Below are 47,284 nucleotides of genomic sequence, written 5' to 3'. Positions count from 1 at the left end.
TTAAACAGGGCTATCTCGAACACCTATTGCAATAATAAAAAAAACGTCAGTTTCCTTCCCATTCACTACAGGCGAAAGGTAACCCACCTTTCCTTCGCTGGACAGTGAAAAATGCACTATACGCCCATCGACAAGAGTGATTCGAGCGTTATCACTGGAGCATTCGAGATGCTCGCCATAATAATTCATCACTGCCATCTGGGATACCGGTACCGAATGTTTTAAAAAATGCCGTATTCTGGCCGCTGTTAACCGCGACCCTGTGCCTGCGGGACACGGTTTTCCGTCGGCATCAGAGTAACCGGAGCCTGTAATTTTAATACTCTTGATCCTTTGAAATGGATAAGCGCGTGCAGTATTTCTTTGGCAATCTTGTTTTTCGTCGATAGATGAAAATCTGGAGCAATCAGGGTTTTCTTTTGATTCGCTGCCAGTGTGTGTCGTCGCGCCGCAACCAACGGTCAAGATCAGAAAACCTGCCAGTATATGAGTGATTTTGTTTACCATGATGCAGTACTTGCTTCGGACGGATTTTTTCGACTGACCACTGGATGCCTAAAAACCTCTGTCTCTGATATTCTCAAGGCGTGAATCAGCTCCTTGACAAGCCAAGCAAGAGAACCGTTTTGCGCAGCATTCACAGCTTCATAGACAGCATTATTATTAAAATAAACCTCTCTTTGTCTGGGTGTCGCGCCTTCTGGCGCTGACTTGCCCGGCGGTAATACCGGTTTGCCAACGATTTCAATCCCGATACTGTCTACATTCGATGGATACCTCACGGGGACCGATTTCAGCATTTCTACGGCGTGCATGCGACTAATTTCGCTCGCTTGCGGAAACTTGGCAGACTTCTTGAATTCTGCAGGTTTGCATGTATATTCAGCAAGGCATCGCGCCTGCAGGGATCCCACATGGTTGGTTCTTTTAAAAATCGAGGCCGTCTGATAGATAATTCCGTCTTTATCAATCAGGAAATGTGCGCCATTCGCATTGGCGTTGCCATAACTATTGAACGAACTTTGAGCACTGGAGGCCCCCGTTTGATGAACAATAATGCCTTTTACTTCTGATAAAGGTTGACGTTCGATTTGGGGGAAACGTCGAGGCCGAACGCGAGCCGAAACCAACATTCCCTGATCATCAATATGGAGCATTTTTATATCCTGAAAGTCAGGAAAATATTTTATGCAGCATGGCATCAGGTTTGCTCGTCACATATTGCAACAATGGCATCTATTGTGAAACTTTGGCAATGACGCTTACAACCTGGGATTGAGGCGCGCCAAACCCTTCATCTACAGTTCGCTGACCCGCCGCATATCCGGCCGCTCCAGCCACTCCGCCCATTCCTGTGCCAACTGCTGGCTGGCCCGTGTCGCCGCCCGCCATGCCTTGGCGCGGGACGCGCTATCGGCGCCGTAGTGGGTGAAATCGTTGCGGTCGGGAAGTTTGCCATTAGGCAGGGTGCGTACCCAGTCAGGACATGGGGACAACACCACCATGCTGTCGAGTGCAGCGGTGGATTTGTGGCGCCACTTGAGGCTTTTGTCGAGCCAGCCGGGCACCACGCGGTGCTGGAAGTGGGGGTACAGCACGAGGCTGCCAGTTGCGCTTGCGGCTCCTGATTTCAGGCCATTTTTGCCTTCAACGCTTGCTGGATAAGCGCTTGCAGCTATCATTTTTGCAATTTCACCATGCTGCTTTCCGTAGGCCAGGTGCAGGTGATAGTCGGTGATGCCCCCGTCCCAGTAGGCGCCGGGCGGCGCTCCCGGGATGTTGTGTACGGCCTGCAGCACAAACGGAATGGAGCAGCTCGCTTGCAGGGCCTGCATGAAGTTGTCCGCCGTGAGCCCGACCTGACGGGTGCGGTAGTCGGTGGTGGCAAATGGCAAGGCCGCACCGGCGGAGGAAAACACCACGCGCTCCAGCCAGGCGCCCATGGCCTTGCGGTGCACGGTGTTGGTGAGAAAAGCGCCCAGATAGCCCAGGGGCGTGGCGACACGGTGTTCGCGGCCCAGCAAATGCCGCCCGCGCGACGTGACGATGTGTAGGTGGTAACGGGAATGGTTCAGCACCTCGCCGACACGCCCGCCATAGAACGCCTCCAGGTTCTGGCCGAATCGCTCGCTGACATGGGCTGCCGTGGGGCGCTTCTTGCCGGGAGGAAGCTCGTAGTCCTGGTGGATGTAGTCGTTCTCCAGGCGCTCAAACGCCGCCACGGACGCATCCAGGCACGCCGTGGCCATGCGCCATGCGCCAATCGAAGCGCCCACCAGATGAACCGGCTGTTGCGAGCGCGGCAGCCAGTCGCCAAAGATGAACCGGTCCAGCGGTCCGAGGATGAGGCCTTTGGGCCCGCCGGCGGCGGCAGGGATGACCGCCACATCAGACGGCTGCAGGCCGCGTTGTTCAAGGTGCTGGCGGGCGACGGGGCCGGCATGGATGCGCAGGGCTTTCATGGGCGGCATTGTCGCAGTGCACGGCGCCGTGCTGTGCTGTGGCATGGCCCAGGCAGGGCTGCACGCGCACCCCCTGCCCGGCTCACACCACGTAGTCTGCGACTTCCGGTTTGGCCGTCCAGTCAATCGGGTCTTGCTGAAGCACCATGTCGATGTCCAGGCCCAGAGGCAGCCCCACCTCTGCCGGGAAGGTAACCGCCAGCTCCTTCTCGCCCAGCTCGGCCTCACGGGCGCGGGCGCGCCAGGCGGCGAGGTGGATGACACCCGCCAGGGGCTCGTAGGCATTGTTGTCAAACGGTGCCCCCTGGTGCTGCAGGGCGTCCACCAGCACTTCCGGCAGGCGCCAGCGGCGGGCCAGGCCGGCGGTGACATGGCCGAAGCTGTAGCCAAAGATGCGTTGTTCGATCTTGCCCCGCCGCATGTCGAACGGAGCCACCAGCGTGTTGACCGACTGGGCTTTTTCCGGATCGGCCAGGTGGATCACCAGCTCACCCAGCGCGTGCAGCAGCCCCGCCGTGTAGGCAGTCGTCTGGTTTTGCAGCGTCAGCCCTGCCAGGGACCGCGCGAGCTTGGCCGTGTTGAGGCTGTAGCGCCAGAACTGCTGCATGTTGACCCCGGGCACCGAACGCGAGGTGGTGCCCAGCGGCGCCGTGGTGACCAGCGAACGCACCTGGGCCGTCCCCAGCAAGGCCAGCGCCTCGGGGATGTTGGCAATCTGCCGGGGCACCTGGAACGTGTGGGAGTTGGCCAGCTCCAGCAGCCGCCCGGCGAGTGCCGGATCCGAGCCAAAGAGCTTGTTCAGGCGGCGCAGGCTGGGCTCTTCATGGGCCAGCTCGCTCATCAGCAGCGCCACGGCGCGCGGAAGGCTGGGCAGGGCCACGGGTTCGGCCAGCAGTGCGTTCAACTCCATGGGGTGTGGGCGCGGGGGTTAAGGTGCGGCGATTATGGCCCCCACACCCCACAGTCGCTATCGGTTCTTCGCCTGTTGCAACTTCGCAAAAGCCGACGCCATGGCCGACTGCTGCACAGGCTCGGGCCCCCGGCGCTGGGGTTGCCCATAGCCTCTGCCTGCGCCTTCAAACCGGTTATCGCGCAACGCGCCCCGTTCACCGCCCTGGCGTGGTGGTGCATCCCCCAACTTCATCGACAGGCCGATGCGCTTCCTCTCCACGTCCACCTCCATGACCTTGACCTTGACGATGTCGCCGGTCTTGACCACTTCACGCGCATCGTTCACAAACTTGTGCGCCAGCTGGCTCACGTGTATCAGGCCGTCCTGGTGCACACCCAGGTCGATGAAGGCGCCGAACTGGGCCACGTTGCTCACGGTGCCCTCCAGGATCATGCCTTCCTTCAGGTCCTTGATGTCCTCCACGCCATCGTTGAAGCGCGCCACCTTGAAGTCCGGGCGCGGGTCGCGGCCGGGCTTTTCCAGCTCGGCCAGGATGTCCCTGACGGTGATGACGCCGAATTTTTCGTTGGCAAACAGCTCGGGCTTCAGGGTCTTGAGCATGTCGGCGCGGCCCATGAGCTCGGCCACGGGCTTGCCGGTCTTTTCCATGATCTGCTCGACCACGGGGTAGGTCTCGGGGTGCACGCCGGTCATGTCGAGCGGGTTGTCGCCGCCGCGAATGCGCAAGAAGCCCGCGCTTTGCTCAAAGGTCTTGGCGCCCAGGCCCGCCACGTCCATTAGCTGCTTGCGGCTCTTGAACGCGCCATTGGCCTCGCGCCAGCGCACCACGGCCTTGGCCACGCTGCCCGACAGACCCGATACGCGGCTCAAAAGCGGCACGCTGGCCGTATTCAGGTCCACGCCCACCGAGTTCACGCAGTCTTCCACCACCGTGCCAAGGGTGCGCGCCAGCTCGCTCTGGTTCACGTCGTGCTGGTACTGGCCCACGCCGATGCTCTTGGGGTCGATCTTGACCAGCTCGGCCAGCGGGTCCTGCAGGCGGCGGGCGATGGAGGCGGCGCCGCGCAGGCTCACGTCCACATCGGGCATCTCTTGCGAGGCGTATTCGCTGGCGGAGTACACCGAGGCACCGGCCTCGCTCACCACCACCTTCTCAATGGCGTGGCCCACCTTGGCGGCCATCTTGATGAGGTCAGCGGCCAGCTTGTCGGTCTCGCGGCTGGCTGTGCCGTTGCCAATTGCAATCAGGTTCACACCGTGCTTTTCCACCAGCTTGGCCAGGGTGAACAGCGAGCCGTCCCAGTCGCGCTTGGGCTCGTGCGGGTACACCGTAGCGGTCTCCACCAGTTTGCCCGTGTTGTCCACCACGGCCACCTTCACGCCCGTGCGGATGCCCGGGTCCAAGCCCATCACCACACGCGGGCCAGCGGGCGCGGCCAGCAGCAGGTCGCGAAGGTTGTCGGCAAACACCTTGATCGCCACCTTTTCGGCGTCGTCGCGCAGGCGGGCAAACAGGTCGCGCTCGGTCGAAAGGCTCAGCTTGACGCGCCAGGTCCAGGCCACGCATTTACGGATGAGGTCATCGGCCTTGCGGCCCTGGTGGCTCCAGCCCAGATGCAGGGCGATCTTGCCTTCGGCGAGGCTGGGCTTGCCGGGCTCCGGCTCGACGGGAAGCACCAGCTTGGCTTCCAGGATCTCCAGCCCGCGCCCGCGGAACACAGCCAAGGCACGGTGGGATGGCACGCGGCCAATGGGCTCGTCGTAGTCGAAGTAGTCGCGGAACTTGGAGACCTCGGGGTCGTTCTCGTTCTTGGATTCGACCTTCTTGCTGCGCAGCAGCCCCTCGGCCCACAGCCATTCGCGCAGGTTTTGCACCAGTGCCGGGTCTTCGGCCCAGCGCTCGCTGAGGATGTCGCGCACGCCATCGAGCACAGCGGGCACGGTGGAGAAGTCTGCACCCGGCTTGCCATCGTCCAGCACTTCGGGCGGCTTGGTGAACGCGGCGGCCTCTACAGCAGGGTCCAGCGCAGGATCGGCAAACAGCTTGTCGGCCAGCGGCGCGATACCGAACTCGCGCGCGATCTGTCCCTTGGTTCGGCGCTTTTGTTTGAAGGGCAGGTAGATGTCTTCCAGCTCCTGCTTCGTTGGAGCAGCGGCGATGGAGGCGCGCAGCGCGTCGGTCAGTTTGCCTTGCTCGTCAATGGCCTTGAGCACGGCCACGCGGCGGTCGTCCAGCTCGCGCAGGTACGACAGGCGCGCCTCCAGCTCGCGCAGCTGGATGTCGTCCAGTCCACCCGTCACTTCCTTGCGATAGCGGGCGATGAACGGCACCGTAGCGCCGCCATCCAGCAGCTCCACGGCTGCGCGCACCTGTTGTTCACTAACCCTGATTTCTGCGGCCAACTGCCGGATGATCTGCTGCATGTGTGGGCAAACTCTCTGAGACTCAGTCAAAACGAACAAAAACGCGAAGCGCGGGAGTTTGCCACAGCGCTTGCGACCATCGCCGCCCCGCCTCGAAAGCAGGCCGCGCTGTCTAGAATGCACAGCCCAAGCCTTCAGGACCCACCCGCTTGTACCCCTCCATGCAGCCCCTGCCTTTCCCCATCCGCACGGAATGCCCGCCGGGCGCCTGTGTCTGCGACCGGGATGCGCTGCTGCAATCCCCGAACGCCGACGTTGATGCCCGCATCCTGCAGCTCACCCAGGCCGAGGAGAAAAAGCTGCTGCAGCGGCTGGAGAACATCACCAGCCTTGCCGACCTGCGGCGCCTGCAAGACCGCATGGAGCAGCAACTGGGCTTGCGCCTGACCATTGCACCCAGCCCGAATGAGGTGCGCACGCTGCGCGGCATCACCATCCTGGTCCATGAGCAGCGGGGCCTGTGCCGCAAGACACGCCAGGCCATCCCGGCCGCCATCAAGAAGGGCATGGACCAGCGGCCGGAGATCACGTACGAGCTGTTGAACGAAGGCGGGCTGTTCTCCGGGCTGTAACGCTGCGCTGCCCCGCCCCCTGACCTATCGCAACGCACCGCATGCAAGACGACCTGTTCGGCACCGATGTCCCGAGGCCCCCTGCACCCGAGCGGCGGCCCATCCTGCCCGCCCAGGCCGATGCCGCTGAGGCTGAAGCTGAAGCTGCTGATCTGGCCAAAGCGCCTGCCCGGCGCAAACGCTCTGGCCAGGTCACCGCCATCACGCCCGACGATGCACTTCGTGCGCTGGCAGCCGCCCTGCCCCCACGGCTGCGCCTGGGCACGTCCAGCTGGAGCTACCCGGGCTGGCAAGGGCTGGTGTGGGAGGGCGAGCATTCCGAGACGCAGCTGTCCAAACAGGGCCTGGCGGTGTATGCCCAGCACCCGTTGATGCGCACGGTGAGCATCGACCGCAGCTTTTACCGCCCGCTCACCGTCAGCGAGTACGAACGCTATGCCTCGCAGGTGCCCGACGACTTCCGGTTTGTGGTGAAGGCACCCAGTGTGGTCACGGACGCCCTGGTGCGCAGCGAAGTCGGCCGGGGCCGCCAGGCCAACCCGGTATTTTTGAGCCCCGAACTGGCGCGCAGCGAGTTCGTGGAGCCCGCGCTGCAAGGCCTGGGGCACAAGCTGGGCGCGCTGGTGTTTCAGCTCAGCCCCCTGCCGCTGGCGCAGCTGGACCGCATGCCCCTGCTGCTGGATCGCCTGCGCGCCATGCTGCTCGTACAGCCCGCACTGACGCGGCTGGCACCCGATGGCGTGATCGCTGTGGAGGTGCGCGACCCCGAATGGCTGACCCCCGACTTTGCGGCAGTGCTGCGCGAGACCGGCGCCACCTACTGCCTGGGCCTGCATGCCAAGATGCCCCCGCTGCCGCAACAGCTGCCCCTGCTGCGCGCGCTGTGGCCCGGCCCGCTCGTGTGCCGCTGGAACCTCAACCCCGTGCATGGCCCGTATGGCTATGAAGAGGCCGAACGCCTGTACACCCCCTACGACTGCCTGCAACACCCTGACCTGCCCACCCGCGCCGAGCTGGCCAGCGTGGTTGCGGGCGTCACCCGGCGGGGGCAGAACGCGTACGTGGCGATCAGCAACCACGCCGAGGGTTGCGCGCCGCGCACGGTGCGTGCCCTGGCCGAGGCCGTAGCGGCCGCCACTGCAGCGGGGCGCTGAACACCGCGTGTAGGACGCGGATCACGCTCGCCGAAACGGCGCGCCGACATCGCCGGCAAGCGTGTCTCGGCACCATGGCAACAGATTCACTTGGGTGTATTGCCATGAACCTGCCTCAAAAAATTCAAGATATCAAACAGTGGGACGACGCACGCCCCGGTTTCGTCGGTGAGCACTGGTTGGTGCTGGGCGCCGGTGTACTGCTTCTGCGCCGGGCCGGCCGCAGCCGGGGCCTGGTGGGGCGCTTGCTCGGCCGCGCAGTCGGTGGCGCATTGATTGCCCGTGCCGCGTCGGGGCGCGACGGGGTCGCGAGCAAGCTAGCGCGCGTGGCTTCTGCAGCGGGTGGTTTACCCCATCCTGCGGGGCGCGCCGGCAAATCTGGCGGCTGATCCGACGCCATGGAAACCCGCTGGCCCGACATGCTGTGGGTGGTGCGCCACGGCCAAAGCGCAGGCAATGTGGCGCGCGATGCAGCCGAGCTTGCACGGCATCACACCATTGACATCGCATGGCGCGACATCGATGTGCCGCTGTCAGAACTGGGGGAGCAGCAGTCGGCTGCACTGGGCGAATGGTTTGGCCAGGCGCCGGTGCACGAACAGCCGCAGGTGATTTTGTGCTCTCCCTACGTGCGCGCCGTGCAGACTGCGAGGCTGGTGGCGCAGCACAGCCGCCTGGAGCACGCAACGCTGCGCCTGGACGAGCGGCTGCGCGAAAAGGAGTTCGGCATTCTGGACCGGCTCACCAAGTGGGGCATCGAACAACACCATGCCCAGCTGGCCGAACAGCGGGCCCATGTGGGCAAGTTTTACTTCAGGCCGCCCGGTGGCGAGAGCTGGTGCGACGTGATCCTGCGCCTGCGCAGCCTGCAGGAAATGGTGACGCGCGAATACGCAGGGCAGCGCGTACTCATCGTGGCGCACCAGGTCATCGTCAACTGTGTGCGCTACTTGATCGAGCAGATGGACGAGCAGCAGATTCTGGACATCGACCGCCAGGGCGACGTACCCAACTGCGCCGTCACCACTTACCGCGCCCTCCGCACTGCCGAGGGGCGCGCCGATGCAGGCATGCAGCTGGTGCAGGCAAACTTTCTGGCGCCGCTGCGCAATACCCGCACCCCCGTGACGCGCGAGCCCGACGCCGCGGCTGCTCCCAAGCCTTGACGCATGGCCTCCCCCGCCCCACGCACACCCCGCCCCCGGGCCTTGACCGAGGCCTTGCTGCGCCGCTGGCCATTGCCGGCGCCCGGCGACGATGCCGACAAGGAGCAGCGCGGCCATGTGCTGGTGGTGGCCGGCAGCCACGAGATGCCCGGCGCAGCGCTGTTGGCTGCCGTTGCGGCCCTGCGCGCCGGCGCTGGCAAGCTGACGGTGGCGGCGCCCGAGCGGGTGGCGCAAGGCCTGGCACTGGCCATACCGGAAGCGCGCGTGATGGGCCTGGCCGAAACCCGCGCTGGCGGGTTTGCTGCGCGCGACTGCGAGCGTCTGGGCCCTCTGGCCGATCGCGTGAGCGCCGTGGTGCTGGGCCCGGGCATGCTGGACGAGGCCCGCAGCGTGGCGTTCGTGCGCGCAATGCTGCCGCTGTTTCGGCAGAGCACGGTGGTGCTTGATGCACTTGCGATGTCGGTGGTGCGCGACGCCCTGCCGCTCACACAACCCGTGGTGATGACGCCGCACGCCGGCGAAATGGCCCACCTGACCGGCGACACCAAAGAGGCCGTACTGGCGCAACCGCTTCAGGCCGCGTTGGCTGGCGCCCGGCGCTGGGGCGCTTGTGTTGCCCTCAAGGGCAGCACCACCTTCATTGCGCAGCCCGATGGAACCGCTCTGCGTTTTGCAGGCGGAACACCCGGCCTGGCCACCTCGGGCTCCGGCGACACGCTGGCCGGGCTGATCGGTGGACTGGCCGCGCGCGGCGCCGCCCCCCTGCACGCATGCGCCTGGGGCGTTTGGCTGCATGCACGGGCCGGCATTGCGCTGGCGCAGGACCAGGGCAGCCTTGGGTACCTGGCACGGGAGCTTTCGGCCCAGGTGCCGGCCCTGATCCACGCGCTGGCACCCCGCCCCGGCGGCGGGTTACGCAGGGGTTGATGCGGCCAACACCGTACTAAACAAGTGCCAAAAAGGCCTCCGACGCTTGATGGATAAGCGCCAGCAGCTATCAAATAAATAGTGAAGGCATCAAGATGCCTTGTGCGTCGCGACCGTGCGCCGGGCCGGGTCGCGTGCGAGGGTGATCCAGCACAGCACCACCCCCAGCAACGCGCCAGTGGCCATTCCCACCACCATGGGCAGCGGTTTGCCATTGGCAAACAGGCCCACAACGCCCATGGCGGCTGCGCCGGTCAGCATCTGCAGGGTGCCCAGCAGGGCGGATGCCGTGCCGGCGATCGCGCCATGCTTTTCCAGCGCCAGCACCGAGGTGGTGGGTATCACCAGCCCCATGAGCGCGCTGGCACCAAAGTACAAGCCGATCAGCACCGCCAGGTCATCACCGCCCGCCAGGTAGTACAGCAGCAAGGACGCCATCACCGCGCCCGAGGCCGTGGCCGCCGCCTTTACCACCCGCACCATGCCAAAGCGCTCACCCAGCGTGGCGGTGAACTGGGAGGCGCCGATGAACGCCGCCGCGTTAACCCCAAAAGCCAGGCTGTACTGCGTGGGCGTAAGCCCATAGTGGTTGATGAGCACAAAGGGCGAGCCCGCCAGATACACAAAAAAACCGGCCATGGCGCAGCCGCCTATGAACACCAGGCCCAAATAGTGCCCGTCGCGCAGTAGCAATGCATAGGCGCGCAGGGCTCCACCCAGGCTGCTTTCCACGCGGTCGGCCGCAGGGCGCGTCTCCCGCAGGCTCCCCCACACCAGCGCCAGCCCCGCCACGGCGGCCACGGCCACCACCCAGAACACACCGCGCCAGCCGGTCAGCGCAATCACCCCGCTGCCTGCGAGCGGCGCCAGGATGGGTGACACGCTGAACACCAGCATCAGCAGCGACATCAGGCGCGCCGCTTCGGTGCCCGTGTGCAGGTCGCGCACCACCGCGCGCGGTATGGCCATGCCCGCCGCCGCCCCCAGCCCCTGTACAAAACGCAGGGCCACCAGCGTTTCGATGTCTGTCGCCAGCGCGCAGCCCACACTGGCCAGCGTGAACACGCCCAGGCCAAAGTACAGCGGCGGCTTGCGCCCCACCATGTCGGAAATGGGGCCATAAAACAGCTGGCCGACACCGAGCGCCAGGAAAAACGCCGTCAGGCTCCACTGCACGGCGCCCACAGATGCCCCCAGACTGGCGCCAATGTCGGGCAGAGCGGGCAGGTACATGTCGATGGCAAACGGCCCGATGGCCGAGAGCAGGCCCAGAATGAGGGCCATTTTGAGAAAACGGGAAAAATGCATAGCCGCCCATTGTCGCCACTTCGGCGCGTTTCATTCGGGTAAACCCTGAATGAACAGCCGCTGCGGCTGGCGCAGCGCGGATGCCCGCAGGCTTCAGTCAGGCGCCACCACAATGCAGTTGCGGCCAGACTGCTTGGCCTGGTACATCGCCCGGTCGGCGCGGCGCACGAGTTCTTCGGGGGCCTGATCACGCTCGGGCACCACGGTGGCCACGCCAAAGCTCACCGTCACGATGCCAAACGGGGCGCCTTCGTGCGGCAGGGCCAGCGACTGCACGGCGTGCTGGATCTGGCGCGCCACTTCCAGGGCCGCCGGCGCGTCGGAGGCGGGGAGCAGCGCCACAAACTCCTCGCCGCCAAAGCGCGCCACCAGGTCGCCATCGCGGCGTCCGCCCGTTTGCGCCAGGGTCAGGGCCAGGGTCTGCAGGCATTTGTCTCCGGCCAGGTGGCCGTAGTGGTCATTGAAGTGCTTGAACACGTCCACGTCCAGCATGATGAGCGAGAGCGGCGTGCGCGCCCGTTGGGCCCGCGCCCATTCATGCGCCAGGGTCTGGTCAAAATGCCGACGGTTGGCAATGCCGGTGAGCCCGTCGGTGTTGCTGATCAACTGCAGGCGCTGGTTCGCCTCGGCCAGGGCCTGGGTGCGCTCCTCCACCAGGGCCTCCAGCTCCAGGTTGCGCTGCTGCAGGCGACCTACCGGAAACACCTCGCCTTCACACGCCAGGCCGTAGGGGATGGAAAAGCTGCTGTGCGCAATCTTCCAGTCGTCGCCCTCATGGCGAAACAACAGCACCAGTCGCACGGTCTCGCGGGCAAACACTACGTCAGGCATGGGCAGGTGGATGTGGAAAAACGCGGTGACAGCCACCACGTCATCGCTCAGCTCCTGGGGGAAGATGTCCACCACGTCAATGCCGATGCGCCCGGGCACCTGGGCAAAGTCCTGCAAGGTGACGTCCACCCAGTCGCTACGGCTCTTGATCAGCTGGTCGCTGCTGCCCGCAAAGCCGCTGAAGTCGTCGCTGAAGCGGGTGACCAGCCTCGCATCCCGCGCGGCATACATCTCGATGTATTCGTCGAACAGCAGGCGGACCAGCCGTTGGCGTTCTGGGGACATGGGAGGACTCCTGGCCAGAGGCTCAAACAGTTGCTTTCAGGAGACTGTCGGACTTGGAACGTCGATAGCTCCATAGCCAGCTATGAGGCAAAAAGACGGTGAAAAACGGACCGCTGCGGCCGATTTGCAGCCGATGACGTCCAAGTCCGCCAGCCTCCGAGCGATAAAACTGAATGTAACACCGGCAACAGGACACCACTTCGTTCTGGGTGCAGCCTGCAGCATGCAAAGCCCACAGGTCGCACGCGCCCAGCTATGTGCGTTGCCAGACAGTGGCACGGCTTGCAACCTTCCAGACTCTGCGCAACAGGGCCACGCACCCTGACAACACGCCGCAAGGCGAGCCGCCCCCATGGAAGGGGGAGGCGCAACAGGGCTCGGCATATGGGTAACCACCAAAAACAGTTCCTGTGGGGCAAGGCCCTCACCACCTCCTGGCCATCCACTGCGCAACTGCAGCGCTGGAACCACATCACCCGCGCCGTGCTTGCGCAGTGGGTGCGCCCCTGGGCAACTCAGGCTCCACCGCATGTGGCTTACCCTGCGCACGCCCTGCATTCAAGGCCCGGCGCCGGCTTCACAATGCCAGACTGTGTCGCCGCGCTGGAGGATATGCACCAGGCCCTCCAACGGGAGACCGCCCAGCGGCAGGAGCTGGAGCGTGCCATCCATGGAACCCGCAAGGCCCTCGCCCAGGCCGAAGCCGACCTGGCCTGTGTGCGCGGTGGTGAGCGCCAGGCGCGCCACCTGGCCATGCACGATGAGCTGACCTCCCTGCCCAACCGCCGCCACCTGCTGCAGCAACTGGGACACGCCCTGGCGCAACGCGGGCCCGACCACCCAGGGCCTGCGGTGATCTATATCGACCTGGACCACTTCAAGGCTGTGAACGACACCCATGGACACGGTGTGGGCGACGAGGTGCTGCGCATCACCGCCGCACGGCTGAGTGCAGCGGTGCGGCAAGGTGACCTGGTGGTGCGTCTGGGTGGCGACGAATTCGCATGCCTGCTGCATGGTGTGGCCGACGCCGTACCGCTGCGCCAGCTGTGCACCAAGTTGCTGGGCGCCGTCTCCCGTCCCATGAAGGTCGCCGACCTGCAATTGCTGGTGCGCCCCAGCATCGGCGTAGCCATGTGCCCCCAGCACGGCACGGTGGCCAAGGACCTGCTGGCCTGCGCGGATGCAGCCATGTACGCGGCCAAGCGCGAGCGGCGCGGGTTTGCGTTTTACGGCGAAACCGCATGACCCCGAAGCCCGCTGCTCCCAAGTAAAAACGCCACATGGGTGCGGTTACGAACAGACCACCGCCGCGCGCCGTGGAACAGTACAAGCACCGGCCACCACCAGGGTGACCGCCTTCCAAAGGACTGTTTCATGCGCCATCCCACACCCCGCCAACTTTCAGGCGCCCTGTTGGGGGCGCTTGCTGTGATGTCGCTGCAGGGATGCAAGCGCATCGAGATGGCCACACCGAAGGTACCGGCAAAGCCCTCCCCGACGGCCTACGTGGACGACAGTGTGCTGACATCCCGCGTCCGTGCCGCACTCCTGCGCTCGCCAGTGGTGAACAGCTTCAACATCGGCATTGAAACGCACGAGGGGGTGGTTTTGCTCAGCGGCATGGCGGTGAACACCACGCAGATCGATCTGGCCGTGTTTGTGGCGCAAACCGTTCCAGGGGTGAATTCTGTGGACAGCTTCATGTTCTCCTCGGGCTTGGCCGCCGCTGAAACCACCGAGAAGGCCTATAGCGTCGACCCGGGCGGCCTGACGGCCGCACGCCCCCCGGGCCAAATTCCGCCCGTTGAGCGTTCGGGCCGGGGGGGGCAGCCTTCAAACACCCCCACCCCGGTGATCTCGGTGAGTCATCCGCTCTCCGCAGACAACTCGGTCACCCCAGAGAAGGCGCACCGCCCGTCCCGCTGGGTTGGAATGGCACACCGAGTACTGGGCATTCGCAGCATTCAGGATGAGCTGTTGATCAAGCCATAGACTACTTTGGGGGCCATCGACCACCGGGTGCACCGTACATCAGCGCTTGGCCGTCATCAACCGCTGGTAGATCTGCTTGTCGGCGGCGTAGCAGCTGCAGGCCTGGGCCTCCAGCGCGTGGCGGTCACGCACCGTCAACTCGCCACGGTGGTAGGTAATCAGCCCGCTGTCCTGAAAATGGCTGGCCGCCTCCGTAACGCCCGCCCTGCGCACGCCCAGCATCAGCGCCATGAACTCCTGGGTCACGTGAAAACACTCCGAACGCGATCGGTCCTGGCTCATCAACAGCCAGCGCGCCAGGCGCGGCGCAATCGGGTGGTAGCGCTGGCACGCTGCCGCCAGTGTCTGCTGGTGCAGGCGCGCCAGCAGACAGGACTGGAGCAAGGCTTCCAGCTCGGGAATCGCTTGAACCTGTGCCCGCAGTTGCCGGGCGCCGATGCGCCAGCTCGATCCAGCCCCCTGCACCAGCGCCCGCCAGGGTGTGGGAGCCAAGCCCAGGATCAGCTCAGAGCCCAGCATGGCCTCGGCTCCCACCATGCCGACTTCAAGCGGTGGGTGGCTGTCCACATCGATCACCAGAGACAGGAAGCCTTCCACGGGAAAGTGGGCATGTTCCAGCGGCTGGCCTCGCACGCTCAACTCTGCGGAAAGCACCAGCTCGAACGGCTTGCAATGGTCCAGCAGCTGCTGGCGCGCAGCAGGAGACAACTGTTGAAGAAGGGTGTTTTCGGGACGGTGCATCAGGGAGTTCCAGGAGTCGGCCAGCGCCGCACTGAGAAGCGGGGGCGTCATGACAACCTCGCAGGGGCTCGCCCAGCACAGGTCTGGGCGCAGTGTGGGCGCCCCTTTGCACCGTGACTGTCTGCCAGCGCACACAGCGCGCTGCTCCCGGCAGGCTAACTTGCAACGCCCTCGGGCAGCAACCGGTCGTACTCCTTCTTGACGACGTCGTAGCACTCGCAGGTGCGCCCTTCCAGGCCCGGTCGATCCAGCACATTGATGTGGCCGCGGGCATAGCTGATGAGCCCCGCGCGCTGCAGTTTGAGGGCCGCTTCGGTCACGCCCTCGCGCCGCACGCCCAGCATGTTGGCAATCAGCTCCTGCGTCATCACCAGCTGGTTGCTTTGCAGGCGGTCCAGACTCAGCAGCAGCCAGCGGCACAGCTGCTGGTCCAGCGAGTGGTGGCGGTTGCACACGGCGGTTTGTGCCATCTGGGTAATGAGCGCCTGGGTGTAGCGCAGCAGCAGGTGCATCACCGGCCCGGAGCGCTCGAACTCGTGCTTGATCACCTCGGCACGCAGGCGGTAGCCCGACCCGGCACTTTGCACCACCGCACGGCTGGGCGTGGTGCCACCGCCCATGAAGATCGAGATACCCACCAGGCCCTTAAAGCCCACCACCGCAATCTCGGCCGAGGCACCGTCCTCCAGCACGTACAGCAACGACACGATGGCGTTGGTAGGGAAATACACATACGGCATGGTTGCGCCGGATTCGTACAGCACCTGCCCCAGTGCCAGTTCCACCGTCTCCAGCTGAGGCAGCCAGCGCTGCAGGTCCGCCTCCGGCAAAGCGGCCAGCAGCTGATTCTGAAGGGGAGAGTTGGATCGTTTGATGGTGGCACCTTGTGGAACGCGGGGCGCACCACCATCGCGGTGGTGCCTGCCCCGCTGGGCAAGCAGCCAATGTGTGATGCCGCGCCCCTCGGGTCTGTACGGTATCGCACATACATACATTTACCAAATGACTTCTTCCCAATCGCGCTACACGGCGCCTGCAACAGCGTCTGCCTGCCCACGGACAGGGATCACACAGCAGAGGTCCGAAGGTAGATCGACCCAGCGCAGCCGCTCTCCCACCTGGAGCCAGCGTGCGCCAGATGGGGCACTGTCCGGCAACGCGGCAGGCTCCACCCCTGGGGCCACCCGCACCAGGATGAACCGCAGCGTGCGCCCACCGCGCACCAGCGTCAACGCTGCGCCCGGCCAGTGCGATGGCAGGCAAGGGGTGAAAAACAGCTCCTGCGCGCCCATCTGCAACCCCACGATGGACTCCACCGCCGCCCGGTGCAGCCAGCCCGCCGCGCCGGTGTACCAGCTCCAGCCGCCGCGTCCCACATAGGGTGGCTGGCTGTAGATGTCAGCCGCCATCACATAGGGCTCCACGGCGTACACCGGCCCCCACACCGGGTGCTGGGCCCGGTGCGCCGGGCTCAGGTAGGTGAAGTAACGGTAAGGCACATCGAACGCACCGGGGTGCTCAGGCTCTTGCAGTGCCAGTTCTGCGGCGGCCATCAGCGCCCATACGCCGCCATGGGCATATTGCCCGCCGTTCTCGCGCACGCCGGGCGGGTAGGCCTGGATGTAGCCCGCGCTGGGCGATGCACGGCGCAGCGGGGGCGCCAGCAGCTGGATCAAGCCTGCTGCGGGGTTGACCAGATGCGCCTCGACCGCGTCCATGGCCTGGCGCTGCCGCACAGGCCTTGCTGCGCCCGAAAGCACTGCCCAGGCCTGGGCGATGAGGTCAATGCGGCCCTCGTCCCGCGTGTGGCTGCCCAAGGCCGTGCCATCATCAAAAAAGGCGCGCTGGTACCAGTCGCCGTCCCACGCCTGGTTTTCTAATGCGGCGCGCCAGCCGGTCAGGGCAGCGTCCCAGCGCTGCACCCGATCCAGATCGCCCTGATCGCGGGCGATCGGAATCCAGTCAGCAACGATGGCGCACAGGAACCACGCCAGCCACACCGATTCGCCGCGCCCACCATCACCCACGCGGTTCATGCCGTCGTTCCAGTCGCCGCCGCCCATCAGCGGCAGGCCGTGCGTGCCGGTGCGCAGGCTGCGGTCGATGGTGCGGGCGGCATGCTCGTAAACACTGGCCGTGGTGGTGCTGGCGCTGGGCGCTTCGTAGATGTCTTCCGCCCCTTCGGAGATCGCAGAACCTTCAAGGAACGCCACCTGCTCGTCCAGCAAGCTGTGGTCTGCGGTGCGTTCCAGGTAATGCCCGCAGGCAAAGGGCAGCCACAGCAGGTCGTCCGAAAAATGCGTGCGCACCCCGGCCCCGCCCGGCGTGTGCCACCAGTGCTGCACATCGCCCGCCTCAAACTGGCGCGACGCGCACAGCACGATCTGCGCGCGCAAGGTGCCCGGCTGCGCCCAGGCCAGCGCCATCGCGTCCTGCAACTGGTCGCGGTAGCCCGTGGCACCACCCGCCTGGTAAAAGCCCGCCTTGGCATACAGGCGCGAGGACACCGTCTGGTACAGCAGCCAGCGGTTGACCAGTACATCGAACAGTGGATCGGGCGTGGCCACCTGCGTTGCGCCCAGCAGCAGGTTCCACTGGTCGACGGTCGCCTTCTCCCGCGTGCGGGCCGCGACGGCCATGGCCTCGGCGCCTAGCGTGCGTGCCTCAACCTCGGTGGGGGCGTAGCCCATCAGGTACACGCGCTCGAACACAGCCCCGGCCCGCAAGGTCACCAAACGCGACAGGGCTGCACAGGGGTCCAGCCCATACCCGCTGCGCTGCCCCAGCTGCAGGGGCACCACCAGATCGCCCTGCGCATCGAAGAACTCGCGGCGGTCGCAGGTCCAGTCCAGGCTGTCGTTGGCACGGTCGTCCGTGCCCGGCCCAGCCGATGCCTCGCAGAAAAAGGCCGTGCCCCCGCCCAAGCCCGCAGCCGCCTCGGTCTGTGTGCACAGCAGGCCCAGCAAGCGGCCATCGGGCAGTGGTGCAAAACACGGTGAGGTGGACAGCGTGGCACGGTCGCCGCGTTTTTCGCCCATCATCCACTCCACCATGCCCACCAGGCGCAAGTGCTCGCGCCGGTTGCCCAGGTTTCGCACCTGCACAAACACCTGCTTGATGGCGGTGACGGGGTCCACGCACCAGCGCACCTCCACCTCCAGCGCGCCTCTGCGGTGGCGGATGGTGGTGGTGCCCTGGGCGTGCTCCACGCGGTACACCACATCGGCCGCACCCCAGGCCGAGGGCGTCAGGCCCCACACCTCACGCGTGCGGCGGTCCTGCAGCAGCAGCCATTCGGCGGGCGGGTCGGCCACCGGGTCGTTCGACCACGCGGTGAGCTGGTTCAGGCGGCTGTTGAGCGCCCAGGTGTTGCCTGAGCCAGTTTCCGACACCATGGCCCCCAGCTGGGCATTGGCCAGCACATTGACCCAGGGCTTGGCGGGCCGCAGCGCGGCCGACACATCAAACCCAAAGGTGCCGGTCACCGGTGCAAAACCGCCCACCGGCGCGGGCACCTGGGTGCTGCCCTGGTGCGTGGGCACTTCGTCCGTGGCGCCGCCGCGCCAGGGGCTGGCCATCGAGACGCCATGGGCCGCCACCCAGGCCTTTACCTGGTGCATGAGCGCATGGCCATCGGCCTGCAGGGTGATGCGGGCCAGGCTCACCAAGGTGCCCAGCTGCGCAGCCGACAGCTCATCCAGCCTTAGCACCCGCAGGCTGGTCACCGCCGGGCCGGTGTGTGTGGCCAGGTCGGCATCGTGGTGCTCGCGCAGCAGCGTCAGCTCGCGCTGTAGGGGCATGTGGTACGAGTGCGATTCGCTGCTGAGCACCACCAGGTCGCAGGCCACGCCGCCAAGCGCCCATTCGCGCAGCGACTGGGCCAGCGTGCGCAGCAGACCCGTGCCCTGGGGCGATCCGGCCATCACCAACACGATGGGGCGATCACCCGACAGGCCCAGTTGCCACAGCGTGCGCCGGTCACACTCGGGGTGGGCGGCCTGGGCCGCGGTCAGTACGCCCAGGTAGGGGGTGTGGACCTTGGGCAGTGTGAACACCAGCGCCGTGGTCAGTGCCTGCAGCGCGGGCAGGTAGTCGCGGTGCGGACGGTGCGACGCCCACTGGATGCTGGCCAGCGTGGCCGACATGGCCGAAGCCCGCTCCAGATAGGTGGGCTGGCGGTATTTGTCGATGATGGCCAGCAGCGTGGCCGGGTCTGGCGATGCCGCCGTGGCAAAAGTGACGCAGGCCTGCGCACCGGGCGCAATGCGCAGCATCACGCCCAGCGCCGCCACAGGGTCCAGGCCCGTGTCCAGCGACGCAGGCACGTCAGGCACGCGGCTGAGCAAAGCCAACGGCTGGCCGGGCGTATGGTTGCGCCCCAGCCAGAGCTGCCGGTCGGTCTGGCAACGCAGGCCCAGCACATGCCCTTGGGTATCGGCCACAAAGTGCGCAGCCTGCAGGTTGGTCTCGGTCTGCAGCCGGGGCGTTCGGATGAACCGCAGCGCCTGCTGCGCGGGCAGCCAGTCGGCCGCGATGAAAAGGTTGGAGAACGCGGGGTGCGCCTCGTCGGCCGCGTGGGTGGCCAGGGTGATGTCCAGGGCCGAGATCAGCTCCAGCTCGATCACCTCATCACCCAGGTTGCTCACCACCACCTTGCGCAGTTCAATGTCGTCTTCCGGGCTCACCCACACGGTGGTGTGCACGCGCAGCCCCGGCCACAGTGCGTCAAAACACACGCGGTCGGTGTGGAAGATGCTGCCATACACGGCACGCGCATCGGGCGCGGGGTGGCTGGTGACGGACGCGGGCACGCTGGAGCCCATCTGCCGCACATACAGAAAGCTGCCATGTGCATCCCGCAGCGCATCGTCGCGCCAGCGGGTGATGCCCGTCTGGTGCCAGCGGCTCCACCCTGCCCCGTTGGCGCGCAGTGTGACGCTGTAGCGCCCGTTGCCCAGCAGGTGTGTGGGCTCCAATACCTGGGCGCCCGGGGTGACGGGGCGCACATGGTCGGGTGTTTTTTGTTGGCGCGCATGCAGCGGCAGGCGCGGCGGTGTGGCCTGCAAGGTGGGCAGCTCGCGCGGTGCGCGCTCCTGCAGCAGCGGCAGCACGGCTTCGATGCGGGCATGCGCCGTGCCCCACCGCTGCGCAACACCACCCAGCAGCACGTTGGCCAGCGCCACGATGGTCATGCCCTGGTGGTGGGCCATGTAGGTGCTGACCAGCGTGAGCCGTTCGCCATGGGTCTGGCGTTCGGGCGTGAAGTCCAGCGCCTCGTAAAAGCCGTAGCGCCCCCGCGCCGACAGTGCGGCCAGCGTGCGGAAGTTGGCGCAAGCTGCACGGGCATCCACCTGGGTGGCCAGCGCCGTGGCATAGGGGGCAATCACCAGCTCGCCCACGGGCGTGCGGCGCAAGGCCAGGCGGGGCACGCCCTGCGGAGCGTACTGGTAGGCCAGCGTGTGGTCGCGCCCGGCGTAAGCGCATTCTGAAATGCCCCAGGGCATGTCTTTGCCCAAGGCCTGCACCAGCGCCACATGCTCACGCAGGGCCGAACGCCCTGCCTCGCCCAGGGCGCTGTGATACGGCTCGTCCATGACGAGAGAGGGCATGAGGTACTCGAACATCGAGCCCGACCACGAGCGCAGCACCGCATGGTGGCCGCTGGCAAAAAACGGCCGCCCCAGGGCCGCCCAGTGCTTGACGGGCAAGTCGCCCTTGGCGACGGCCAGCAGGCTGGTGGTGCGCGATTCGGACGCCAGCAGGTCGTAGAAAGAGGTGTCCAGCTGCTGCTCGTCCACCCGGTAGCCGATGTGCAACAGGTGCCGACGGGGGTGGTACAGAAACCGGAAGTCGGCCTGCCAGGCCAGGGCATCCAGCGCCTCTGACAGAGCAGTGAGGCGGCGCGTGGCCTCGGGTGCGCCACCACTGTGCGCAGCCTGCTGGTCGCGGTCCACCGACTGCAGTGTGGCCAGGTGGTCGGCCAGCAGCCACAGCAGTTCGTCCTGCGCCGTGGGCGGGCTGTGCACGATGGCCGGGTGGCGTGGCTGGGCCATGCTGCGCAACTCGTCCTGCGCCTGCGCCAGCAGCGCGCGAAACGCCGTGGCCTCCGGCTGGTGCGCCGGGTCCGGCAGACGCAGTCCCAGCAGACGGCTCAAGGCGGACGAGGGCTGCATCCCGCGCATGCCAGGGTGGTGAATGCCCAGCCGTGGCTGCAACCGCGCCAGCGAGGTGCGGATGGCCTGCGCACCCGCCAACGATGACAGTGGCTGAGCCGCCAGCGCGCTGCAGGCCTGCGCCGCGGCCACCAGGTGGGCGCAGAGGTTGCCGCTGTCCACCGTGGACACATAACGCGGGTGCAGGGGCTGCAGGGTTTCGGTGTCGTACCAGTTCAGGAAGTGGCCCCGGTGCCGCTCCATGGCTTGCAGGGTCACGAGGGTGGCTTCGAGCCGGTCGAGCAGCTCCAGCGTGCCGATCCAGCCGAACTGGCGCGCACAGCTGGCGCTCAGCAGGTACAGCCCGATGTTGGTGGGCGAGGTACGGTGCGCCACCATTTCATACGGGGCGGTCTGGAGGTTGTCGGGCGGCAGGTGGTGGTTGTGGGCGTCTACACAGCGCTCGAACAAACGCCAAGTGTCGCGCGCCACGCCGTGCAACAGGTCCTGGTCTTGTGCCGACAACGCGGGATGGCCCTTGCCGGACGGACCCCGATTGGCCAGCCACACCAGCACCGGCGACAGCGCCCACAGCGCCAGCAGCGGCCCCACCAAGGCCCAGGGTGCCAAGGTTCCACCTGCCCACAGTGCCAGGCCACAGCCCAGCGCCAGCAAGGGTGCCGCCTTGTGTCTGCGCAGCGTGGCCACCAGGCCTGTGATCAGGCTGCTCTGCGCAGCCTCGGCCGTGGTCCACTCCAGCAGGTGCCAGCGGCTCACGGCCTGCCGGTGCACGGTGCGCACCACGGCATCGCCCAGCAGCAGCGCTTGCTGCGGCATCAGGGCCAGATGCCACACACCACTCGCCAGGGCCCTCAACAGGTCGCCCGATGCTTCGTGCACAAAACGCATGCCGACCAGCCCAAAGCGGCTGGGCACCCAGCCCGCCAGCGCGCCCATCAAGGGCGCAGCCACATAGGCCGCCACCACCAGCGCCAGCGTGCTGGCCAAAGGCAGGCCCAGGCCCGCCAGGGCCAGCACCACCAGCACCAGCGATGCGGGCGCCACGAGCGAGCGGCGCAGATTGTCCAGCAGCTTCCAGCGGTTGACGGGCGATAAGCCCCAGCGGCGGGCCTGGACCAGAAAGGGCCACAGCTGCCAGTCGCCCCGCGTCCAGCGGTGCATGCGGGCGGCGGCGGTGTCACTGTGTTCGGGCTCCGCCTCCACCAGCGTCACATCGCTCACCACGGCGCAGCGTGCCAGCGCGCCTTCCAGCAGGTCGTGGCTCAGCACCTGGTCGGCCGGCAGGCGCCCGCCCAGCACGGCGTGCACGGTGGCCACATGCAGCAGGCCCTTGCCGGTGAAGCTGCCTTCGGCAAAAAAATCCTGGTAGACGTCGGACGTCATGGCGCTGTACGGGTCCAGCCCCTGTTGGCCCGCAAACAGCCATTGCCACAACGAGGTGGTGGCAGAGGTGGGCAGTGGCGCCAGCACCCGGGGCTGCAGGATGCCGTAGCCCTGCACCACGCGCTGGCCTGTTGCATCCAGCCGGGGCTGGTTCTCGGGGTGTTCGGCCACCCCCACCAGGCTGCGCAGGCGGCCCGGGGGCAGCTGCGTATCGCTGTCCAGCGTGAGCACATAGCGGGTCTGGGGCGCCAGATGCGAGAGTTCGCCCAGGTCCAGGAAAGCGCCCTGCCCGCCAGTGGCGAGGGCCGCCACCAGCTGTTCGAGCTTGCCGCGCTTGCGCTCCCAGCCGATCCACTGCTGCTGCGTGGGGCTGTAGGTGCGCGTGCGGTGCAGCAGCAAAAAACGCGGGGCACCGCCCGTGATAGACGGGTGCTGGGCATTCAGGGCCAACATCAAGCCCTCGGCATGGGCCAGCAGCACGCCGTCTTCGGGCAGGTCTTGCAGATCGGCATCCACACCGTCGGTCAGCAGCGCGAATTGCCCACAGGGCTCGGGGTTGGCCAGGTAATGCAGGTGCAGGCGGTGCACCAGCCGTTCGATGGTGCCGGTGCTGCTCAGCAGGGCCGGGATCGCCACCAGCACACGTGCCGATACCGGAATGCCCGCTGGCAGCAGGTAGCGGGGCATGTAGGTGGGCCGGACGGATTCGCCAATGAGCCGGTTGACCACAGCCACGACAATCTCGGACACGGGCAGCAGCAACAAGACGGCGACCAGCGCCAGGCCAGCAAGATGGGCTGCGCTGCTATCGGGCCCCGCCTGCACACCCCACAGCGGCGCCATCAGCCAGGCCAGCAGACCGAGCGAGCCCAGCAGCAAGGCGCCCAGGTACAGCGGCACACGCGACAGGCCCACCGCAGACCGCCACAGGGCCACCGCGTCGGTGGCATGTCGGCGCACACCCAGGGCATGCTCCAGCTGGTTGCGCCCGGCGCCTTGCAGCCAGTAGCGTGCCAGCATCGGCGCGCTGCCGCCAGCAGGATTGGCACCGGTCATGTGCGCCAACAACGCCTGCGCCACGGCGGCCTCGCCCTGCCCGCTTCGCACCGACAAACGCTCAATCCCATGCAGCGTGGTGTTGCGGGTGGACTCGTCTTCGGCCGCGAACACGGGCGACTGCAGCATGGCGCGCAGCACCAGGCTGGTCTGGCTGATGATGTCGGACCAGTCGGCCGCGCCCACCCGCCGCAGTGCCGTGACGGCATTGCCCATGCTCAGCTGGTCGGCCGCCTGGTTGATCTGCTGCTGGGCCTGCAACGCCACCAGGTCAGGCACAGCGGTCAGCAACCACTGCTGCACGGGCGTTGGCGTGCCTGCAGCGGCATGCCCGCCCACCCCGCCGCGGCCCATCATCGACTGCGCCAGGTGGGCCAGGAACACCGGTGCCAAGCCACGCTGCTCCATGGCGGCGCAGGCGGCATCCAGCGTCAACACGTTCAGGTCCTTGCTGCGGGCGGCGCACAGGCTGGCCAGCTCCTGCGCGGCCTTGTGGCTGGCCAGGCGCTCAGCCAGGCGGCGCAGGTTTTCGATGAGCACCACGCGCAACGTGGTGGGCAGCGCCCACAGCTCGCCCTGGCTCAGCTCGCGGGTCTCCTGGTAAGCATTCAGGTAGTGCACCAGCAGCGATTCATCAAACGCGCTGTCGGTATGGGCCACAAACGACCACGCCACGCCGTACACACGCGGCAGGCCCACCAGCGGGGCGTCTTTGAGCACCGGCAGCGAGCGGTAGTAACGCGGCGGCAGCCCGGCCCGGATCTCCTTGAGCTGGCTTTCGATCAGGTGGAAGTTGTCAAACAGCCATTCGGCGGCGGGGCTGATGGCATGCTCGTCGTGGGGTGCATCGAACAGGTAGCGGTATGCGGCCCGCAGCGCGCGGATGTTGCTCTGCAGGCGTGGGTAAAAGGTGGTGCGGCCAAACGGCGCCTTGCCTGCGTCGTGGGACGCGCCCAGGTGCCGGCCATGCTCTTCGAAGCGGGCCACGCCAAACACCTCGGCCCGCAAGGGGTCCAGCACCAGCCCTGCCCGGGCATCGAGCATGCGGTCCAACGCGGAAGGAACCCAGGGCCATGGTGTGCGTAAGCCCATGCGTGCGCCCCCTATCGCACCAGCGATACGGCCCCCACCAGCAACGTGGCCAAGAGTGCAACGGTCACCACATGTTCTGCGACCAATGCCTGCAGGCTGGCAGCACCCGCTAGAAACTGGTCCAGCGGCCCGCGCAGCGCGCCGCAGTGCGCCAGATGCTCACTCAGGTGGGAAAGCTCCAGCAGCGACAGGTCTGCTGGCTGCCCGACGCAAGAGGTGTCCCACGCAGAGGCAAGGGTGGATGGATGGGACATGGGCGGCTCCTGGTACACAAGTGAATGGCGCAACCGCGTTACGGCAGCGCTCCGATCCTCTTGTACAAGGGGCAGGAACGGCGGGTCTGTGCGTTGCCGAACAGACTGGGCACCTACCGTTTTTGGCCTACAGCGGCTCGCCCAAAGCCCTACACCTACCAGTCAAACAGCGACGGCGTTCCACCCGGGCACGCGCCTTCAATCTGCAGCATGCGCAGCTTGGTCAGCGCGCCGCCTCCGGCCGAAAAGCCGCCCGGCCGGTCACCCGCCGCCAGCACGCGGTGGCACGGCACCACGGGTGCAAACGGGTTCAGGCCCAGCGCCTGCCCCACAACGCGCGACAGGCCCTTGCTGCCGATCTGTTCGGCCACCTCGCCATAGGTGCGCGTGCGGCCCGGCGGTATGGCCCGGGCAATGGCATACACCTGCTGGTGAAACGGCGAAATGCCGGACATGTCGAGCGGCACCTCGCACAGGTCGCGGGGGTGCCCCGCCAGCAGCGCCTGGATGCCTTCGATGGCACTGCGCACGGTGGCGGGGGGCTCCCCAGACTGCGCGCAGTGTGAATGGCTGCGCAGCAAACGCGAGCGGGTCGCCTCGGCATCCGCCTCGGGCAATTGCACGGCCACGATGCCGCCAGGGCCCCAGGCAATGCCGCAGGTGCCGATGGCGGTGTCGAACAGCGCATGGCCGTGTCCAGGGGCGGCATCAGGCACAGTGCGGGCCCCTCCTTGCAGGCTTGGTTTTCACTACTCTTTTTATAGCTGTTAGCGCTTACCGGATAAGCGCTAGAGGCCAATTTCTCTCATGTTTTCGGCACCAAGCCTGCGCGTGCGCCATCAATCGGCCCGCAGCGCCGCGCGCAGTTGCGCGCCCAGCTCGGGCTTGGCGGCAAACGGGTCGGTGGGGTTGCGGCCCATCATCACGTCTTCCATGCGCGTCTGCACCGAAGCCAGGGCCTTGGGGTGGCTGTAGATGTAGAACTGGCCTTGAGCCGCTGCGTCGAACACTTTTTGCGCTACCTCGGCGGCGGTCACCTTGCCGCTGCCCACGGCCTTGTCGCTCATGGCCTGGCCGATGAGCTGGCTCTTGGTGGGCTTTTCGGCAGGCAGGTCGCCGGGGCGGTTGCGGTGGCTTTGGTTGATGCCGGTGGGCACAAAGAAGGGGCACAGCACGCTGGCGCCGATCTGGTCAGTGACCAGCGACAAATCCTGGTACAGCGTTTCAGACAGGCTGACCACTGCGTGCTTGCTCACGTTGTAGATGCCCATGTTGGGCGCCGCCAGCAGGCCCGCCATGCTGGCGGTGTTGATGATGTGGCCGCGCCAGGCCGGGTCGGCCTTGGCCGCTGCCAGCATCATGGGCGTGAACAGGCGCACACCGTGCACCACGCCCCACAGGTTCACGCCCAGCACCCATTCCCAGTCCTTGACGGAGTTCTCCCACACCAGCCCGCCCGCGCCCACACCCGCGTTGTTGAACACCAGGTGCGGCGCGCCAAAGCGCTGCTGCACATCGGCGGCCAGCTGCTCCATCTGCGCGGCGTTCGATACGTCCACCTTACGGGCCAGCACCTGGCTGCCTGCGGCCTGCATCTCGGCAGCGGCGGCGTCGAGCGCGTCCTGCTGCACATCCACCAGCACCAGGTTCATGCCGAGGCGGGCACCGATGCGCGCGCATTCCAGGCCAAAGCCCGAGCCTGCGCCGGTAAGGACGGCTGTTTTGCCAGCAAAGTTTTCAATCATGTTTTTGTCTCCTTGAATTAACTGGGGGTTTAATTGATTTTTTCAGGGCGCGCCAAGAGCGTCTCTTTGGCCGTTCGCCCTGAGCCTGTCGAAGGGCTGGCTCCCGAGGAGTGCCCCGGCTTCGACAAGCTCAGCCCGAACGGCCGGGGGGACGGATGCGGCGCTATCTCTTGCGAAGCGCAAGCGATGCGAAGTGGGCCCGTCAGGCCACAACCGCCCGCAGCACATAGCCGATGCGCGGGAAGTGCACATGCACCGTGCCCGCGCGCGGGTCGGTACGGCGCAGCGTGTAACGGGTGCGGGTGGCAGCAATCAGCTCGCCCTCGGTGGGCTCCGTGCCAAAGCTCTCGGCGGAAATCGTGACCTGGCTGCCCAGCGGGATGCCGTGTTCGTCCTGGAACACGTCGTCCATCAGGGGCAAAGGGTCCATGCCCGCAGCCACCGTAATGGCGTCCTGAGCGCTGAACTTTTCCATACGACCATGGCCCAGCGCTGCGATGCGGTCCATCCACTCCAGCACGGCGGGGGTGGCGGCAAAGATGTCGGCCATCACCGGCACACACTGGCGCGTGAACCACAGCGGGTGGTAGGCGGCAAAGTCGGCCAGACAGGGCTCGGCACCAAACAAAAAGTCGTGCTCCTCGGCCATGTGGGCGATGCGGCGCAGGTACGAGCGGTAGGCAGCCGTCGCGTCGGCCGGTCGCAGGCGCTGCATGCCCGCGCTCATCTCGCGGCGGTCTTCGCCAAACACTTGCGCGGCGGCAGGCGGCAGGTTGGCAAACAGCACCGCAGCGCCTTTGGGCTGCAGGTTGTATGCCATGGCGGCCCAGAACAGCGTGCTATCCGCCCACTGTGCAAACACACGCACCACGCCCTTGAGGTGCGGCGGGTACAGCACCGGCTCGGGCTGTTCATGCTCCAGCACGTCGCAGATGAGGGCCGAATCGCAATAGATGTCGGCACCGATCTGCAAGAACGGCGTCTTGCGGTAACCCCCCGTCAGCGCCACCACATCGGGCTTGGGCATGACGCTGGGGATGATCACGGACTTCCAGGCCAGTTGCTTGAAGCCGAGCACCGCGCGGATCTTTTCGGAGAACGGCGACGAGGGGTAGTGGTGCAGGATGAGGTGGGACATGGGGGTCTCCAAAAAATGTCAGGCCCGATCAGACCGGGAGTGCGCGGGCCAGGATGGCGTCAAAGTTCGCACCCGCGCCCAGCGTGCCAAAGCTGTAGCCCCAGTCGCCGGAAAGGCGCGAGTCGCAAAACGCGCGGAACACGGCGCCGGGCGCACTGCGCAGCAGCAGGGCCGCCTGTACGGCCAGCGCCACATCCTGCGCGAGGCGCCGGGCCTCGGCCTCGGTGGTCATGGCGTCCACGCGCAGGGGCAGTGCCCCGGCCAGGCGGTCCAGCGCCGGGTGGGCGCCGCGTGCGGGTGCCAGTTCGGCCGCCAGCGCGGCAGCGGTGTCGGCGCGGCGCACGGCGCGCATCAAATCCAGCGCCATGATGTTTCCCGCGCCTTCCCAGATGGAGTTGAGCGGCATCTCGCGGTAGATGCGGGCCATCACGCCTTCGCCGCCCTCTTCCACATAGCCGTTGCCGCCCAGGCATTCCATGGCCTCCTGCGCAAACACGCTGCCGCGCTTGCACACCCAGAACTTGGCCACGGGCGTGAGCAGGCGGGCCATGATGGCCTCGTGCTCGCTCTTGTCTTTGTGGTCAAAAGCGCTTGCAAGCCTTATGGATAAAGCGGTGGCCGCTTCACTTTCAAGAGCAAGGTCTGCCAGCACATTGCGCATGAGCGGCTGGTCGATGAGCTTCTTGCCAAAGGCCGATCGCTGGCGCGTGTGGTGCAGCGCAATGCTGAGCGCCTGCCGCATGAGGCCGCTGGTGCCCAGGGCGCAATCGAGCCGCGTCATGGTGCCCATCTCCAGGATCTGCGCTACGCCCCGGCCTTCCTCGCCCACGCGCCATGCCACGGCGTTGATAAATTCAACCTCGGAGCTGGCATTGGCGTGGTTGCCCAGCTTGTCTTTCAGGCGCTGGATGCGGATCGCGTTCACGGTGTCGTCCGGCAGCACGCGCGGCAGGAAGAAGCAGGTGAGCCCGCCGGGTGCCTGCGCCAGGATCAGGAACGCATCGCACATGGGGGCCGAGAAGAACCATTTGTGGCCGGTGATGCGATAGCGCGCGCCCCAGGCATCGTCGCCATCGTGCACAGCCTGTGTGGTGTTGGCGCGCACGTCCGATCCACCCTGCTTCTCGGTCATGCCCATGCCCATGGTGAGCGCGGATTTCTGCGAGAACAGCGCCAGGCGCGGGTCGTACTGCGTGCTCGCCAAACCCTTGCTCCAGTCCGCCCAGATCGCTGAATTGCCTCGCAATGCCGGGGTCACGGCGTAGCTCATCGACACGGGGCACAACACCGAGGGCTCGGCTTCGGTGAACAGCATGAAGCCTGCGGCCCGCTCGGTATGCGCGTAGCCCGTGTCCTGGCGCGACCACGGCGTGGCGTGCAGACCGTGGCGCAGTGCGGCACCGATCAGCGCGTGGTAGCTGGGGTGGAACTCCACCACGTCGGTGCGATGGCCGAAGCGGTCGTGCGTGCGCAGCTGGGGCTTGTGGGTGTTGGCAAGGCGCGCATGGGCCTGCATGTCTGCCGATCCCATCTCTGCGCCCAGCGCCGTCAGGCCCGCCAGCGGCAGGCCGGGGACATGCAGGCGCAGGGCATCCTGCAGAGGCTGGTTGGTAGTGAACAGGTTTACATCGGCCCAGGGCGTGCTCTGGTTGAACACCTCGTGGGTGCGGGCGAGGGAGGCAACAGGCGTCGGCGTCATGGCAGCTCCTTGCGGCGTGTACCGGGTCACGCGCTTCTCAGCATCTCGAGATGGGGGATGTCGTCTTCCAGGTATTCGTCAGAGACAGCCACGAAGCCGAGGCTGCCGTAAAAAGCCTGCAGATGCGCCTGCGCGCTGATGCGGATGCCCCGCCCCGGCCAGGCCTGGCTGCAGCGGGCAATGCCCTCGGCCATCAACGCCCGGCCGGTTCCGTTGCCGCGGGCCTCCCTGGCGATAACCACGCGGCCAATCGAAGGCTCGGGATAGTTCACCCCCGGGTCCACCACCCGCAGGCAGGCTTGCAGCACGCCCGACTCGTCGTACCCCAGCAGGTGGTACGACTGCTTGTCGGCCGCGTCCGGGTCCTGGTAGGGGCCCTGCTCCAGGATGAACACCTTGCAGCGCAGCGCGAGCGCGTCGTGCAGCGCGTGCACGCCCAGGTCATCGAAGCGGGCCCAGACCCAACCCAGCTTCATTGTTGCGGTCCCCGCTGCGCTCCAGGGAACAAGTTTTGCGCAACTGGCGCGGCCCAAGCGAGGGCCGCCGTGCGAGGGCCGCCGCGACACATCCATGTCGCCCCCGCTCCTTGGACGGGCGGCGTCCCCCCTGGGGGGAAGGCGCGAAGCGGCTCAGGGGGGGCCTCATACCAGCTTGACGAGCTGCTTGCCGAAGTTCTTGCCCTTGAGCAGGCCCAGGAAGGCTTCAGGCGCGGCGGCAATGCCCTCGGCCACCGTCTCGCGCGGGCGCAGCTTGCCGGTGCCCACCAGCGTGCCCAGTTCCTTCAAGGCCTCGGGCCAGACTTCCATGTGCTCGCTCACGATGAAGCCTTCGACCTTCATGCGGTTGATGAGGATGAGCGCCGGGTTTTGCAGCGGCAGCGGCTGGCCGTCGTAGCCGGCGATCATTCCACACACGGCCACGCGGGCAAAGGCGTTGGCGCGCAGCAGCACGGCGTCGAGGATGTAGCCGCCCACGTTTTCAAAGTAGCCGTCGATGCCGCTGGGGCACGCTTCCTTCAGGGCCCTTGACATGGACTTGAGGTCGCCGTGTTCACGGTGGTCAACGCACGCATCAAAGCCCAGTTCTTCCACAGCGTACTTGCACTTGTCCGGCCCGCCCGCAATACCCACCACGCGGCAGCCGCGCGCCTTGGCCAGGGCGGCAAAGGCGCTGCCCACGGCGCCGGTGGCGGCGCTCACCACCACGGTTTCGCCCGCCTTGGGCGCAATGATCTTGACCAGGCCGTACCAGGCCGTCACGCCGGGCATGCCCACGGCACCCAGGTAGTGCGACAGTGGCACATGGGTGGTATCAACCTTGCGCAGCGCGCCCACGGCATTGCCGTCGACCACGCTGTATTCCTGCCAGCCGCCCATGCCCACCACCTTGTCACCCACGGCGTACTTCGGGTTGCGGCTCTCGACCACCTCGCCCACGGTGCCGCCGATCATGACCTCGCCCAGGCCCTGCGATGCCGCGTAGCTCTTGCTCTCGTTCATGCGGCCGCGCATGTAGGGGTCCAGGCTCAGGTAGTGGTGGCGCACCAGCACCTCGCCGTCTTTCAGCGCGGGGGTGTCCACGGCCATCAGCCTGAAATTGCTGGCCACGGCTTCGCCCTGGGGGCGGTTGTCGAGAACGATTTGTTGGTTGCGGGGCATGAAAGGCTCCTTCAATGATGTATTTTGCTATTGATTACATAGCTGCTCGCGCTTATGGATAAAGCGCCAGAGGCCAATTTGACTTGATAAATCCGGGTCAGTCGGTGGAAATCACCTTGAGTCCGTTGGCGCTGCGGCCATCCACCGGCAGACGCCGCACGTACTTGAACGTGCCGGTGGCATGGCAGCACACCTTGCCTTGTGCGTCGTACACCGTGCCCTCGGTAAACGCCATGGTGGCCGTGCGGTGAATGAGCCGCCCCTTGGCCACCAGCGGCCCGCGTGCAGGCTGCATGAAGCTGGTCTTCATCTCGATGGTGACCACGCCCATGTCGGGCGTCTCGCTGCGCGCTGCCGTGGCCATGGTCACATCCAGCAGCGTCATCGACGCGCCGCCGTGGGTCACATCAAAAGAATTGAGGTGCTCGGGCCTGGCCTCGTAATGCAGCTCGGACTCGCCGCCCTCCATGCGGTGCAGGGTGAAGCCGAGGTGGCTGACAAAGGGGATTTCGACACCGAAACTTTTCAAGGGATTTCCTCAGAACACAAACCTCAAAAACTGGCGCGGCCCAGACCGGGGCAGCAGAGCAAGGGCCGCCCCGCAGCGATTGCGTCGTCCTCCTTCCCGGCGAAGCCGAGAGAAGGGGGAAGGCGCGAAGCGCCTCAGGGGGATGTACCCTGCCTACCCTCCCGTGACGATACTCACCCCGCCATCCACCGCCAGCCACTGGCCGGTGATGTGCTTGCCTGCATCCGACGCGTAGAGCGCGCACAGGCCCTTCAGATCCTCATCATCGCCCAGGCGGCCCAGCGGGGCGTGCGCAGCCAGCGCCTCTTCGCCCATGGCCTTGAGCGTACCCACCGTCATCTTGCTGGGGAAGAAGCCCGGGCAGATGGCGTTGACGCGGATGTTGTACTTGCCCCATTCGGCCGCCAGTGCACGGGTGAAGTTGATCACCGCGCCCTTGGAGGTGTTGTAAGCAATGGTATTCATGCCCTTGGGGTTGCCACCCAGCCCGGCGATGGACGCCACGTTGATGATGCTGCCGGTGCGGCGCGCGATCATGCTGTGCTTGGCAATGTGCTGACTCAGGATGAAATAGCCGCGCACGTTGAGGTTCATCACCTTGTCCCAGGCGTCCACCGGGTGGTCTTCTGCCGGGGCGCCCCAAGCCGCGCCCGCGTTGTTGACCAGGATGTCCACATTGCCCATGCGCTCCAGGGTTTCATCGGCCAAACGGCGAATGTCTTCTTCCTTGGCGCAGTCGGCTGCAATCCAGCGTGCATCGATGCCCGCGGCCTGCAGGTCAGCTGCGGCCTCCTCCAGGTCGGAGGCCTTGCGCGAGCTGAGCATGATCTTTGCGCCCGCCTCGCCGAGCGCGTGCGCCAGCTGCAGGCCCAGGCCGCGCGAGCCGCCGGTGACCAGCGCGGTCTTGCCGGTGAGGTCAAACAGTTGTTGGATGGTGCGGGTCATGGTGAAAGTCTCCTTCGGTTCTTGGGGTCGAATTGATGGCGGGGGCTGGCCCCCCGCGCTGGATGATTGTGCGGTGCGATGCGGCGCTTTGTGTCGCCGGGGTGTCCGGCAGGCGACTACGGTCGGGCGTCGGTGTGCAACCGGGCCCGCACCGCAATCAGCACCACACCCAGTGCGGCCACCAGCCCGCCGCCCACGATGAGGACCCAGCCCAGCGCATCGTCGGTGCGCGCCGTGGCAATGCCCAGGATCAGCGTAAGCAGGCCGCCGTAGATCAGTACCCAGATCAGCCGATGCAGGCGCTGCAGCGTTTGAAGCGCAGCCATCAGAACGCCTCTTCCGGGAAGGCCGCGCAAGTGGCGTCGCGCGTGCTCACCACCTGCAGCCAGGCGCCGATCTTGGGCAGCTCGTAGTTAAAGAAAAACTGCATGGCGCCCATGCGGCCCACGCTGGCGGGCTTCGCCAGTGCGGCATCGGCCTGCAGGGTGGAAAGCGCCACGTCGAGCCACACCCAGGCGAGCACCGTGTGGCCAAAGGCCTGCATGTACGGCACGGCGTTGGCCAACGCGTCGGCGGGCTGGCCCGTGGCCCAGGCGGCCTTGGTGGCCGCACCCACCTGCTGCAGCGCCTTGCCCAGCGCGTTGGCATGGGCGGCCAGCGCGGGCACCTGGATGGCGCGCTCGATGGTGGCGTTGATGCGCCCGGCCAGCAGCGTGAGACCGCGCCCGCTTTCCATCAGCACCTTGCGGCCCAGCAGGTCCATGGCCTGGATGCCGTGCGTGCCCTCGTGGATCATGTTCAGTCGGTTGTCGCGCCAGTACTGTTCCACCGGGAAGTCGCGCGTGTAGCCATAGCCGCCGTGGATCTGGATGGCCAGGCTGTTGGCCTCCAGGCACCACTCGCTGGGCCAGCTCTTGGCAATGGGCGTGAGCACCTCCAGCAGCAGCCGGGCTTCGTCGGCCGCGGCGGCGTCACCCGTGGCCTGCTCGTCCACCAGGCGGGCGCAGAACAGGTTGAGCGCCAGGGCACCCTCGCCGTACGACTTTTGCGCCAGCAGCATGCGCTTGACGTCGGCGTGTTCGATGATGCGCACCTGGGGCTGGGCGGCGTCCTTGACCACGGCGGCAGCGCCATCCTTGGGGCCCTGCACCGGGCGACCCTGGGGGCGGTTTCTGGCGTAGTCCAGGCTGACGTAATAGCCCGCCAGACCCAGCATGGTGGCGGCCATGCCGATGCCGATGCGCGCCTCGTTCATCATATGGAACATGCAGTGCAGGCCCTTGCCGGGCTGACCCACGAGGTATCCCACGGCGCCCGCCTCACCATCGACCGGGTACTTGCCCTCGCCAAAGTTGAGCAGCGTGTTGGTGGTGCCGCGCCAGCCCAGCTTGTGGTTCAGGCCTGCCAGCGCCACGTCGTTGCGCACGCCGGTCAGGTTGCCGTCGGTGTCCACCAGCTTCTTGGGCACGATGAACAGCGAGATGCCTTTGGTGCCGGGCACCAGCTTGCCGTCGGGGCCCGGGATCTTGGCGAGCACCAGGTGGATGATGTTCTCGGTCAGCTCGTGTTCGCCGGCCGAGATCCACATCTTGTTGCCCTTGAGGCGATAGCGCGGGCCCAGCGGGTCATTCTCAAAGCCCTCGCCATCGGGCACAGCGCGCGTGGCCACATCGCTGAGTGACGAGCCTGCCTGCGGCTCCGACAGGCACATGGTGCCCGAGAAGCGGCCGGAGAACTCGTTGAGCGCAAACACCCTCTGCTGCGCCTCGGTGCCGTGCACCATGAGCAGATTGGCATTGCCCACCGTGAGCAGGCCCGAGCCCATGCTGATGGACGCCACGGCAAAAAAACTGTTGGCCGCCGCCTCTACCGTATAGGGCAGCTGCATGCCGCCAATTTCGTAGTCCTGCGCGGCGCTGAGCATGCCCGAGGCGGCATAGGCCTTTTGTGCATCGTGCGTGCACTGCGGCAGCGTGACCCTCTCGCCATCAAAGTGCGGCTCCTGTGTGTCCACCGTGCGGTTGAAGGGGGCGTATTTCTCGCGCGCAATGCGCTCGCAGGTGTCGAGCACGGCGTCAAACGTGTCGCGCGAGTGGTCGGCAAAGCGGCTGCGTTCCTGCAGCTTTTCGGCCTGCAGCCAGCCATACAGAAGGAATTCGAGGGTGGAGCGTAGGGTGGTCATGCGGCAAATTATGGGTGGGAGTCACCGCAATGGCATGTCCGCTGCGTGACGCCCGCCGCGCGCCAGGAGTCTGCGCGGCAGAAGGCATCGAAGCGAAACGCGCGAAAACAGAGGATCGCGTGGTGCTACCGACAAGCCCAGGGTGGGCCCCTGGGCGCAGGCGGTAGTACTGCGCGAGACCGGTTTATCGCACGTTGCAGCCGATGCTCCTTCTGCCGCGCAGACTCCTAGGAATTGAGCTGCGCCCACAGCTTGTCCAGCCGCTTCACGCTTACCGGCTGGGGCGTGCGCAGCTCCTGCGCAAAGAAGCTCACGCGCAGCTCTTCCAGCAGCCAGCGCAGCTCCTGCATGCGTGCATCCACGGCGCCCTTGCGCTCGGCCACCAGGCGCCAGTAGCGCTGCTCTTGCGGGCGCAGTTCGGCCAGTTTGGCGGCGTCGCGGGCGGGGTCGGCGCGGTATTTATCCAGCCGCAGCGTGATGGCCTTGAGGTAGCGGGCGTAGTGGGCCAGTTGCGCCCACGGGGCCACGGCAATGAAGTTCTTGGGCACCAGGCGTTGTAGCTGCTGCTGCGCGTCGGCCGTGGCTTCGGGCGCGTTCTTGGTGTCCTTGATCTTGCGGGCGGCGGCTGCGTATTCGGTGAGGATGGTGGCGGCCAGGCGGGCGACCTCGTTGGCGATCAGCGTGAGGCGGCCCCGGCCCTCTTCTACGCGGCGTTTGAAGGCGACTTCGTCGGTGGGCAGCGGGTCGAGCAAAAAGGCCCGGTCCAGCGCAACGTCGATGATCTGGGTGCGCAGCTCTTCCTGGGTGCCACCGCCTGTCCCGTCAGGCGACCGCCCGACTTGCATGTAAGCCACGGCCATCTTCTGCAGGTCGGGGATGTTCTTTTCGAGGTATTTGAGCGCGTCCTTGATCTGCAGCGCAAACAGGCGGCGCAGGCCCGCGCGGTGTTTGGCGGCGGCGACTTCGGGCTCGTCAAAAACCTCGATGGTCACGGCGTCGCCCCCGTCGATGAGCGCCGGGAAGCCGATCAGCGTCTGCCCGGCCTTTTTGATCTCCATCAGCTCGGGAAGCTCGCCAAACGTCCAGGTGGTGTAGCGCTGGCCTGCGGGGGTCGATGGGGTGACGCTCGCAGGTTTCGCGGTGGCGGGCGCTGCCCCCTTTACTCCTGATTTGGTAGCTGCTTGCGCTTTACCATCAAGCGCTGGAGGCATTTTTGACTCATTTTTTTCACTCTCTGCTGCCCCGCCACCGAGCTTGAGCCCTGCCAGCGCCTGGAACGCCCCGCGCGCCTTGGCGCCCCATTCGGCCTTGAGCGCGCCCAGGTTGCGGCCATGGCCCAGCTGGCGGCCGTGCTCGTCCACCACGCGGAAGTTCATGAACAGGTGCGGGCTCAACATGTCGAGCTTGAAGTCGGCGCGCTTCACGTCCAGCGATGTTTCGTCGCGCACCTGCTTGAGCAGCACGTCGGTGAGGCTGCCGGTGCCAAAGCGCTCGGGCGCGCCCAGCAGCGCTGCCAGGCGGGTGGCGGACTCGGGCAGCGGCACAAAGCGGCTGCGCGGGCGCTGGGGCAGGCTTTTGAGCAGCGCCTGGATCTTGTCCTTGAGCATGCCGGGCACCAGCCATTCGCAGCGCTCGTCGCTCACCTGGTTCAGCACGAAGAGCGGGATGGTCACGGTGATGCCGTCGCGCGCATCGCCGGGCTCGTGCAGGTAGCTGGCGGCGCAGTCCACACCCCCCAAGCGCACCGTGCGTGGGAAGGCGTTGGTGGTGATGCCCGAGGCCTCGTGGCGCATCAGTTCTTCGCGGGTGAGCTTGAGCAGATCGGGCTGTTTTTTACTTTCTTCGCGGTACCAAGCCTCAAAGCTGTGGCCGCTGCACACTTCGGGCGGCAGCTGCTGGTCGTAGAAGGCATAGATGAGTTCGTCGTCCACCAGCACGTCCTGGCGGCGGGACTTGTGTTCCAGCTCTTCGACCTTGGCGATCATCTTCTGGTTGGCGGCCAGAAACGGCAGCTTGGTCTCCCAGTTGCCGCCCACCAGCGCTTCTCGGATGAACACCTCGCGCGCGGCGTGCGGGTCTACCTTGCCGAAGTTCACGCGGCGGTTGTTGTAGACCACGATGCCGTAGAGCGTGGCGCGCTCCAGAGCCACCACCTCGGCAGACTTTTTCTCCCAGTGCGGGTCCAGCAGCTGCTTCTTCAGCACATGCCCGCCAATCTGCTCCAGCCACTGCGGCTCGATGGCCGCGATGCCCCGGCCAAACAGACGCGTGGTTTCCACCAGTTCCGACGCCACGATCCAGCGGCCGGGCTTCTTGTTCAGGTGCGCGCCCGGGTGTTTGTAGAACTTGATGCCGCGCGCGCCCAGGTACCAGTCTTCCTCGTCGCTCTTGGCGCCCACGTTGCCCAGCAGCCCAGCCAGCATCGACAGGTGCAGCTGCTCGTAGCTGGCGGGCTGGGTGTTGATCTGCCACTTGTGCTCGGTGACCACCGTAAGCAGCTGGGTGTGGATGTCGCGCCACTCGCGCAGGCGGCGGATGCTGATGAAGTTCTGGCGCAACAGCTGCTCGTACTGGCGGTTGCTGAGTTTGTGAGTCGCAGCGGGGACGGCGACGGGTACAGCAGGCGCTGCGGCAGGACTGCCCCCGCCACTGCGCTGCGCCACCGGCAAGTAGGCCTGCGAAGGCGCTTTCTGCGCGGCCATGGCCTTTTGCGCACGGGCCGATGGCAGGCTGGGCGCTCCGCCCCGGGCCTCGTTGATCCACTTCCACAGCTTCAGATACCCGCTGAACTCGCTCTTGTCGTCGTCAAACTTGGCGTGCGCCTGGTCGGCCTGCTGTTGCGCCTCCATGGGCCGGTCGCGCACGTCCTGCACGCTCAGTGCGCTGGCGATGATGAGCACCTCGTCCAGCGCCTTACGGTCGCGCGCCTCGATGATCATGCGGCCCACGCGGGGGTCCAGCGGCAGGCGCGACAGTTCCACGCCCATGGGGGTCAGCTCGTTGGCGTCATCCACCGCGCCCAGCTCGGCCAGCAGCTGGTAGCCGTCGGCAATCGCGCGGCCCGAGGGTGCCTCGATGAAGGGGAACTGCGTCACATCGCCCAGGTGCAGCGACTTCATGCGCAGGATGACGCCTGCCAGCGATGAGCGCAGGATTTCGGGGTCGGTAAAACGGGGGCGGCCATTGAAACCGGCCTCGTCATACAGGCGAATGCAGATGCCGTTGGCCACGCGCCCGCAGCGGCCCGCACGCTGGTTGGCGGCGGCCTGGCTGACGGGCTCGACCAGCAGCTGCTCCACCTTGCTACGGAAAGAGTAGCGCTTGACGCGCGCCGTACCTGCGTCAATCACATAACGAATGCCGGGCACGGTGAGCGAGGTCTCGGCCACGTTGGTCGCCAGCACGATGCGGCGGCCCGTGTGGCCGTCAAAAATGCGGTCCTGCTCGGCCTGACTCAGCCGGGCGAACAGCGGCAGCACCTCGGCATTGCGCATCACGGGCTGGTGCGACAGGTGCTTGCGCAGGTGGTCGGCCGCTTCGCGGATCTCGCGCTCGCCGGGCAAAAACACCAGGATGTCACCCGCCGCATTACCCTGCCAAAGCTCGTCCACGCCATCGGCAATGGCTTCGTTCAGGCCGTAGTCGCGGCTTTCTTCAAACGCGCGGTAGCGCTGCTCCACCGGAAAGGTGCGGCCCGACACATAAATGATGGGCGCCGGACCTTTGGCGGATTCGAAATGCTTGGCAAACCGGTCGGCATCGATGGTGGCCGACGTGACGATGACCTTGAGGTCCGGCCGGCGCGGCAGGATCTGGCGGATGTAGCCCAGCAGAAAGTCGATATTCAGGCTGCGTTCGTGCGCCTCGTCGATGATGATGGTGTCGTAGGCCTTGAGCAGCGGGTCGGTCTGCGTCTCGGCCAGCAGGATGCCGTCGGTCATCAGCTTGACGGAGGCATCGCCGCTCAAGCGGTCCTGGAAGCGCACCTTGAAGCCCACCACGTCACCCAGCGGGGTCTTCAATTCTTCGGCAATGCGCTTGGCCACGCTGCTGGCGGCAATGCGGCGCGGCTGGGTGTGGCCGATAAGCTGGCCTTTTTGACCCGGCTTCGCGTTGCACTTGCCCCGGCCCAGCGCCAGCGCAATCTTGGGCAGCTGCGTGGTCTTGCCCGAGCCGGTTTCGCCGCACACGATGACAACCTGGTGCCGGGCAATGGCCTCCATGATCTCGTCGCGCCGTGCAGAGACGGGCAGGGATTCCGGGAACTCGATGTGCAGGGGGGTGGGAACTGTGGACGCAGTCAAGGCAGCAACTTCATAGACAATCGCGGATTATCCCAGTCCTGCTGCCTACCGTTTCCCGACCGCCACCCCCCACCATGTCTGCCGTTTTCAACTTTACCTTCGTCCCCTGGTTCCGGTCGGTCGCGCCCTATATCCACAAGTTCCGCAACCAGACCTTTGTGATCGGGCTCACGGGCGAAGGCATTGCGGCGGGCAAGCTGCACAACATTGCGCAGGATCTGGCGCTGATCCAGGCCATGGGCGTGCGCATCGTGCTGGTGCACGGTTTTCGCCCGCAGGTGAACGAGCAGCTGGCGGCCAAGGGCCATGCTGCCAAGTATTCGCACGGCATCCGCATCACCGACTCGGTGGCGCTCGATTGCGCCCAGGAGGCGGCCGGCCAGTTGCGCTACGAGATCGAGGCCGCCTTTAGCCAGGGCCTGCCCAACACGCCCATGGCGGGCGCCACGGTGCGGGTGATCTCGGGCAACTTCCTCACGGCGCGGCCCGTGGGCATTGTGGATGGCGTGGACTTCCAGCATTCGGGCGTGGTGCGCAAGGTGGATGTGGGGGGCATCCAGCGCACGCTGGACATGGGTGCGCTGGTGCTGCTGTCGCCGTTCGGCTTTTCGCCCACCGGCGAGGCCTTCAACCTGGCGATGGAAGAAGTGGCCACCAGCGTGGCCATCGAGCTGCGCGCCGACAAGCTGATTTTCATGACCGAGGTGCCCGGTATCCGCATGCAGCCCGGCGAACCGGCGAGTGAAGACAACCCCATTGACACCGAACTACCGCTGGCCGCTGCCCAGGCCCTGCTGGCCAAGCTGCCCATTGCGCAGCATCCCACCGACACGGGTTTTTACCTGCAGCACTGCGTGAAGGCCTGCAAGGCCGGCGTGGAGCGCAGCCACATCATCCCATTCGCGCTCGACGGATCGCTGCTGCTGGAGGTGTATGTGCACGACGGCATTGGCACCATGGTGATCGACGAAAAGCTTGAAGAGCTGCGCGAGGCCACGATTGACGACGTGGGTGGCATCCTGCAGCTAATCGAGCCGTTCGAGAAAGACGGCACGCTGGTCAAGCGCGACCGCACCGAGATCGAACGCGACATCGCCAGCTACACCATCATTGAACACGATGGCGTGATCTTTGGCTGCGCGGCGCTCTACCCCTACCCCGAGGCCAAGACGGCCGAGATGGCCGCCGTGACGGTGTCACCGCAAAGCCAGGGCACGGGCGACGGCGAAAAGCTGCTCAAGCGCATCGAGCAACGCGCGCGCCTGCAGGGGCTGGACAGCATCTTTGTGCTCACCACCCGCACCATGCACTGGTTCATCAAGCGCGGATTCCAGCCCGTGGACCCGGACTGGCTGCCCGATGCGCGCAAGCGCAAGTACAACTGGGACCGGCGCAGCCAGGTGCTCGTGAAAAAGCTCTGAGAAGGGGGAACCAACCCGCCATGCCCGCTCGTCCGGTAAAAACACACCCCCTCCTCGGCCACGCCGGATTCATTCACCCCTACTGAACATCTCCCGCGCCGCCGCCACGGCCCGTGCCACCTCGGCGATCGCCGCATCGCGCTGCTCCGGCTTGGCGGTGGACCGCGTGAGGTAACAGGTCACCAGCACTGGGGCGCCTCCGCCGGGAGGCCACATGACCCCGATGTCGTTGGCCGTGCCGCTGTCTCCCGCCGTTCCCGTCTTGTCCCCCACCTTCCAGCCCGGCACTCCCGCGCGCAGGCGCTTGTCGCCCGTGCTCGTCTCTACCAGCCAGCGCTGCAGCCACGCGCGCGACGGTGGCGTAAGCACATCGCCCAGCACCAGCTTTTGCAGGGTCTGCAACATGGCCAGCGGCGTGGTCGTGTCGCGCGGGTCGCCCACAGCGGCCTCGTTCAGCGTTGGCTCGGTGCGGTCCAGCCGCGTGATGCTGTCGCCCAGTGATCTCACAAAGGCCGTGAACCCAGCCGGCCCGCCATGGCGCGCCAGCAAGACATTGGCGGCGGTGTTGTCGCTCAGGCTCACGGTGGCGGCGCACAGCTCGCCCACCGTCAACCCGCCCCCATCGCCCGCGCGGGGGCCGCTGACGGGCGAATACGCCACCACATCGGCCACCGCGTAGTGCACGCGGGCATCCAGCCGCTCCCTGCCCTGGTCCACCAGCGCCAGCATCCAGCCCGCCAGCACCGCCTTGAAGGTGCTGGCCATGGCAAAGCGCTCGTCCTGGCGCCAGCCCAACTGCAGGCCCGAGCCCATGTCCAGCATGGCCACGCCCAAACGGCCCTGGGCGGTGCGTTCGATGTGGGCGAGCGTCTCGTTCCATTCGCGGGTGGTCTTGTTGCGGCCCGCTGCGTTGCTGGTAGCCGCGCAACCCCAAAGAGGCATGGTGGTAGCGGCCATCAAACCCAAGGAAAACTGTCGTCTTTGCATAAGAAACTGGAGGTGAGTTGAGACAAGGTCCGAACGATACGGAGATCAAGCCCCCAGCACCATCGACAATAATTGCCGCCAGCCCCCAGAAAAACTTATGCATCTTCCGCTCAATGCCTTGCGCGCGTTCGAAGCCTCGGCGCGCCACCTCAACCTCACGCGGGCGGCCCAGGAGTTGCACGTCACGCAGACAGCGGTCAGCCAGCACATCCGCAAGCTCGAAGGCCGCCTGGGCAAGCCACTGTTTCGCCGCCTGCCGCGTGGCCTGGCGTTGACGGACGAAGGCCAGGCGCTGCTGCCAGTGGTGGCGGAATCGTTCTCCAACCTGGCGCGCGCCCTGGAAAAACTGGGCGACACCCGCCCGCGCGAGGTGCTGACCGTGGGCGCCGTGGGCACCTTTGCCGTGGGCTGGCTGCTGCCCCGGCTGCGCGACTTTCAAGAGGCCTGCCCGTTTGTGGACCTGCGCTTGCTCACGCACAACAACCGGGTGGACATGGCGGGCGAAGGCCTGGACTATGCGATCCGCTTTGGCGACGGCGCCTGGCACGGCACACATGCCGAACGCATCATGGACGCGCCGATGTCCGTGATGTGCACCCCGGCCCTGGCCCACGGCCTGCGCACCGCCGCCGACCTGGCACGGCAACCGCTGCTGCGCAGCTACCGCACGGATGAATGGGCTGCATGGTTCGAGGCCGCAGGCACGCCCTGCCCGGTGCTGCGTGGCGCGGTGTTCGACTCATCCCTCACGCTGGCCGAGGCGGCGGCGCAAGGCGCGGGCATGGCGCTGCTGCCGGTGGCGATGTTCACACGCGAGCTGCAGCAGGGTCGGCTGGTGCAGCCCTTTGCACTGGAGCTGCACCGCGGTGCCTACTGGCTCACGCACCTGCAGTCGCGCCCCGTCACGGGGGCCATGGCGGCGTTCAGTGCGTGGCTGCAAGCGCAGCAGGCGAAAACAGCCGCAAAAATATCATAGAAATTGGCCTTGAACGCTTACTGGTAAAGCGCAAGCAGCTATTTATTCAATAGCAAATCAGCGGCAAACCGGTTTCAGCCCCGCACCGCCAGCGCCAGCGCCAGGGTATCCGGCGGCACCTCGTCCACCTGGGCAGGCTCCAGGAACTCGCGCCCGTACCGTTCGTACACACGCTCCCGCACGAACACTTCGAACAGGTCCGGGTCGATATGCCCGTTGTCACGCATCCGGCACATGATGGCGATGGCCTGCGACAGGGTCATGCCGCTCTTGTACGGCCGGTCTGCGGCCGTGAGGGCCTCAAAGATGTCGGCAATGCCCATCATCCGGGCCTGCAGCGACATCTGGTCGCGGGTGAGGCCGCGCGGGTAGCCCTTTCCGTCCATGCGTTCGTGGTGGCCGCCTGCGTATTCGGGCACGTTTTTCAGATGCCGCGGCCAGGGGAGCGTCTCCAGCATCTTGATGGTGGCGACGATGTGGTAATTGATGGTGTCGCGCTCGGCCTGGTTCAGCGTGCCCGAGCGGATGGTGAGGTTCTCCACCTCCTCGGCAGAGAGGAAACTGGTCTGCACGCCCTGCGGGTTGCGCCAGTGGCGCATGGCGGCAATGTCGCGCACGCGCTGCTGGTCTTCGGGGCGCATGGCCTCGGTGCCCGCGTTGCTGCGGCGCAGAAATTCGCGGTCTTCCTCCAGCGCATGGATCTCGTGCTGCAGGGCCTGCAGCTCCTGCCCCTCGGCACGGGCATCCACCACCGGGCGCAGCGCCAGCTGGCGGCGCAGGGCGGCCAGTTCGGCGTCGCGCTTCAAGACTTCAAAGCGCGTGTCCACCAGGCCGATGCGGTCGTACAGTGTTTGCAGCTTGGTCGCCTTGTCCACCACATGCACCGGCGTGGTGATCTTGCCGCAGTCGTGCAGCAGGCCGGCCATCTTGAGCTCGTAGCGGTCGCGGTCACTCATGCGAAAGCCCGCCAGCGGCCCCTGGTTGGTGGCATTCACCGCCTCGGCCAGCATCATGGTGAGGGCGGGCACACGCTGGCAATGGCCACCGGTGTAGGGCGACTTTTCGTCAATGGCCAGGTTGATCAGGTTCACAAACGACTCGAACAGGCGTTCGAGCTGCGTGATGAGCAGCCGGTTGGTGAGCGCAATCGCAGCCTGCGAGGCCAGCGACTCGGCCAGGCCCTGGTCGGCCTCGGAGAACGTGGTGACCTCGCCGGTCTCCCAGTGCCGCGCGTTGATGAGCTGCAGCACGCCGATCAGTTCGTGGTCGTGGTTCTTCATCGGCACGGTCAGAAACGATTGCGAGCGGTACCCCGTGCGCGCATCGAAACTGCGCGTGCCTGAAAAATCAAAGCCCTCGGCGCAGTAGGCGTCGGCAATGTTCACCGTGCGGTCGTGGATGGCGGCATATGCGGCCACCAGCGAATCGTTGGGGCTGCCATCGGCGTTGCGCAGCGGCAGGTGCGGAAAATCAATCGGCTTGCCCGTGGTGCCACCCAGGCGAATGTCCAGCGAGTCGGTGCGCAGGATCTCGAACTTGAGCGACTGGCCGTCCTCCGTCACGCTGTAGAGCGTGCCGCCATCCGCGCCGGTGATGGCCTTGGCAGCCTCCAGAATGTTCTCCAGCAGGCGGTCGATGTTGCGCTCGCGCGAGAGCGCGGCCCCGATGCCATTGAGCTGCTCCAGGCGGCGAAACAGGTTGAGGGAGGGTTCCTGGGCCATAAGACACCTTGGGTGCGGGTTGGGGACTCCGGCATCGTAACGAAAAGTGACCGCTATCATCACCCTTCTTTGCTGCTCTTCGCCCCCATTTCGTGGACTCGGTCACACCCCGCTACCTCACTGTTGCGCTTTACCAGTTTGTCGACCTGCCCGACTGCGCTACGCTGCGCGCGCCGCTGCAGGCCCTGTGCGACGAGCGCGGCGTGCGCGGCATGCTGCTGCTGGCGCCCGAGGGCATCAACGGCACCATTGCGGGCGCACCCGATGATGTCTTGGCCGTGCTGGCCTGGCTGCGCAGCGATACCCGCTTTGCGAAGCTGCAGCACAAAGAGGCCCCCACCGACCGCCAGCCGTTCTACCGCATGCGCGTGCGGCTCAAGCGCGAGATCGTGACCCTGGGCGTGCCGGGCCTGAACCCCGCGCGCAACGCCGGCACCTATGTGAAGCCTGAAGACTGGAATGCGCTCATCGACGACCCCGGCGTGGTGGTGGTGGACACGCGCAACGACTACGAGGTGGGCATCGGCACGTTCGCGCGCGCCATCAACCCGCACACCAAGAGCTTCGCGGAGTTTCCGGCCTGGGTGGAACGCGAGAAACAACCCGGCGGCGTGCTGGCGGGCAAACCCCGGGTCGCCATGTTCTGCACTGGCGGCATCCGCTGCGAGAAATCCACCGCGCTGCTCAGGTCGCAGGGGTTCGACGAGGTGTTCCACCTGGAAGGCGGCATCCTGAAATACCTGGAAACGGTGCCGGAAGAAAACAGTCGCTGGCAGGGCGACTGTTTTGTGTTTGACGAGCGCGTGTCCGTGGGCCACGGCCTGGCGCCGGGGCACCACCAGTTGTGCCGGTCCTGCCGCATGCCGCTGGGCGAAGCCGAGCTCGCATCACCCCACTACGTGCGCGGCGTAAGCTGCCCCTACTGCCACGGCACCCGCACGCCCGAACAGGAACGCGCACTGGCCGAACGCCAGCGCCAGATGGACCTGGCGGAGCAACGCGGGCAAGCGCACTTGGGCGCACGGCAACCCGGCGCACCCGCGCGGGCCGCCGCCAGCGATGTGGGCGGGTGTGAGGGCGAGCCCGCGTGAACGCTGCCCTGCCCGTTCTGTACTCCTTTCGCCGCTGCCCGTATGCGATGCGCGCCCGGCTGGCGCTGGCTGTCAGCGGGCAGGCCTGCGAGCTGCGCGAGGTGGTGTTGCGCAACAAACCCCAGGGCTTGCTGCTGGCGTCGCCCAAGGCCACCGTGCCCGTACTGGTGCTGGCAGATGGCACGGTGCTGGACCAGAGCCTGAACATCATGCAATGGGCGCTGGCGCAGCGCGATCCTGCGCACTGGCTGGCCCCCAGCGAAGGCACCGAGGCCGACATGCTGGCGCTGATTGAAGAATGCGACAGCCGGTTCAAGCAGGCGCTTGACCGCTGCAAGTACCCTGCCCGCTATCCCGCATCAGATGCTGCTGTTGCGCGAGTACAGGCTGTGGAGTGGCTGCAGGGCCTGCAGGCGCGGCTGGTTCGGCACAACTTCCTGTTTGGCCGCCATGCGGCGCTGGCCGACATGGCGATTGCACCTTTCGTGCGGCAGTTTGCCGGCATCGATGCCAGCTGGTGGCAGGCACAGCCTTGGCCGCACCTGCAGGCCTGGCTGGCACAGTGGCAGTCCAGCCACCTCTTTGAGAGCGTGATGCACAAACTGCCCGCCTGGATCGATGGCACCGCAGGTGTGCCGTTTCCGCACCCGCCGACCACGGACTGACCCACAATGAAAACCATCGACGAGATGCTGAACCTGGATCTGCTCACCCCCGATCAGCACCTGCAGATCAGCGCATGGATTGCCCGCTCTTCATCGCCCGAAGAGATATTGCAGATGCCGGCGCTCCTGTGGCAGGCCGTGGAGCGGGCCAGCCAGACCATGGGCATCCACGAAGACCTGATGCGCCCGCCCTCGCTGGATGCAGGCGACCTGGTATTGGGCTGACCGGGACCGGTCAGGCAAAACAAAGGGCGCTCCGCAGAGCGCCCTGTTCAGCAGATTCGTGGCGCCAGCGGCACCACCGGCATCAAGCCATCGAATACCCGGAACCGCTGGCCCGCCCGCCCCTGGCGCCACGCACCACCAGCGCCAGCAGCACCACGGCAAACGCCACAAAGCAGAGGAACGACCAGTTGGCAATGGAGCCGCCCAGGAAGGTCCAGTCAATCGCTGCACAGTCGCCAGAGCCCCGGAAAATCATGGGAATGGCGCGGCTGATGGGGTAGTTTTCGATCATTCCGTAAAAGTCACGACCGCAGGTGGCGATTTCGGGCGGGTACCACTGCAGCCAGCTCTGGCGGGCCGCCACAAAGGCGCCGAAGCCGGAAGACAGCAACGCGAGTCCGGCCATCGTTATCCACCAGCCTTTTTGGCCCCTGGCGCTTGCCAGGGCTGTAAAGATTGCTACACCGATGAGAGCATAACGCTGCACGATGCACATCGGGCAGGGCTCCAGGCCCACCACGTGCTGCAAATACATGCCAAACGCCAGCATGCCCACGCAGGCCACACTGATCAGCGCCAGCACGCGGCGCGGGGCCTGATCGATCCAGTTCAACACCATCATTCCTCTCCCTCATCCAACAGTAGCCGCCCAGGGCATTGCCTCTGAAACCGTCACAGCCCAAACGCGCGGACGGCCAGCAAGGGCCGCCCCGCAGCAAAGGCCGTCGTCGCCCTCAGGGGGAAGACACAAAGCGGCTCAGGGGGAGTCAAATCCCAGCGGCGTGATCCAAGAACACTCGGGCGCGGCGCGGTGTGACCACCAGCGTTTCACCCTCTTTGAAACCCATTTCCTTGAACTGCTGCGCAGGGATCTGCGCTTCGATCAAGTGTTCAGGGGACGCATTGTCCGCTGGTTTGTGGTCGCCTTCGGGAATAAGTTCCAGCCGTGCAATCGGGCCCACCACGATAGCGCGGCTCAGTTGCGCAACGATGCCGCGCGGACGGCCTTCGGCGTCGAGCCCGGCGCCGGGTGAGTAGCGCTCCACGTCCAGATCGTGCGGGCGCACATAGGCAAACGCCTTGGTGTCCTGCGTGGTGGCATGCTCGGGCGAGTCGATCTGCATGCCATCCAGATGCACCAGCCCCTCATGCGCGCGACCATGGAACAGGTTCACGTCGCCCAGAAAGCCGTACACAAACGGGCTGGCGGGCTGGTCCCACACCTGCTGGGGCGAGCCGCTTTGCTCGATACGCCCCTGGTT

General features: G+C 66.1%; 38 protein-coding genes (1 of these 38 running past the window's edge). 12 read left to right on the top strand and 26 right to left on the bottom strand.

The window, feature by feature from the left end; translation table 11 throughout:
- From KYG_RS24320 to KYG_RS08035, 5 genes are all read right to left on the bottom strand, one after another.
- The gene (locus tag KYG_RS24320; RefSeq protein WP_139019331.1) at positions 1-507 is read right to left on the bottom strand and encodes a hypothetical protein; all 507 of its coding nucleotides are present in this window, start codon (positions 505-507) and stop codon (positions 1-3) included.
- On the bottom strand, positions 501-1,157 hold the full coding sequence (locus tag KYG_RS23680; RefSeq protein ID WP_139019330.1) for an N-acetylmuramoyl-L-alanine amidase: 657 nt from the start codon (positions 1,155-1,157) through the stop codon (positions 501-503). The genes KYG_RS24320 and KYG_RS23680 overlap by 7 nt, the downstream gene beginning before the upstream one ends.
- Positions 1,158-1,298: 141 nt before the next feature.
- Positions 1,299-2,462, bottom strand: a complete 1,164-nt coding sequence (locus KYG_RS08045; RefSeq protein ID WP_034693734.1) for a patatin-like phospholipase family protein — start codon at positions 2,460-2,462, stop codon at positions 1,299-1,301.
- An 82-nt stretch (positions 2,463-2,544) separates the two neighbouring features.
- Positions 2,545-3,372: an HDOD domain-containing protein gene (locus tag KYG_RS08040; protein WP_008904364.1), complete on the bottom strand. Its 828-nt coding sequence runs from the start codon at positions 3,370-3,372 to the stop codon at positions 2,545-2,547.
- A 57-nt stretch (positions 3,373-3,429) separates the two neighbouring features.
- On the bottom strand, positions 3,430-5,799 hold the full coding sequence (locus KYG_RS08035; protein WP_008904363.1) for a Tex family protein: 2,370 nt from the start codon (positions 5,797-5,799) through the stop codon (positions 3,430-3,432).
- 161 nt (positions 5,800-5,960) lie between these two features.
- Between KYG_RS08035 and KYG_RS08030 the strand changes: the two genes are divergently transcribed.
- From KYG_RS08030 to KYG_RS08010, 5 genes are all read left to right on the top strand, one after another.
- Positions 5,961-6,371, top strand: a complete 411-nt coding sequence (locus KYG_RS08030; RefSeq protein ID WP_008904362.1) for a hypothetical protein — start codon at positions 5,961-5,963, stop codon at positions 6,369-6,371.
- 41 nt (positions 6,372-6,412) lie between these two features.
- The gene (locus KYG_RS08025; protein WP_008904361.1) at positions 6,413-7,525 is read left to right on the top strand and encodes a DUF72 domain-containing protein; all 1,113 of its coding nucleotides are present in this window, start codon (positions 6,413-6,415) and stop codon (positions 7,523-7,525) included.
- A 104-nt stretch (positions 7,526-7,629) separates the two neighbouring features.
- Positions 7,630-7,914 carry a hypothetical protein gene (locus KYG_RS08020; protein ID WP_008904360.1) on the top strand — a complete coding sequence of 95 codons (285 nt, stop codon included), beginning with the start codon at positions 7,630-7,632 and terminating at the stop codon, positions 7,912-7,914.
- Positions 7,915-7,923: 9 nt separating this feature from the next.
- Positions 7,924-8,691, top strand: a complete 768-nt coding sequence (locus KYG_RS08015; RefSeq protein WP_008904359.1) for a histidine phosphatase family protein — start codon at positions 7,924-7,926, stop codon at positions 8,689-8,691.
- Between the two features lie 3 nt (positions 8,692-8,694).
- Positions 8,695-9,618: an NAD(P)H-hydrate dehydratase gene (locus KYG_RS08010; protein WP_034693702.1), complete on the top strand. Its 924-nt coding sequence runs from the start codon at positions 8,695-8,697 to the stop codon at positions 9,616-9,618.
- Positions 9,619-9,708: 90 nt separating this feature from the next.
- On the opposite strand, the gene KYG_RS08005 is transcribed toward KYG_RS08010, so the two are convergent.
- Positions 9,709-10,926 (bottom strand): multidrug effflux MFS transporter, encoded by a 1,218-nt coding sequence (locus KYG_RS08005; RefSeq protein WP_008904357.1) that lies wholly within the window; start codon positions 10,924-10,926, stop codon positions 9,709-9,711.
- A 93-nt stretch (positions 10,927-11,019) separates the two neighbouring features.
- On the bottom strand, positions 11,020-12,042 hold the full coding sequence (locus KYG_RS08000) for a diguanylate cyclase (protein ID WP_008904356.1): 1,023 nt from the start codon (positions 12,040-12,042) through the stop codon (positions 11,020-11,022).
- A 384-nt stretch (positions 12,043-12,426) separates the two neighbouring features.
- On the opposite strand from KYG_RS08000, the gene KYG_RS07995 reads away from it, so the two are divergent.
- Entirely contained in the window at positions 12,427-13,290 is an 864-nt protein-coding gene (locus KYG_RS07995) for a GGDEF domain-containing protein (protein ID WP_008904355.1), read from the top strand.
- A 129-nt stretch (positions 13,291-13,419) separates the two neighbouring features.
- Positions 13,420-14,037 (top strand): BON domain-containing protein, encoded by a 618-nt coding sequence (locus KYG_RS07990; RefSeq protein ID WP_008904354.1) that lies wholly within the window; start codon positions 13,420-13,422, stop codon positions 14,035-14,037.
- Between the two features lie 39 nt (positions 14,038-14,076).
- Here the strand turns inward: KYG_RS07990 and KYG_RS07985 are convergent, their stop codons facing one another.
- The 15 genes from KYG_RS07985 to hrpA form a co-directional block, all read right to left on the bottom strand.
- Positions 14,077-14,778, bottom strand: a complete 702-nt coding sequence (locus KYG_RS07985; protein ID WP_008904353.1) for a Crp/Fnr family transcriptional regulator — start codon at positions 14,776-14,778, stop codon at positions 14,077-14,079.
- 155 nt (positions 14,779-14,933) lie between these two features.
- On the bottom strand, positions 14,934-15,608 hold the full coding sequence (locus KYG_RS07980; RefSeq protein ID WP_008904352.1) for a Crp/Fnr family transcriptional regulator: 675 nt from the start codon (positions 15,606-15,608) through the stop codon (positions 14,934-14,936).
- Between the two features lie 192 nt (positions 15,609-15,800).
- Positions 15,801-24,434 carry a GH36-type glycosyl hydrolase domain-containing protein gene (locus KYG_RS07975; protein ID WP_008904351.1) on the bottom strand — a complete coding sequence of 2,878 codons (8,634 nt, stop codon included), beginning with the start codon at positions 24,432-24,434 and terminating at the stop codon, positions 15,801-15,803.
- Between the two features lie 59 nt (positions 24,435-24,493).
- Positions 24,494-24,736, bottom strand: coding sequence for a hypothetical protein (locus KYG_RS07970; protein ID WP_008904350.1), 243 nt, complete (start codon positions 24,734-24,736; stop codon positions 24,494-24,496).
- A 155-nt stretch (positions 24,737-24,891) separates the two neighbouring features.
- Positions 24,892-25,452, bottom strand: a complete 561-nt coding sequence (locus tag KYG_RS07965; RefSeq protein WP_008904349.1) for a methylated-DNA--[protein]-cysteine S-methyltransferase — start codon at positions 25,450-25,452, stop codon at positions 24,892-24,894.
- A 123-nt stretch (positions 25,453-25,575) separates the two neighbouring features.
- Positions 25,576-26,481 (bottom strand): SDR family oxidoreductase, encoded by a 906-nt coding sequence (locus KYG_RS07960; protein WP_008904348.1) that lies wholly within the window; start codon positions 26,479-26,481, stop codon positions 25,576-25,578.
- 202 nt (positions 26,482-26,683) lie between these two features.
- Entirely contained in the window at positions 26,684-27,619 is a 936-nt protein-coding gene (locus KYG_RS07955; protein WP_008904347.1) for a glutathione S-transferase family protein, read from the bottom strand.
- A 28-nt stretch (positions 27,620-27,647) separates the two neighbouring features.
- The gene (locus KYG_RS07950; protein WP_008904346.1) at positions 27,648-29,318 is read right to left on the bottom strand and encodes an isovaleryl-CoA dehydrogenase; all 1,671 of its coding nucleotides are present in this window, start codon (positions 29,316-29,318) and stop codon (positions 27,648-27,650) included.
- A 26-nt stretch (positions 29,319-29,344) separates the two neighbouring features.
- Positions 29,345-29,794: a GNAT family N-acetyltransferase gene (locus KYG_RS07945; protein ID WP_008904345.1), complete on the bottom strand. Its 450-nt coding sequence runs from the start codon at positions 29,792-29,794 to the stop codon at positions 29,345-29,347.
- 165 nt (positions 29,795-29,959) lie between these two features.
- Positions 29,960-30,976, bottom strand: coding sequence for an NADP-dependent oxidoreductase (locus KYG_RS07940; RefSeq protein ID WP_008904344.1), 1,017 nt, complete (start codon positions 30,974-30,976; stop codon positions 29,960-29,962).
- A gap of 97 nt (positions 30,977-31,073) precedes the next feature.
- Positions 31,074-31,505, bottom strand: coding sequence for a PaaI family thioesterase (locus KYG_RS07935; RefSeq protein ID WP_008904343.1), 432 nt, complete (start codon positions 31,503-31,505; stop codon positions 31,074-31,076).
- 153 nt (positions 31,506-31,658) lie between these two features.
- A complete protein-coding gene (locus KYG_RS07930) occupies positions 31,659-32,450 on the bottom strand; it encodes an SDR family oxidoreductase (RefSeq protein WP_008904342.1) in 792 nt (263 codons plus the stop codon).
- A 116-nt stretch (positions 32,451-32,566) separates the two neighbouring features.
- Positions 32,567-32,776, bottom strand: a complete 210-nt coding sequence (locus tag KYG_RS07925) for a hypothetical protein (RefSeq protein WP_008904341.1) — start codon at positions 32,774-32,776, stop codon at positions 32,567-32,569.
- The gene (locus KYG_RS07920; RefSeq protein WP_008904340.1) at positions 32,776-34,632 is read right to left on the bottom strand and encodes an acyl-CoA dehydrogenase; all 1,857 of its coding nucleotides are present in this window, start codon (positions 34,630-34,632) and stop codon (positions 32,776-32,778) included. The genes KYG_RS07925 and KYG_RS07920 overlap by 1 nt, the downstream gene beginning before the upstream one ends.
- 227 nt (positions 34,633-34,859) lie before the next feature.
- Positions 34,860-38,855: an ATP-dependent RNA helicase HrpA gene (gene hrpA, locus KYG_RS07915; RefSeq protein ID WP_237707228.1), complete on the bottom strand. Its 3,996-nt coding sequence runs from the start codon at positions 38,853-38,855 to the stop codon at positions 34,860-34,862.
- A gap of 155 nt (positions 38,856-39,010) precedes the next feature.
- Here hrpA and argA point away from each other — a divergent pair, with 155 nt between their 5' ends.
- Positions 39,011-40,357 carry an amino-acid N-acetyltransferase gene (argA, locus tag KYG_RS07910; protein WP_008904338.1) on the top strand — a complete coding sequence of 449 codons (1,347 nt, stop codon included), beginning with the start codon at positions 39,011-39,013 and terminating at the stop codon, positions 40,355-40,357.
- A 69-nt stretch (positions 40,358-40,426) separates the two neighbouring features.
- On the opposite strand, the gene bla is transcribed toward argA, so the two are convergent.
- The gene (gene bla / locus KYG_RS07905; RefSeq protein WP_034693698.1) at positions 40,427-41,344 is read right to left on the bottom strand and encodes a class A beta-lactamase; all 918 of its coding nucleotides are present in this window, start codon (positions 41,342-41,344) and stop codon (positions 40,427-40,429) included.
- A 97-nt stretch (positions 41,345-41,441) separates the two neighbouring features.
- Between bla and KYG_RS07900 the strand changes: the two genes are divergently transcribed.
- A complete protein-coding gene (locus KYG_RS07900; RefSeq protein WP_008904336.1) occupies positions 41,442-42,320 on the top strand; it encodes a LysR family transcriptional regulator in 879 nt (292 codons plus the stop codon).
- A 74-nt stretch (positions 42,321-42,394) separates the two neighbouring features.
- Here KYG_RS07900 and KYG_RS07895 read toward each other — a convergent pair whose 3' ends face one another.
- The gene (locus KYG_RS07895; protein ID WP_008904335.1) at positions 42,395-44,041 is read right to left on the bottom strand and encodes an HD family phosphohydrolase; all 1,647 of its coding nucleotides are present in this window, start codon (positions 44,039-44,041) and stop codon (positions 42,395-42,397) included.
- Positions 44,042-44,133: 92 nt separating this feature from the next.
- Here KYG_RS07895 and KYG_RS07890 point away from each other — a divergent pair, with 92 nt between their 5' ends.
- The 3 genes from KYG_RS07890 to KYG_RS07880 are packed head-to-tail and all read left to right on the top strand — an operon-like array spanning position 44,134 to position 46,022.
- Positions 44,134-45,132, top strand: a complete 999-nt coding sequence (locus KYG_RS07890) for a rhodanese-related sulfurtransferase (protein WP_008904334.1) — start codon at positions 44,134-44,136, stop codon at positions 45,130-45,132.
- 47 nt (positions 45,133-45,179) lie between these two features.
- Complete coding sequence (locus tag KYG_RS07885) at positions 45,180-45,797, top strand: glutathione S-transferase (protein ID WP_050813816.1); 618 nt, start codon at positions 45,180-45,182, stop codon at positions 45,795-45,797.
- 6 nt (positions 45,798-45,803) lie between these two features.
- Positions 45,804-46,022 (top strand): hypothetical protein, encoded by a 219-nt coding sequence (locus KYG_RS07880; protein WP_008904332.1) that lies wholly within the window; start codon positions 45,804-45,806, stop codon positions 46,020-46,022.
- 82 nt (positions 46,023-46,104) lie between these two features.
- On the opposite strand, the gene KYG_RS07875 is transcribed toward KYG_RS07880, so the two are convergent.
- Both KYG_RS07875 and KYG_RS07870 read right to left on the bottom strand, forming a co-directional pair.
- Positions 46,105-46,641, bottom strand: coding sequence for a disulfide bond formation protein B (locus KYG_RS07875; protein ID WP_034693730.1), 537 nt, complete (start codon positions 46,639-46,641; stop codon positions 46,105-46,107).
- A gap of 148 nt (positions 46,642-46,789) precedes the next feature.
- A protein-coding gene (locus tag KYG_RS07870; protein WP_008904330.1) for a sulfate/molybdate ABC transporter ATP-binding protein crosses the window boundary here: on the bottom strand, positions 46,790-47,284 show its 3' end. The gene runs 630 nt beyond the window's last position; only the last 495 of its 1,125 coding nucleotides appear in the window; the start codon falls outside the window, past its right edge — the gene reads right to left on this strand; the stop codon is at positions 46,790-46,792.

Origin of the sequence: Acidovorax sp. NO-1 (assembly GCF_000238595.1) — a bacterium.
Taxonomy (GTDB): domain Bacteria; phylum Pseudomonadota; class Gammaproteobacteria; order Burkholderiales; family Burkholderiaceae_C; genus Acidovorax.
Note: the sequence above shows the minus strand (reverse complement) of the source record. Positions and strands in the feature narration are given on the sequence as shown.

Coding starts and splice junctions, on each gene's coding strand:
- KYG_RS24320 (WP_139019331.1), bottom strand. CDS start 507: ATGGTAAACAAAATCACTCATATACTGGCAGGTTTTCTGATCTTGACC.
- KYG_RS23680 (WP_139019330.1), bottom strand. CDS start 1,157: ATGCTCCATATTGATGATCAGGGAATGTTGGTTTCGGCTCGCGTTCGG.
- KYG_RS08045 (WP_034693734.1), bottom strand. CDS start 2,462: ATGAAAGCCCTGCGCATCCATGCCGGCCCCGTCGCCCGCCAGCACCTT.
- KYG_RS08040 (WP_008904364.1), bottom strand. CDS start 3,372: ATGGAGTTGAACGCACTGCTGGCCGAACCCGTGGCCCTGCCCAGCCTT.
- KYG_RS08035 (WP_008904363.1), bottom strand. CDS start 5,799: ATGCAGCAGATCATCCGGCAGTTGGCCGCAGAAATCAGGGTTAGTGAA.
- KYG_RS08030 (WP_008904362.1), top strand. CDS start 5,961: ATGCAGCCCCTGCCTTTCCCCATCCGCACGGAATGCCCGCCGGGCGCC.
- KYG_RS08025 (WP_008904361.1), top strand. CDS start 6,413: ATGCAAGACGACCTGTTCGGCACCGATGTCCCGAGGCCCCCTGCACCC.
- KYG_RS08020 (WP_008904360.1), top strand. CDS start 7,630: ATGAACCTGCCTCAAAAAATTCAAGATATCAAACAGTGGGACGACGCA.
- KYG_RS08015 (WP_008904359.1), top strand. CDS start 7,924: ATGGAAACCCGCTGGCCCGACATGCTGTGGGTGGTGCGCCACGGCCAA.
- KYG_RS08010 (WP_034693702.1), top strand. CDS start 8,695: ATGGCCTCCCCCGCCCCACGCACACCCCGCCCCCGGGCCTTGACCGAG.
- KYG_RS08005 (WP_008904357.1), bottom strand. CDS start 10,926: ATGCATTTTTCCCGTTTTCTCAAAATGGCCCTCATTCTGGGCCTGCTC.
- KYG_RS08000 (WP_008904356.1), bottom strand. CDS start 12,042: ATGTCCCCAGAACGCCAACGGCTGGTCCGCCTGCTGTTCGACGAATAC.
- KYG_RS07995 (WP_008904355.1), top strand. CDS start 12,427: ATGGGTAACCACCAAAAACAGTTCCTGTGGGGCAAGGCCCTCACCACC.
- KYG_RS07990 (WP_008904354.1), top strand. CDS start 13,420: ATGCGCCATCCCACACCCCGCCAACTTTCAGGCGCCCTGTTGGGGGCG.
- KYG_RS07985 (WP_008904353.1), bottom strand. CDS start 14,778: ATGCACCGTCCCGAAAACACCCTTCTTCAACAGTTGTCTCCTGCTGCG.
- KYG_RS07975 (WP_008904351.1), bottom strand. CDS start 24,434: ATGCTCGATGCCCGGGCAGGGCTGGTGCTGGACCCCTTGCGGGCCGAG.
- KYG_RS07970 (WP_008904350.1), bottom strand. CDS start 24,736: ATGTCCCATCCATCCACCCTTGCCTCTGCGTGGGACACCTCTTGCGTC.
- KYG_RS07960 (WP_008904348.1), bottom strand. CDS start 26,481: ATGATTGAAAACTTTGCTGGCAAAACAGCCGTCCTTACCGGCGCAGGC.
- KYG_RS07955 (WP_008904347.1), bottom strand. CDS start 27,619: ATGTCCCACCTCATCCTGCACCACTACCCCTCGTCGCCGTTCTCCGAA.
- KYG_RS07950 (WP_008904346.1), bottom strand. CDS start 29,318: ATGACGCCGACGCCTGTTGCCTCCCTCGCCCGCACCCACGAGGTGTTC.
- KYG_RS07945 (WP_008904345.1), bottom strand. CDS start 29,794: ATGAAGCTGGGTTGGGTCTGGGCCCGCTTCGATGACCTGGGCGTGCAC.
- KYG_RS07940 (WP_008904344.1), bottom strand. CDS start 30,976: ATGCCCCGCAACCAACAAATCGTTCTCGACAACCGCCCCCAGGGCGAA.
- KYG_RS07930 (WP_008904342.1), bottom strand. CDS start 32,450: ATGACCCGCACCATCCAACAACTGTTTGACCTCACCGGCAAGACCGCG.
- KYG_RS07925 (WP_008904341.1), bottom strand. CDS start 32,776: ATGGCTGCGCTTCAAACGCTGCAGCGCCTGCATCGGCTGATCTGGGTA.
- KYG_RS07920 (WP_008904340.1), bottom strand. CDS start 34,632: ATGACCACCCTACGCTCCACCCTCGAATTCCTTCTGTATGGCTGGCTG.
- hrpA (WP_237707228.1), bottom strand. CDS start 38,855: ATGGAGGCCATTGCCCGGCACCAGGTTGTCATCGTGTGCGGCGAAACC.
- argA (WP_008904338.1), top strand. CDS start 39,011: ATGTCTGCCGTTTTCAACTTTACCTTCGTCCCCTGGTTCCGGTCGGTC.
- bla (WP_034693698.1), bottom strand. CDS start 41,344: ATGCAAAGACGACAGTTTTCCTTGGGTTTGATGGCCGCTACCACCATG.
- KYG_RS07900 (WP_008904336.1), top strand. CDS start 41,442: ATGCATCTTCCGCTCAATGCCTTGCGCGCGTTCGAAGCCTCGGCGCGC.
- KYG_RS07895 (WP_008904335.1), bottom strand. CDS start 44,041: ATGGCCCAGGAACCCTCCCTCAACCTGTTTCGCCGCCTGGAGCAGCTC.
- KYG_RS07885 (WP_050813816.1), top strand. CDS start 45,180: ATGCGCGCCCGGCTGGCGCTGGCTGTCAGCGGGCAGGCCTGCGAGCTG.
- KYG_RS07880 (WP_008904332.1), top strand. CDS start 45,804: ATGAAAACCATCGACGAGATGCTGAACCTGGATCTGCTCACCCCCGAT.
- KYG_RS07875 (WP_034693730.1), bottom strand. CDS start 46,641: ATGGTGTTGAACTGGATCGATCAGGCCCCGCGCCGCGTGCTGGCGCTG.